General features: G+C 70.4%; 57 protein-coding genes and 1 pseudogene (1 of these 58 running past the window's edge). 19 read left to right on the top strand and 39 right to left on the bottom strand.

Annotated features, from left to right (window positions below):
- Positions 1–371, bottom strand: the 5' portion of a protein-coding gene (locus HLK59_RS51920) for an NACHT domain-containing protein (RefSeq protein ID WP_171141183.1). The gene continues 3,151 nt to the left of window position 1, outside the view; 371 of the gene's 3,522 nt are visible here — the first part of the coding sequence; it begins with the start codon at positions 369–371; its stop codon lies off the left edge, out of view.
- 96 nt (positions 372–467) lie between these two features.
- On the opposite strand from HLK59_RS51920, the gene HLK59_RS11115 reads away from it, so the two are divergent.
- Together HLK59_RS11115 and HLK59_RS11110 are read left to right on the top strand one after the other, a co-directional pair.
- Complete coding sequence (locus HLK59_RS11115) at positions 468–731, top strand: hypothetical protein (protein WP_171141182.1); 264 nt, start codon at positions 468–470, stop codon at positions 729–731.
- Positions 728–1,114 (top strand): hypothetical protein, encoded by a 387-nt coding sequence (locus tag HLK59_RS11110; RefSeq protein ID WP_171141181.1) that lies wholly within the window; start codon positions 728–730, stop codon positions 1,112–1,114. Before HLK59_RS11115 ends, HLK59_RS11110 begins: the two co-directional genes overlap by 4 nt.
- A 339-nt stretch (positions 1,115–1,453) precedes the next feature.
- On the opposite strand, the gene HLK59_RS11105 is transcribed toward HLK59_RS11110, so the two are convergent.
- Together HLK59_RS11105 and HLK59_RS11100 are read right to left on the bottom strand one after the other, a co-directional pair.
- The gene (locus tag HLK59_RS11105) at positions 1,454–3,373 is read right to left on the bottom strand and encodes an AMP-dependent synthetase/ligase (RefSeq protein WP_171141180.1); all 1,920 of its coding nucleotides are present in this window, start codon (positions 3,371–3,373) and stop codon (positions 1,454–1,456) included.
- 245 nt (positions 3,374–3,618) lie between these two features.
- A complete protein-coding gene (locus HLK59_RS11100) occupies positions 3,619–4,890 on the bottom strand; it encodes an acetyl-CoA C-acetyltransferase (protein WP_171141179.1) in 1,272 nt (423 codons plus the stop codon).
- 98 nt (positions 4,891–4,988) lie between these two features.
- Here HLK59_RS11100 and HLK59_RS11095 point away from each other — a divergent pair, with 98 nt between their 5' ends.
- Together HLK59_RS11095 and HLK59_RS11090 are read left to right on the top strand one after the other, a co-directional pair.
- Positions 4,989–6,260, top strand: coding sequence for a 3-oxoacyl-ACP reductase (locus HLK59_RS11095; protein ID WP_171141178.1), 1,272 nt, complete (start codon positions 4,989–4,991; stop codon positions 6,258–6,260).
- Positions 6,260–7,099 (top strand): MaoC/PaaZ C-terminal domain-containing protein, encoded by an 840-nt coding sequence (locus tag HLK59_RS11090; protein ID WP_171141177.1) that lies wholly within the window; start codon positions 6,260–6,262, stop codon positions 7,097–7,099. Before HLK59_RS11095 ends, HLK59_RS11090 begins: the two co-directional genes overlap by 1 nt.
- Here the strand turns inward: HLK59_RS11090 and HLK59_RS11085 are convergent.
- The 6 genes from HLK59_RS11085 to HLK59_RS11060 form a co-directional block, all read right to left on the bottom strand.
- Complete coding sequence (locus HLK59_RS11085; protein WP_171141176.1) at positions 7,081–7,731, bottom strand: TetR/AcrR family transcriptional regulator; 651 nt, start codon at positions 7,729–7,731, stop codon at positions 7,081–7,083. The two genes, HLK59_RS11090 and HLK59_RS11085, sit on opposite strands and share 19 nt — an antisense overlap.
- 9 nt (positions 7,732–7,740) lie before the next feature.
- On the bottom strand, positions 7,741–8,040 hold the full coding sequence (locus HLK59_RS11080; protein ID WP_171141175.1) for a DUF4229 domain-containing protein: 300 nt from the start codon (positions 8,038–8,040) through the stop codon (positions 7,741–7,743).
- 121 nt (positions 8,041–8,161) lie between these two features.
- Positions 8,162–8,683, bottom strand: a complete 522-nt coding sequence (locus HLK59_RS11075) for a GNAT family N-acetyltransferase (protein ID WP_171141174.1) — start codon at positions 8,681–8,683, stop codon at positions 8,162–8,164.
- 28 nt (positions 8,684–8,711) lie between these two features.
- The gene (gene mqnE, locus HLK59_RS11070) at positions 8,712–9,875 is read right to left on the bottom strand and encodes an aminofutalosine synthase MqnE (RefSeq protein WP_171141173.1); all 1,164 of its coding nucleotides are present in this window, start codon (positions 9,873–9,875) and stop codon (positions 8,712–8,714) included.
- Positions 9,876–9,913: 38 nt separating this feature from the next.
- Complete coding sequence (locus HLK59_RS11065; RefSeq protein WP_046261374.1) at positions 9,914–10,369, bottom strand: Lrp/AsnC family transcriptional regulator; 456 nt, start codon at positions 10,367–10,369, stop codon at positions 9,914–9,916.
- Positions 10,370–10,448: 79 nt separating this feature from the next.
- Positions 10,449–11,138: a UbiX family flavin prenyltransferase gene (locus HLK59_RS11060; protein WP_171141172.1), complete on the bottom strand. Its 690-nt coding sequence runs from the start codon at positions 11,136–11,138 to the stop codon at positions 10,449–10,451.
- Between the two features lie 81 nt (positions 11,139–11,219).
- Between HLK59_RS11060 and HLK59_RS11055 the strand changes: the two genes are divergently transcribed.
- Positions 11,220–11,822: a rhomboid family intramembrane serine protease gene (locus HLK59_RS11055; RefSeq protein ID WP_171141171.1), complete on the top strand. Its 603-nt coding sequence runs from the start codon at positions 11,220–11,222 to the stop codon at positions 11,820–11,822.
- Here the strand turns inward: HLK59_RS11055 and HLK59_RS11050 are convergent.
- The 3 genes from HLK59_RS11050 to HLK59_RS11040 are packed head-to-tail and all read right to left on the bottom strand — an operon-like array spanning position 11,813 to position 14,786.
- Complete coding sequence (locus HLK59_RS11050) at positions 11,813–12,385, bottom strand: Uma2 family endonuclease (RefSeq protein WP_171141170.1); 573 nt, start codon at positions 12,383–12,385, stop codon at positions 11,813–11,815. The two genes, HLK59_RS11055 and HLK59_RS11050, sit on opposite strands and share 10 nt — an antisense overlap.
- Positions 12,386–12,429: 44 nt before the next feature.
- Complete coding sequence (gene mqnP / locus HLK59_RS11045; RefSeq protein ID WP_171141169.1) at positions 12,430–13,332, bottom strand: menaquinone biosynthesis prenyltransferase MqnP; 903 nt, start codon at positions 13,330–13,332, stop codon at positions 12,430–12,432.
- Positions 13,329–14,786, bottom strand: a complete 1,458-nt coding sequence (locus HLK59_RS11040) for a menaquinone biosynthesis decarboxylase (protein WP_171141168.1) — start codon at positions 14,784–14,786, stop codon at positions 13,329–13,331. The genes mqnP and HLK59_RS11040 overlap by 4 nt, the downstream gene beginning before the upstream one ends.
- Positions 14,787–14,873: 87 nt before the next feature.
- Here HLK59_RS11040 and HLK59_RS11035 point away from each other — a divergent pair, with 87 nt between their 5' ends.
- On the top strand, positions 14,874–15,212 hold the full coding sequence (locus HLK59_RS11035) for a PLD nuclease N-terminal domain-containing protein (RefSeq protein WP_171141167.1): 339 nt from the start codon (positions 14,874–14,876) through the stop codon (positions 15,210–15,212).
- Positions 15,212–16,114 (top strand): LysR family transcriptional regulator, encoded by a 903-nt coding sequence (locus HLK59_RS11030; RefSeq protein WP_171141166.1) that lies wholly within the window; start codon positions 15,212–15,214, stop codon positions 16,112–16,114. Before HLK59_RS11035 ends, HLK59_RS11030 begins: the two co-directional genes overlap by 1 nt.
- Here HLK59_RS11030 and HLK59_RS11025 read toward each other — a convergent pair.
- Positions 16,059–17,021 carry a DMT family transporter gene (locus tag HLK59_RS11025; protein WP_171141165.1) on the bottom strand — a complete coding sequence of 321 codons (963 nt, stop codon included), beginning with the start codon at positions 17,019–17,021 and terminating at the stop codon, positions 16,059–16,061. The genes HLK59_RS11030 and HLK59_RS11025 overlap by 56 nt on opposite strands.
- Positions 17,022–17,189: 168 nt before the next feature.
- Between HLK59_RS11025 and HLK59_RS11020 the strand changes: the two genes are divergently transcribed.
- Positions 17,190–18,590 (top strand): cytosine permease, encoded by a 1,401-nt coding sequence (locus HLK59_RS11020; protein WP_171141164.1) that lies wholly within the window; start codon positions 17,190–17,192, stop codon positions 18,588–18,590.
- Here HLK59_RS11020 and HLK59_RS11015 read toward each other — a convergent pair.
- Together HLK59_RS11015 and HLK59_RS11010 are read right to left on the bottom strand one after the other, a co-directional pair.
- Positions 18,572–19,207 (bottom strand): hypothetical protein, encoded by a 636-nt coding sequence (locus tag HLK59_RS11015; protein ID WP_171141163.1) that lies wholly within the window; start codon positions 19,205–19,207, stop codon positions 18,572–18,574. The two genes, HLK59_RS11020 and HLK59_RS11015, sit on opposite strands and share 19 nt — an antisense overlap.
- Before the next feature lie 41 nt (positions 19,208–19,248).
- Positions 19,249–19,575, bottom strand: a complete 327-nt coding sequence (locus HLK59_RS11010; RefSeq protein ID WP_171141162.1) for a helix-turn-helix transcriptional regulator — start codon at positions 19,573–19,575, stop codon at positions 19,249–19,251.
- 95 nt (positions 19,576–19,670) lie between these two features.
- Here HLK59_RS11010 and HLK59_RS11005 point away from each other — a divergent pair, with 95 nt between their 5' ends.
- Complete coding sequence (locus HLK59_RS11005) at positions 19,671–20,645, top strand: zinc-binding dehydrogenase (RefSeq protein WP_171141161.1); 975 nt, start codon at positions 19,671–19,673, stop codon at positions 20,643–20,645.
- Here HLK59_RS11005 and HLK59_RS11000 read toward each other — a convergent pair.
- Entirely contained in the window at positions 20,642–22,384 is a 1,743-nt protein-coding gene (locus HLK59_RS11000; protein WP_171141160.1) for a protein kinase, read from the bottom strand. The genes HLK59_RS11005 and HLK59_RS11000 overlap by 4 nt on opposite strands.
- 176 nt (positions 22,385–22,560) lie before the next feature.
- Between HLK59_RS11000 and HLK59_RS10995 the strand changes: the two genes are divergently transcribed.
- From HLK59_RS10995 to HLK59_RS10985, 3 genes are all read left to right on the top strand, one after another.
- The gene (locus HLK59_RS10995; protein ID WP_171141159.1) at positions 22,561–23,157 is read left to right on the top strand and encodes a TetR/AcrR family transcriptional regulator; all 597 of its coding nucleotides are present in this window, start codon (positions 22,561–22,563) and stop codon (positions 23,155–23,157) included.
- A 58-nt stretch (positions 23,158–23,215) separates the two neighbouring features.
- Complete coding sequence (gene argG, locus HLK59_RS10990) at positions 23,216–24,670, top strand: argininosuccinate synthase (RefSeq protein WP_171141158.1); 1,455 nt, start codon at positions 23,216–23,218, stop codon at positions 24,668–24,670.
- Between the two features lie 111 nt (positions 24,671–24,781).
- The gene (locus HLK59_RS10985; protein WP_171141157.1) at positions 24,782–25,696 is read left to right on the top strand and encodes a transglutaminase-like domain-containing protein; all 915 of its coding nucleotides are present in this window, start codon (positions 24,782–24,784) and stop codon (positions 25,694–25,696) included.
- On the opposite strand, the gene HLK59_RS10980 is transcribed toward HLK59_RS10985, so the two are convergent.
- The gene (locus tag HLK59_RS10980) at positions 25,693–27,006 is read right to left on the bottom strand and encodes a PucR family transcriptional regulator (protein ID WP_171141156.1); all 1,314 of its coding nucleotides are present in this window, start codon (positions 27,004–27,006) and stop codon (positions 25,693–25,695) included. The genes HLK59_RS10985 and HLK59_RS10980 overlap by 4 nt on opposite strands.
- 100 nt (positions 27,007–27,106) lie before the next feature.
- On the opposite strand from HLK59_RS10980, the gene HLK59_RS10975 reads away from it, so the two are divergent.
- Complete coding sequence (locus HLK59_RS10975) at positions 27,107–27,574, top strand: nucleoside deaminase (protein WP_171141155.1); 468 nt, start codon at positions 27,107–27,109, stop codon at positions 27,572–27,574.
- A 34-nt stretch (positions 27,575–27,608) separates the two neighbouring features.
- Here the strand turns inward: HLK59_RS10975 and HLK59_RS10970 are convergent, their stop codons facing one another.
- Positions 27,609–28,811: an RNA-guided endonuclease TnpB family protein gene (locus HLK59_RS10970; protein ID WP_171141154.1), complete on the bottom strand. Its 1,203-nt coding sequence runs from the start codon at positions 28,809–28,811 to the stop codon at positions 27,609–27,611.
- Positions 28,812–28,840: 29 nt separating this feature from the next.
- On the opposite strand from HLK59_RS10970, the gene HLK59_RS10965 reads away from it, so the two are divergent.
- The 3 genes from HLK59_RS10965 to HLK59_RS10950 all read left to right on the top strand — a co-directional run bounded on the left by HLK59_RS10965 (position 28,841) and on the right by HLK59_RS10950 (position 33,063).
- Entirely contained in the window at positions 28,841–28,999 is a 159-nt protein-coding gene (locus HLK59_RS10965) for an Arc family DNA-binding protein (protein ID WP_171141153.1), read from the top strand.
- Between the two features lie 79 nt (positions 29,000–29,078).
- Entirely contained in the window at positions 29,079–30,050 is a 972-nt protein-coding gene (locus HLK59_RS10960) for an isopenicillin N synthase family oxygenase (RefSeq protein ID WP_171141152.1), read from the top strand.
- 1,282 nt (positions 30,051–31,332) lie between these two features.
- On the top strand, positions 31,333–33,063 hold the full coding sequence (locus HLK59_RS10950) for a phosphotransferase (RefSeq protein ID WP_346779699.1): 1,731 nt from the start codon (positions 31,333–31,335) through the stop codon (positions 33,061–33,063).
- Here the strand turns inward: HLK59_RS10950 and HLK59_RS10945 are convergent.
- The 10 genes from HLK59_RS10945 to hemL form a co-directional block, all read right to left on the bottom strand.
- Positions 33,060–33,464 (bottom strand): hypothetical protein, encoded by a 405-nt coding sequence (locus HLK59_RS10945; RefSeq protein WP_171141149.1) that lies wholly within the window; start codon positions 33,462–33,464, stop codon positions 33,060–33,062. The genes HLK59_RS10950 and HLK59_RS10945 overlap by 4 nt on opposite strands.
- Positions 33,465–33,503: 39 nt before the next feature.
- Entirely contained in the window at positions 33,504–34,445 is a 942-nt protein-coding gene (locus HLK59_RS10940; RefSeq protein ID WP_171141148.1) for a CU044_5270 family protein, read from the bottom strand.
- Positions 34,442–35,047 (bottom strand): RNA polymerase sigma factor, encoded by a 606-nt coding sequence (locus tag HLK59_RS10935; RefSeq protein WP_171141147.1) that lies wholly within the window; start codon positions 35,045–35,047, stop codon positions 34,442–34,444. Before HLK59_RS10935 ends, HLK59_RS10940 begins: the two co-directional genes overlap by 4 nt.
- A 91-nt stretch (positions 35,048–35,138) precedes the next feature.
- Positions 35,139–36,239: a c-type cytochrome biogenesis protein CcsB gene (ccsB, locus tag HLK59_RS10930; protein WP_171141146.1), complete on the bottom strand. Its 1,101-nt coding sequence runs from the start codon at positions 36,237–36,239 to the stop codon at positions 35,139–35,141.
- Entirely contained in the window at positions 36,236–37,954 is a 1,719-nt protein-coding gene (locus HLK59_RS10925; RefSeq protein ID WP_171141145.1) for a cytochrome c biogenesis protein ResB, read from the bottom strand. The genes ccsB and HLK59_RS10925 overlap by 4 nt, the downstream gene beginning before the upstream one ends.
- 4 nt (positions 37,955–37,958) lie before the next feature.
- Complete coding sequence (locus HLK59_RS10920; protein WP_171141144.1) at positions 37,959–38,729, bottom strand: cytochrome c biogenesis protein CcdA; 771 nt, start codon at positions 38,727–38,729, stop codon at positions 37,959–37,961.
- A 1-nt stretch (position 38,730) separates the two neighbouring features.
- Positions 38,731–39,324: a TlpA disulfide reductase family protein gene (locus tag HLK59_RS10915; RefSeq protein WP_171141143.1), complete on the bottom strand. Its 594-nt coding sequence runs from the start codon at positions 39,322–39,324 to the stop codon at positions 38,731–38,733.
- A 66-nt stretch (positions 39,325–39,390) separates the two neighbouring features.
- Positions 39,391–40,695 (bottom strand): hypothetical protein, encoded by a 1,305-nt coding sequence (locus HLK59_RS10910; RefSeq protein WP_171141142.1) that lies wholly within the window; start codon positions 40,693–40,695, stop codon positions 39,391–39,393.
- A 151-nt stretch (positions 40,696–40,846) separates the two neighbouring features.
- A complete protein-coding gene (locus tag HLK59_RS10905; RefSeq protein ID WP_171141199.1) occupies positions 40,847–41,494 on the bottom strand; it encodes a histidine phosphatase family protein in 648 nt (215 codons plus the stop codon).
- A 41-nt stretch (positions 41,495–41,535) separates the two neighbouring features.
- Entirely contained in the window at positions 41,536–42,852 is a 1,317-nt protein-coding gene (gene hemL / locus HLK59_RS10900; protein WP_171141141.1) for a glutamate-1-semialdehyde 2,1-aminomutase, read from the bottom strand.
- A 480-nt stretch (positions 42,853–43,332) separates the two neighbouring features.
- Here hemL and HLK59_RS10895 point away from each other — a divergent pair, with 480 nt between their 5' ends.
- Positions 43,333–43,770, top strand: coding sequence for a hypothetical protein (locus tag HLK59_RS10895; protein WP_003974483.1), 438 nt, complete (start codon positions 43,333–43,335; stop codon positions 43,768–43,770).
- A gap of 108 nt (positions 43,771–43,878) precedes the next feature.
- Here the strand turns inward: HLK59_RS10895 and HLK59_RS10890 are convergent, their stop codons facing one another.
- A complete protein-coding gene (locus tag HLK59_RS10890; RefSeq protein WP_240982336.1) occupies positions 43,879–45,066 on the bottom strand; it encodes a beta-lactamase family protein in 1,188 nt (395 codons plus the stop codon).
- Positions 45,067–45,383: 317 nt separating this feature from the next.
- Between HLK59_RS10890 and HLK59_RS10885 the strand changes: the two genes are divergently transcribed.
- On the top strand, positions 45,384–46,658 hold the full coding sequence (locus tag HLK59_RS10885) for a M23 family metallopeptidase (protein ID WP_171141140.1): 1,275 nt from the start codon (positions 45,384–45,386) through the stop codon (positions 46,656–46,658).
- 126 nt (positions 46,659–46,784) lie between these two features.
- On the opposite strand, the gene HLK59_RS10880 is transcribed toward HLK59_RS10885, so the two are convergent.
- Positions 46,785–47,579 (bottom strand): STAS domain-containing protein, encoded by a 795-nt coding sequence (locus tag HLK59_RS10880; protein WP_171141139.1) that lies wholly within the window; start codon positions 47,577–47,579, stop codon positions 46,785–46,787.
- Positions 47,580–47,841: 262 nt separating this feature from the next.
- Between HLK59_RS10880 and HLK59_RS10875 the strand changes: the two genes are divergently transcribed.
- Positions 47,842–48,777 carry a DMT family transporter gene (locus tag HLK59_RS10875; protein ID WP_171141138.1) on the top strand — a complete coding sequence of 312 codons (936 nt, stop codon included), beginning with the start codon at positions 47,842–47,844 and terminating at the stop codon, positions 48,775–48,777.
- Positions 48,778–48,804: 27 nt separating this feature from the next.
- Here the strand turns inward: HLK59_RS10875 and HLK59_RS10870 are convergent, their stop codons facing one another.
- The 9 genes and pseudogenes from HLK59_RS10870 to HLK59_RS10830 all read right to left on the bottom strand — a co-directional run.
- Positions 48,805–49,170, bottom strand: a complete 366-nt coding sequence (locus HLK59_RS10870) for a hypothetical protein (protein ID WP_171141137.1) — start codon at positions 49,168–49,170, stop codon at positions 48,805–48,807.
- Positions 49,171–49,234: 64 nt separating this feature from the next.
- On the bottom strand, positions 49,235–49,597 hold the full coding sequence (locus HLK59_RS10865; RefSeq protein ID WP_171141136.1) for a hypothetical protein: 363 nt from the start codon (positions 49,595–49,597) through the stop codon (positions 49,235–49,237).
- Positions 49,598–49,711: 114 nt separating this feature from the next.
- Positions 49,712–51,088, bottom strand: a complete 1,377-nt coding sequence (locus HLK59_RS10860; protein ID WP_171141135.1) for an aldehyde dehydrogenase family protein — start codon at positions 51,086–51,088, stop codon at positions 49,712–49,714.
- Entirely contained in the window at positions 51,085–51,501 is a 417-nt protein-coding gene (locus HLK59_RS10855; protein WP_171141134.1) for a cupin domain-containing protein, read from the bottom strand. The genes HLK59_RS10860 and HLK59_RS10855 overlap by 4 nt, the downstream gene beginning before the upstream one ends.
- Positions 51,502–51,514: 13 nt before the next feature.
- Complete coding sequence (locus tag HLK59_RS10850) at positions 51,515–51,817, bottom strand: putative quinol monooxygenase (RefSeq protein ID WP_171141133.1); 303 nt, start codon at positions 51,815–51,817, stop codon at positions 51,515–51,517.
- Entirely contained in the window at positions 51,814–52,875 is a 1,062-nt protein-coding gene (locus HLK59_RS10845; RefSeq protein ID WP_171141132.1) for an Ldh family oxidoreductase, read from the bottom strand. Before HLK59_RS10845 ends, HLK59_RS10850 begins: the two co-directional genes overlap by 4 nt.
- Before the next feature lie 137 nt (positions 52,876–53,012).
- Positions 53,013–53,726: a GntR family transcriptional regulator gene (locus HLK59_RS10840; RefSeq protein WP_171141131.1), complete on the bottom strand. Its 714-nt coding sequence runs from the start codon at positions 53,724–53,726 to the stop codon at positions 53,013–53,015.
- Positions 53,727–53,848: 122 nt separating this feature from the next.
- Positions 53,849–54,280 (bottom strand): hypothetical protein, encoded by a 432-nt coding sequence (locus HLK59_RS10835; RefSeq protein WP_171141130.1) that lies wholly within the window; start codon positions 54,278–54,280, stop codon positions 53,849–53,851.
- 80 nt (positions 54,281–54,360) lie between these two features.
- A pseudogene (locus HLK59_RS10830) lies at positions 54,361–54,930 on the bottom strand (peptidase M20); the annotation flags it as partial.
- Positions 54,931–54,947 lie beyond the last annotated feature (17 nt).

The following is a 54,947-nucleotide window of genomic DNA, read 5'->3' as shown; positions in this document are numbered from 1 at the left end:
TCCCCCGCCTCGACGAGCCGCTGGCGGATGTCCCTCGGAAGCTCCACCGGCGGCGGGTTCGCCCGGACCACCGGCGGGACGAACACCTCCTCCAGCACGACCGGCGGGTGCTCGCCCTCCTCGGTGGGGATGAGAACCTCAAGGTCCAGTCGGCCGTAACACTCGCGGACCCGGGTCTCGTACCGCCGTAACGCGTCGGCGGTCTCCTCCGACGACAACACGGCAGCTCTCGACGCCTGCTGTACGTACTGGTTCTCGATGTGTGTGTAGGACGCGTTGCTGTGATCCCCGGTAGCCGCGGCCATCACATCACCCGCCGCCCCGACCGCCCGCTCCCCTGTCGCCTTGACCCGCTCCGACTCCCACCCCATGGCAGGACCGTAGCGGCGCCACTCGATGCGGGGTGCCCACTTGAGAATTCCGCGCCGCGGACCCAGAGTGCGTATACGCCGCCGTATACTCCTCCTATGTCCGACGCCATGATCCGAGTACCCACAGAGGTCCGCGACCGCCTCGCGGTCATCGCCGAGTCGCGCGGCACATCGATCCGCTCTCTCGTCCAGGAACTCGCAGAGACGACACTCACCTCGGAGGAGCGGCACGAGCGTGCCGAGCGAACCCGGGCCTACCTCTCCGAGCACTTCGGAGTCGACGTGACGGACGAGGAGAGTGCCGCCATGAGGCGCAAGCTGCGTAGCGCCTTCGCGGATCGGCCGGGTTCCGCCGCATGATCCAGCAGCATCTCGTGTTGGACACTCCCACGCTTCTCGCTCTCTCGGGCAACCGGCAAGTGTCCGCGCTCGTCCACGCGGCGCACTACGAACCCGAGGTCCGGCTGTGGGCGCCCGTGCTGTCCGTCCTGGAAGCGGACGCCGAGTACCTGGGCCTCGCCGAGCACATCGGCCAACTCGAAGTGATCCACACACTCGACCTGGACTATCCCGCCGCCCTCGCCATCGCCCAGCTGCGCCGGGACGGCGTGCCTCCCGGCGTCGGGGCCGCCATCCATGCCGTACGGCATCTGCCCGACTGGGGCGCGGGCGCGCTGGTCGCCACCGTGGCCTCCAAGGCGTACGACGGCAGAGGCGTGCCGGTCCTCGACCTCACTCGCTGAGAGGACCGACACGGTAGGAAAACCGGATCCCCCTCCTGGTGACTCAGCCGGATTTCGTGCGCTGTCCGGACCGGACGCGGTGGAGGCCACCGGGGCTGAGCAGGAACACCGGGTCGCGGGAGACCGGCGCACCGTTCACGGACAGAGAACCGAACCGTCCCCGCACGGCACGCGCGACGACCAGCACGATGGAGCCGTCTTGCGGCCGATGAAGTGGGCAAGCCGTCCGCCGAAACGCAGCAGGCCTGCGCGTAGGCGGTGCAGCGGCCGGACCGGGTCCACGATGGCGCTCTTGCCATGAGGCCCGGGTAGCTCGGACCCAGGCTGGCCACAAAGTGCTCAGCGGACGTACAAGCCCTCGATCTCCTCCGCGAAGTCCCCCATCACCGTCTCCCGCCTCAGCTTCATCGAAGGAGTCAGGTGGCCGTCCCTCTCCGTGAAGTCCCTCGGCAGGACCACGAAACGGCGGATCGACTCCGGCCGGGACACCAGTTTGTTCGCCTCGTCGACCGCGCGTTGGAGGATGGCGCGCAACTCGGCGTCTTCGGTGAGGAGTTCGGCCGGGACGGGGTGTTTGCCGTTCATCTGGCGCCAGTGGGTGATGCCCTCCATGTCGAGGGTGATGAGGGCGGCGACGTAGGGGCGGCGGTCGCCCACGACCATGCACTGGGAGACCAGGGGGTGTTGGCGGAGCCAGTTCTCCAGGGGGGCAGGGGCCACCGTCTTGCCGCCCGCGGTGATGAGGAGTTCCTTCTTGCGGCCGGTGATGGTGAGGTAGCCCTCGTCGTCCAGGCTGCCGATGTCGCCGGTCGGGAACCAGCCGTCGGTGGAGGCCGGGATGACTCCGCCCGCGTTCGGGTCCCAGTAGCCCCGGAAGATCTGGCCGCCGGCCAGCAGGATCTCGCCGTCGGCCGCGATCCGGACCCGGGTGCCCGGCAGGGGCCAACCCACGGTTCCCAGACGGGACTTGAGGGGCGGGGTGACCGTGGCCGCGCCGGTGGACTCCGTGAGGCCGTAGCCCTCGTAGATCTCCATGCCCGCGCCCGCGAAGAACGCGTGGAGGCTGCGGCCCAGCGGTGAGCCGCCGCTGATGATGTGGCGGACCCGGCCGCCCATGGCGTTGCGGATGCGGCGGTAGACGAGGGGGTCGTAGAAGGTGCGGGCCGTCTTGAGCGCGGCGCCCGGGCCGCTGCCGGTGCCCGCCTGGCGGGCCTCCGTCGCCTCGCCGTAGCGGACGGCGACGCTCACCGCGCGGTCGAACGCGGCGACCCGGCCACCGGTCTCCGCCTTGGCCCGGGCGCTGTTGAAGACCTTCTCCAGCATGTACGGGATGACCAGGAGGAAGGTGGGCTTGAAGCCGGCCAGGTCGCCGAGCAGGTCCTCGGACTTGAGGCTGGGGGCGTGGCCGAGGCGGACCCGGGCCCTGACGCACGCGATCGCCACCATGCGGCCGAAGACGTGGGACATGGGGAGGAACAGCAGCGTCGCCAGTTCCTCGTCCGAGCGGGACCGGAAGACCGGGTGGAGGATCTCGATCGCGTTGTCGACCTCCGCCAGGAAGTTGCCGTGCGAGATCGCGCAGCCCTTGGGGCGGCCGGTCGTGCCCGAGGTGTAGATGACCGTGGCGAGGGTGTCCGGGCCCAGCATGCCCCGGCGTACGTCGATCTCCGCGTCGGGGACGGCCTGCCCGAGCTCGGCCAGGCGCTCCACATGCCCCTTCTCGATGACCCACAGGTGTTGCAGGTCGGGCAGGCGGTTGAGTTCGGGGCCGAGGGAGGAGGCCTGGGCGACGGTCTCCGTCACCAGGGCCACCGCGCCCGAGTCGTGCAGGATCCAGCGGGTCTGGAAGACCGAGGAGGTGGGGTAGATCGGGACCGTCACCAGTCCCGCCGCCCACGCGGCGAAGTCCAGCAGCGTCCACTCGTAGTTCGTGCGGGACATGACGGCGATCCGGTCGCCCGGCTGAAGGCCCTCCGAGATGAGGCCCTTGGCCAGCGCCAGCACCTGCGCCGCGAACTCGGCCGTGGTGACATCGGCCCAGCCGCCGTCCTCCGCCCGGCGGCTGAGCACCCTGTCCTGCGGGGCCGCCGCCGCGTTGTCGAAGGGCAGGTCGGCCAGCGAGCCGTGGGTCACGGGCGGCACGACCGGCGGGACGGACACCTCCCGGACCTCGCCGTCCAGTCGCTTGATCTCCGGCTCCACGAGCACGGGCGCGCCGTCGTAGTCGGTCGCGGAGACATAGGGGAGGGACGACGACATGGGCAGCTCCTGAGGCGCGCAGCTGGATACCGCTCTGCTGCATAGGTACGCGCCGTGCGTACCCGGGCGTTCACCGGTAGTGGCGGGTATGGGGGGTTACCGGCGGTTAGATCGGAGATCCTAGGAGGTGCGGGTGGCGAGTTTGTGTGATTTCGGGGAGGTTCCGGGGCTGGCTCTGTGCAACCTCTCCCGCAATATGAACCTTTGTCAGCTGTGCGTGGCGGGGGAATCGGCCCGCCCGCCGCTCATGGTCGTTCCAACACCGCCGTCACCCCCTGCCCGCCCGCCGCGCACACCGAGATCAGCCCGCGCCCCGAACCGCCTTGCTCCGCAAGGAGTTTCGCCAGCGTCGCCACGATCCGCGCACCGGTCGCCGCGAACGGATGGCCGGTCGCCAGCGACGATCCCGCCACGTTCAGCCGCGTCCGGTCCACCGGTTCGAGACCCGCCTTCTCCCATGCCTCCAGCGTGGCCAGCACCTGTGACGCGAACGCCTCGTGCACCTCCACGAGATCGAAGTCGCCCATCCCCAGCCCGGCCCGTTCCAGCATGCGCGGCACCGCGTGGGCCGGTGCCATCAGCAGGCCGTCCTCGCCCTTCACGAAGTCCACGGCGGCCGTCTCGTACGTCGACAGGTACGCCAGCGGCTCCAGCCCCCGCGCCGCCGCCCACTCCTGCGACGCCAGCAGCACGACCGCCGCCCCGTCGGTGAGCGGGGTCGAATTCCCGGCGGTCATCGTCGGGTTGGGGGCGTCGAGGCCGAACACCGGCTTCAGGGCGGCCAGTTTCTCCGCCGTCGAGTCCGGGCGCAGGTTCTGGTCGCGGTCCAGGCCCCGGAACGGCACCACCAGGTCCTGGAAGAAGCCGCGTTCGTACGCCGCCGCCAGCCGCTGGTGACTCGTCGCCGCCAGGTCGTCCTGGGCCTCGCGCGGGACACCCCAGGCGCGGGCGGTCACCGCCGCGTGCTCGCCCATCGACAGACCGGTGCGGGGCTCGGCGTTGCGCGGGATGTCGGGGATCAGATGGCCCGGCCGGATGCGGGCCAGCGCCTTGAGCCGGCCGCCCGCCGACTTCGCCCTGCGCGCCTCCAGGAGGATCCGCCGCAGGCCGTCGTTCACGCCCAGCGGTGCGTCGCTCGCGGTGTCCGCGCCGCCCGCGATCGCCGACTCGGTCTGGCCGAGCGCGATCTTGTTGGCGGCGGCGATGACGGCCTGGAGGCCGGTGCCGCAGGCCTGCTGGATGTCGTACGCCGGGGTCGTCGGGGCCAGCTTCGAGCCGAGGACCGTCTCGCGGGCCAGGTTGAAGTCGCGGCTGTGCTTGAGGACCGCGCCGGCGACGAACTCGCCCACGGCGCCGGGCTCCTGGAGTCCGTAGCGCTCCACCAGGCCGTCGACGACCGCCGTCAGCATCTCCTGGTTCGAGGCGGTGGCGTAGGGGCCGTCCGAGCGGGCGAAGGGCACGCGGGTGCCGCCGATGATCGCGACCCGCCGGGCCGCGGGCACCTGAAGGGGGCTCATCTCGACCTGCTCCTCATGCGTGACGTAGGCTTACCTGCGGTAACCTTACTCCAGAGTAAGAAGAGTGATAAGTGGTGGGACCGAGTGGGGAGACGGCAATGTCCGACCGTTATCTGAGCTTCAGCGGCACCGCGCCCGGCCGCTTCCTGACCCGCCGGCTGGGGCTGCCGCAGCCCGCGCCGCTGCGCCGCTGGTCGCCGGAGCACCCCGCGCTCGCGGGGGGCGAGGTCCTCCACCTCACCGCGGGCAAGCCCGCCCCCTCTCCCGCGGACAGCCCCAGCGCCGTCGTCCTCGACGCCACCGGAGTACGGGACGTCGACGGTCTCGCCGACGTCCACGCGGCCCTCCACCCCGTGGTGCGGTCGGTCGCCGCGAGCGGCCGGATCGTCGTGCTCGGCGCGCCCCTCGACCCCGCCGACCATCACCAGGCCGCCGTCCAGCAGGCCCTGGAGGGCTTCGCTCGCTCGCTGGGCAAGGAGATCGGGCGGGGCAGGACCGTGAACCTCGTACGGCTCACCGACCGGGCCGCCGCCGAGTCCACCCTCCGCTTCCTGCTCTCCCCCAAGTCCGCCTATGTCAGCGGTCAGGTCATCGAGGCGACGGGCGCGCCTGAGCAGGCGGTGGCCTTCGACCCGGACCGGCCCCTCGCCGGCCGCACCGCCCTCGTCACCGGCGCCGCCCGCGGCATCGGCGCGGCCGTCGCCGAGACCCTGGCCAGGGACGGGGCACGGGTCGTCGTACTCGACGTGCCGCAGGCCGAGGAGGACGCGCGAAAGCTCGCGGAGCGGCTCGGCGGCAGCGCCCTCGCGCTCGACATCACCGCCGCCGACGCGGGCGGGCGGATCGCCGCCGAACTGGCCGACGGAATCGACGTGTTGGTCCACAACGCCGGGATCACCCGGGACCGGCGGCTGGCCAACATGCCCGCGGACCGCTGGAGTTCCGTTCTCGACGTGAACCTCGCCGGTGTGCTGCGCACGACGGACGCGCTGCTGGCCGCGGGAGCCCTGAGGCCGGGCGGCCGGATCGTCGCCACCGCCTCCATCGCCGGGCTCGCCGGGAACGCGGGGCAGACCAACTACGGTGCGAGCAAGGCGGGCGTCGCCGGTCTGGTGCGGTCGCTCGCGCCCCGCGCCCTCGCCGGGCACGGGGTGACCGTGAACGCCGTCGCGCCCGGGTTCATCGAGACGAGGATGACCGCCGCCGTACCGCTCCTCATCCGTGAGGCGGGGCGCCGGATGAACTCCCTCGCCCAGGGCGGGCTGCCCGTCGACGTCGCCGAGACGACCGCGTGGCTCGCGCATCCGGCGTCGGGTGCGGTGAACGGGCAGGTCGTACGGGTCTGCGGCCAGAGCCTGTTGGGGGCGTAGTGACCGTCGTCCTCTCCCGGTCCCCCTCGCTCGGGCCCCTGTTCGCCCGCGGCGCCCTGCTCTCCGTCGTCAAACGGCCCCGCCCGGACGCCGAGTTCCCGCGCACCCGGCTGGTCCTGCCCGGGCTGCGGGTGGACCTGGCACGGCTGGCGGCCTACGAGCGGGTGTGCGGGTTCGCCACCGGCGACGACGCGCTGCCGGTGACGTATCCGCATGTGCTCGGCTTTCCGCTGGCCATGCGACTGATGAGCGCGCGGGACTTCCCGCTGCCGCTGCTCGGGCTCGTCCACACGTCGATCGCGATCACCCGGCACCGGGCGCCCGCCGCCACCGGGGAGCACGAACTCACCGTGTACGTCGACGGATTGGCGCCGCATCGGCGCGGCACCGAGGCGGGGGTCGTCACCGAGATGCGCGTCGACGACGAACTCGTATGGGAGTCACGCAGCACGTATCTGGCACGGCACGGCTCCACGTCCACCGGCACCGCCCCGGCCGAGAAGGGCACGTCGCTCCCCCCGGTCGCCGAGTGGCGCCTCGCCGGGGACATCGGCCGCCGGTACGCCTCCGCGTCCGGTGACCGCAACCCCATCCACCTCCACCCGCTCACCGCCCGCCTCTTCGGCTTCCCCCGGGCCATCGCCCACGGCATGTGGACGGTGGCCCGGTGCCTCGCCGCCCACGGCGTACCCCAAGCGGCCCTGGTACGAGCGGAGTTCAGGGCACCGGTGCTGCTGCCGGGGACGGTGACGTACGCGGCGCAGGACGAGCGGTTCGAGCTGCGGGGCGGTCAGGGGCGGCTCCACGTCAGCGGAAGCGTCTATCCGCTGGCGCCCTGAAGGACCCAGGGCCGGCCCTCCATCAGGTTCCCAAGACCGGCCCACGCGAAGTTCATCAGTGTCGCCGCCGCCTGCTTGGCGGTGACGCCCGGGGTGGCGTTGGCCCAGGCGGCGAGGGACTCGGCGGCGCCGACGAGGGCCTCGGCGAGACCGGCGACCTCGCGTTCGGGCAGGTCGGGATCGCGGTGGGCCTCGCGCGCGGCGACGACGATCAGCTGCGTCACGAACGCGACGATCTCCTCGCGCATCGCGGCGACCTCGGCGGCGAAGGGTTCACCGTGCGTACGGGCCTGGAGGTGCAGCACGGACCAGGCGTCCGGGTTCTGCGCGGTGTGCGTGAAGAACGCCAGCAGCCCGTCCCAGAGTTGGCGGTCCGCGGGCTGCTCGGTACGGACCCCGGACCGCACCGCCTCGGTGAGCGCGAGCGCCTCCCGGCGGATGCAGGCGGTGAAGAGGTCTTCCTTGGAGTTCAGGTACAGATAGACCAACGGCTTGGAGACACCCGCGAGTTCGGCGATCTCGTCCATCGACGCGGCCATGTACCCGCGCCGCCCGAAGGTCTCCACAGCGGCGTCCAGCATCTGCTGCTCACGGACCGCACGCGGCATCCGCTTGGTCTTCACTGCGCCCATGGGCCAAGACTAGGGCGTCTTCTCCTGTGCCCGCTCCGCGTCGTCGGCGGCGTCCTCCTGGTTGCGGTTGGCTTCCAGGTTCGCCTTGGCGCGGTCGACCTTCTCGACGATCTGCACGGAGGCCCGGTCGCGCTCCTTGCGCAGGGCCACGAAGCTGATGGGCGCGGAGATCACCAGGGAGAGCAGGACGATCCACATGCCGTTGGAGTCGCCGAGGCCGCGCGGGGCGACACCGGCGTAGACGAGGCCCCAGACGACCACGAGGCAGCCCACGAAGATCCCGAGGCGCATCAGTGTGTAGCGGAGCATCTCAATCCACTCTTCCGTTCCGGCTGAAAGTTCCCCTGAAGGTCCCAAAGGGCCAAAGGGCACCTTCCAGTGAAGCACGCCCGGTACCCGATCTTGCAGGGGGTCCACAGCGTCCACAGCATCAGGTCAGCGGGAGCCACATCATGATGTCGTCCCGGTAGTCGTCCGCGGACACCCGCAGCCCGCCCGGCACCCGGCCGACCTCCTTGTACCCGGCGGACGCGTAGAACCGCTCCAGGCCCAGGCCGCCCCGGCAGGTCAGCTTCAGCGCCTCCAGGCCGAAGCCGCGGGCCCGCGTCTCGACCTCCGCCAGCAGGGTCCGGCCGTGGCCGCCGCCCTGGACGGCCGGGTCGACCATGACGGTGTAGAGCCAGGCGTAGTGGCTCTGGAGGCGGTGCGCGTTGAAGCCGAAGAAGGCGGTCGCCCGCAGCCGGCCCTCCGCGTCGGACCCGGCGAGCAGACGGTGGCGCCCGGCCGCGGTCGACTCCGCGTAACGCTCCACGTCCGGACGTACGTCGTCATACGTCGTCGTACCGGTGAATCCGACCGCCCCGCCGGCGTTGTTCACGTCCACCCACAGGTGGGTCAGCTCGTCGAGCAGGGCGGGGGTGAGGTCGGGGTCCAGGCGGTACGTGAGCTCCATGGGCCCCGAGTCTAGATTCCGCGGATCATCACACCCGCATCGGCTGCGGGGACTCGCGACGGGCCGGGTCGGGACCGTCGTACTCCCGGATGATCTCGTACCGCGTGTTCCGCTCCACCGGCCGGAACCCGGCGTCCCTGATCAGGTCCAGGAGGTCCTCGCGGGTCAGCTTGTTCGGCGTGCCGTAGTTGTCCGCGTCATGGGTGATCTTGTACTCGACGACCGAACCGTCCATGTCGTCGGCGCCGTGCTGGAGGGCCAGCTGGGCGGTCTGGACGCCGTGCATGACCCAGAAGACCTTGACGTGCGGGACGTTGTCGAACAGGAGCCTCGACACCGCGAAGGTCTTCAGGGCCTCCGCGCCCGTCGCCATCTGCGTGCGCGCCTGGAGGCGGTTGCGGACCTTGCCGTCCTTCAGGTCGACGAAGTCGTGCTGGTAGCGCAGCGGGATGAAGACCTGGAAGCCGCCGGTCTCGTCCTGGAGCTCACGCAGCCGCAGCACGTGGTCCACCCGGTGCTTCGGCTCCTCGATGTGGCCGTAGAGCATGGTGGAGGGGGTCTTCAGACCCTTCTCGTGCGCCAGCCGGTGGATGCGCGACCAGTCCTCCCAGTGCGTCCGGTGGTCCACGATGTGCTGGCGGACCTCCCAGTCGAAGATCTCGGCGCCACCGCCGGTGAGGGACTCCAGACCGGCGTCGATCAGCTCGTCGAGGATCTCGGACGCCGACAGACCACTGATCGTCTCGAAGTGGTGGATCTCCGTCGCCGTGAAGGCCTTGAGGGAGACGTTCGGCAGCGCGGCCTTCAGCTCCCGCAGGGACCGCGGGTAGTACCGCCACGGCAGGTTCGGGTGCAGCCCGTTCACGATGTGCAGTTCGGTGAGGTTCTCGCTCTCCATCTCCGTCGCGAGCTTCACCGCCTCCTCGATCCGCATCGTGTACGCGTCCTTCTCGCCCGGCTTGCGCTGGAAGGAGCAGTAGGCGCAGGACGCCGTGCACACGTTGGTCATGTTGAGGTGGCGGTTGACGTTGAAGTGGACGACGTCACCGTTCTTCCGCGTCCGCACCTCGTGCGCGAGGCCGCCGAGCCAGGCCAGGTCGTCCGACTCGTAGAGCGCGATGCCGTCCTCCCGGGTCAGGCGAACGCCCTCCCGTACCTTGTCCTCCAGCTCGCGCCTGAGCCCGACGTCCATGCCACAACCTTTCTACGACGACCTGCCCCACCGTACGTCTACGCCTCTTCGGGAAGCTCTCCGACCCGGTTCTCCCACTTCGTGGAGAGCACGATCGTGGTACGGGTCCGGGACACGCCCTTGGTCCCGCTGAGCCGCCGGATGGTCTTCTCCAGGCCGTCGACGTCCGCGGCCCGCACCTTGAGCATGTACGAGTCGTCCCCGGCGATGAACCAGCAGTCCTCGATCTCGCCGAGGTCCTTCAGCCTGCGGGCCACGTCCTCGTGGTCGGTGGCGTCGGAGAGGGAGATGCCGATCAGCGCGGTGACGCCGAGGCCGAGCGAGGCGGAGTCGACGGTGGCGCGGTAGCCGGTGATGACACCGGCCGCCTCCAGCCGGTTGATGCGGTCGGTGACGCTGGGTCCCGACAGACCGACGAGGCGTCCCAGCTCCGCGTAGGAGGCCCGGCCGTTCTCCCTCAGGGCCTGGATGAGCTGCCTGTCCACCGCGTCCATGCGATCGAAGCCTTCCGCTGAGAAGTTCCCGAAGTGATGAGAGGTACTGCTGACGTACTGCGACTTGCTCAGATGGCGTTCACGTCGTGTGGGTTCCGCCGCCGAGTTCGCCCTTCCAGCGGCGGTAGAGCCGGTGCTCGACGCCCGCCGCGTCGAGGACCCGTCCGGCGACGAAGTCCACGAGGTCCTGGATGTGCGTCGCCCCCGCGTAGAAGGCCGGCGAGGCGGGCACCACGGTGGCGCCCGCGTCGTCCAGTGTCACCAGGTGCCGCAGGGTCTGCCCGTTCAAGGGGGTCTCCCGAACGGCTACCACCAGCTTGCGCCCCTCCTTGAGGGTCACGCTCGCCGCACGCTGCAACAGGTCCTTGGAGAGCCCGAGGGCGACACCGGCGACACAGGCGGTCGAGGCGGGCACGATCAGCATCCCCTTGACGGGGTACGACCCCGAGGACGGCCCCGCGGCCAGGTCCCCGGCGGCCCAGTACCGCACCCGCTCGATGCCGGCGCCGATGTCGAAGCCGCCCGGCTTGCCGTCTGCCCCCCTGGCCAGCCATTCCCGCAGGTCGTCCTGCCAGTGCGCGTCCCTGAAGGAGATCCCCGTCTCGTCCAGGAGCGTGAGCCGCGAGGCCCGGCTGACGACCAGGTCGACGCTCTCGCCGGTGTCGAGGAGCGCGCGCAGCACGGACGCGGCATACGGGGTGCCGGAAGCGCCGGACACCCCTACGATCCAAGGCGTACGCCGTGTCTCTCCTGGCTTGACTGGGTTCACACCCCCGAGCCTATCCGGCGTCGCAGGGTGGGAACCGGTCAAGGGGGTCTGGCCGTTCTCCTGAGGGGAATGGGGGTTGCCATGTCCGGTGCCGGGGTGGAGTGGTCGCGGGGCGACCGTGTGCGGGCGGCGGCCAAGCTGATGGTGGGCTGGGTGGCGCTGCTGTGGCTGCTGGAAGCGGTGGACGTGGCGAGCGGCCACGCGCTGGACGGCCTCGGTATCGTCCCGCGCACCGCCTCCGAGCTGATCGACGTGGTCCCGGCGTCGTTCATCCACTTCGGCTGGGCCCATGTGGCCGCGAACACCGTTCCGCTGCTGGTCATGGGCTTCCTGGCGGCCCTCGGCGGGATACGCCGCTTCCTCGCGGTCTGCGCGCTGGTCATCGTGGCCGACGGGCTGGGCGTGTGGCTCATAGCCCCGGCCCACACCAACACCGCGGGCGCCTCGGGCCTCATCTTCGGCCTCTTCGGCTTCCTACTGGTCAGCGGTTTCGTGGAGCGTCGGCTGCTCGGCGTCCTGGCCGGTCTGCTGGTCGGTGCCGTGTGGGGCAGCTCGATCCTGATGGGCCTCGCGCCCACCCAGACGGGCGTCAGCTGGCAGGGACACCTGCTGGGTCTGGTCGCGGGGGTGGCGGCGGCGTTCGTGTTCCGCCGCCGGACGCAAAGCGACGTCCTTCAGGCCTGAGCGGACGACTCCGGGTCCACGGGAAGGCGGCGGGTGTCGATGGTGAGCCGCCCGAGCTTGGTGTCCACTGTGGCCTTACCGCCGTACGCGAGTGTGTCCCGCCCGAGATAGCCGTCGGGGCCGGGATTCCAGAGCGTGACGAGGCTGCCCTGCCGCGGGTCGAAGATCAGATAGTTCGGGATGCCCCGGGAGGCGTACTGCTTGTTCTTGACCTCGTAGTCGTTGCGGACGCTGCTCGGAGAGACGACCTCGATGGCGAGCTCGATCAGGTCGGGCGAGTACGCCGTCAGGTTCCGCTGCTGCTCGGCCGCCGGGATGACCGCGAGATCGGGGCAGAATTCGAACTCGTCGCTGAACGGCACCGCCACATCGCTGATGAAGCCCCACTCCGGACCCAGTTGATCTTCGAGTTGGGTCCACAGCCTGACGATGGTCCGGTTGTGGAACGGCCTCAGGGGACCCAACACGATATTGCCCTCGACGATCTCCGTCCGGTATCCGCGGAACATGTCCTCGTACCGGGCGAGCCGCGAGTGCGGACGGTCGCTGTCCGAGACAGTCACATCGGCCTCCGTCGCTCCGCACTCGATGGTAGGCCGCACCGTACCTACACGGTCAGACCTCGAACCAAGAGATCCAGCAGCGCACACACGAACAGGGCGATCCCGATGAAGCCGTTGACGCTGAAGAACGCCCTGTTCAGGCGGGACAGGTCATGCGGGCGGACGATGTTGTGCTCGTACACGAACGCGCCCGCGACGATCATCAGGCCCACCCAGAAGAACCCGCCCGCGTCGGTCGCGACCGCGTACCAGACCAGCAGGCCCATGGTCAGGGCGTGGCAGACCCGCGCGCCCCAGATCGCCGCCGGGATGCCGAAGCGCGCCGGGACCGACATGACGCCGACCTCGCGGTCCGTCTCGACGTCCTGGCAGGCGTAGATGAGGTCGAAGCCGCCGATCCAGATGCCGACCGCGAGGCCGAGGATGACCGCGTCCCAGGACCAGGAACCGGTGATCGCCAGCCAGCCGCCGACCGGGCCCATCGCCTGGGCGAGACCGAGGATGGCCTGCGGGAAGTTCGTGAACCGTTTGCCGTAGGGGTAGACCACCATCGGAATGACGGCGACCGGCGCCAGCGCCAGGCACAGCGGGTTCAGCAGGGCCGCCGAGCCCAGGAAGACCACGACCGCGACCAGCGCGCCCGTCCAGGCGTGGCGCACCGACATCGCGCCGGTCACCAGCTCACGATGCGCCGTCCGGGGGTTCCGCGCGTCGATCTCGCGGTCGATGATCCGGTTCACGGCCATCGCGAAGGTGCGCAGACCGACCATGCAGACCGTCACGAGCAGCAGCCGGCCCCAGTGGATGTTCCTGTCCATCTGGAACATCGCGGTGAGCGCGGCGATGTACGCGAAAGGGAGCGCGAAGACCGAGTGCTCGATCATCACCAGACGCAGGAACGCCTTGGTGCGTCCCGGTTGCGGGATCGCGGCTGAAGCTGAACTCACAGTCCGTATTCCTTCCAGCGTCGGTCGACCTTCGCCGCCGTCTCCGGGTCGGACACCACCATGTCGGGCCAGCCTCCGTCACGGGTGTAGCCCTCCTCGGGCCACTTCTTCGTCGCGTCGATCCCCGCCTTGCCACCCCAGAACTGCTGGTAGGAGGCGTGGTCGAGATGGTCGACGGGTCCTTCCACGACGCTCAGGTCACGGGCGTAGTCCGTGTTCCCCAGCGCCCGCCACGCGACCTCGTGGAGGTCGTGGACGTCGCAGTCGGAGTCGACCACCACGATCAGCTTCGTCAGGGACATCATGTGGGCGCCCCAGATCGCGTGCATCACCTTCTGGGCGTGCTTGGGGTACTTCTTGTCGATCGAGACGATCGCGCAGTTGTGGAAGCCGCCCGCCTCGGGCAGGTGGTAGTCCACGATGTCGGGGACGATGATCTTCAGCAGCGGGAGGAAGAAGCGCTCCGTCGCCTTGCCCAGCGGGCCGTCCTCCGTCGGGGGCCTGCCCACCACGATCGACTGGAGCAGCGGCCGCTTCCGCATCGTCACACAGTCGATCTTCAGCGCGGGGAAGGGTTCCTGCGGGGTGTAGAAGCCCGTGTGGTCGCCGAAGGGGCCCTCGGGGAGCATCTCGCCCGGCTCCAGCCAGCCCTCGATCACGACCTCCGCCTGCGCCGGCACCTGGAGCGGCACCGTCTTGCAGTCGACCATCTCGATGCGCTTGCCCGCGAGGAAGCCGGCGAAGAGGTACTCGTCGATGTCGCCGGGGAGCGGCGCGGTGGAGGCGTAGGACACGGCCGGCGGGCAGCCGAAGGCGATCGCGACCGGAAGGCGCTCACCGCGCCGCGCGGCGACCTGGTAGTGGTTGCGGCTGTCCTTGTGGATCTGCCAGTGCATGCCGATCGTGCGCTTGTCGTGGCGCTGGAGCCGGTACAGACCGAGGTTGCGGATCCCGGACTCCGGGTCCTTGGTGTGGGTCAGGCCCAGGTTGAAGAAGGAGCCGCCGTCCTGCGGCCAGGTGAAGAGGGCGGGGAGCTGGTCCAGGTCGACGTCGTCACCGGTGAGGACGACCTCCTGCACGGGCGCGTCGCCGGACTTCACCTTCTTCGGCGGCACGTGCGTCATCGCGCCGAGCTTCCCGAAGGCCTCCCGCACGCCCACGAAGCCGTGCGGCAGCTCGGGCCGCAGCAGGCCGCCGATCTTCTCCGAGATCTCGGAGTACGACTTCAGGCCCAGCGCCTTCAGCAGCCGGCGGTCGGTCCCGAAGACGTTCATCGCGAGGGGCATCGAGGAGCCCTTCACGTTCTCGAAGAGCAGCGCCGGGCCCCCTGACTTCTGTACCCGGTCGACGATCTCCCCGACCTCCAAGTACGGATCCACCTCGGCCTTGATGCGCTTGAGGTCGCCCTCGCGCTCCAGGGCCCTGAGCAGGGAGCGAAGATCGTCGTAAGCCATGGGGTCAAGTATCCCCGAGCGGCTACCCTGGGCCTGAACCCGGGGGCCGTGCCCCCGGCCCGTCGACCGTTTCGCTGGAGAGGACCCATGCTCCGGGTGCTGATGTTCCTGATCCCCCTGGCGTTGAGCGTGTACACGTTCATCGACTGCATCAGCACGAAGGAGGAGGACGTCCGCCACATGCCCAAGCCGCTGTGGGCCATCCTCGTGCTGCTGTTCCCGCTCGTCGGCTCGATCTCGTGGCTGATCGCGGGCAAGAAGCGCAGCCCCGCGGCCGAGGGCTGGTCCGGGGTGCGCGAGCGCGGTGGGCGCGGCCAGTGGGTCGCCCCGGACGACAACCCGGAGTTCCTGAAGTCCCTCAATGAGGAGAAGTCCCTCAATGAGGACAAGAAGGAGCGCGACGAGGACGGCTCCAAGGACAGCTGATGGAGCTGCGGCTGCTCGTCACCTTCGAGAAGGTCGCGACCGTCCTGAGCTTCACCCGGGCCGCGGCCGAGCTGAACTACGCGCAGTCCAGCGTGACCAGCCAGATCCGCGCCCTGGAGGACTCCCTCGGCACCCCGCTCTTCGACCGCCTCGGCAGCCGCATCCGGCTGACGGAGGCCGGTGAGCGGCTCCTGCCGTACGCCCGGCAGATCATCGAGCTGGGCGAGGAGGCCCGCGCGGCGGTCGTCGACGCGGAGGAACCCTCGGGCGCGCTCGCCGTCGGCACGATGGAGTCGCTGACCTCCTACCGGCTGCCGCCGCTCCTGGAGCTCTTCCACCACCGCTATCCGGGGGTCCGGCTCTCCCTGCGCACGACGCTGGGCGACGAGACCCGCAAGGCGCTGCGGCAGGGCACCTACGACGTGGGGTTCCTGATGGAGCCGGAGACCGAGCACGCGGGCCTGGAGAGCAGGGTGCTCGCGCCGGAGCCGCTGGTCCTGGTCGCCGCGCCCGGCCATCCGCTCCCGCACCGGCCGTTGAAGACGGAGGACCTCGCCGAGGTCCAGCTCGTCGGCACCGAACCCGGCTGTCCCTACCGCGACCTCTTCGAGTCCGAGCTGGTCCACCGCACCGGATCCCCGCCGCCGTTCATGGAGTTCGGCACGATCGAGGCGACCAAGCGGGGGGTGGCGGGCGGTCTCGGTATCGCGCTGCTGCCGCGGGTGACGGTGGGCGCGGAGCTGGCGTCCGGGGTGCTGGCCGAGCTGCCGTGGGAGCCGCCGTTCCAGCTGTACACGCAGGTGGCGTGGCGGGCGGGGAAGCGCCGGCCACGCCATCTGACACTGTTCATCGAGACCGCGGTGCGGCTGGTGCGGGAGCAGACGTCGTACGACGGGACGTGACGACCCGGGGATCGCGGGCCAGCGTCACCTTCAGGCTCGCCAGCACGATCAGCGGGACGCCCAGCGCCTGCACGAGGCCGATGTGGTGGCCGTACACCGCCCAGTCCATGACCATCGCGACGGCCGGGTAGAGGAAGGCGAGCACGGCGATCTTCGAGAGCGGCAGCTGGGCGTAGGCGGCGTACATCAGGACGTACATGACACCCGTGTGGATGAACCCGAGCCCGACCAGCCAGCCCCAGTCCGCGCCCGTGCCGGCCATCGCGCCGAAGTCGGCGAAGGGGAGCAGCAGCGGGATGCCGACGACGACCTGGACCAGGGCGATGAGGTGGGGTCGTACGCCGGTGATCCGCTTGGTGACGACGGTGGACAGGCCGTAGAGGAGGGCGGCGAGCAACGCCTGTCCGACACCGAGGAGATAGGTCCCACCGCTGGTGAAGTCCCCCGGCGTCACGCCCGATACGAGGATCAGTCCCGCGAAGGCGAGCGCGATCCAGCCGGCCTTGGCGGCCGACAGCCGCTCGCGGAAGAACAGGGCGCCCAGCAGCACGACGTAGAACGGCTGGGTGTGGTAGACCACCGTCGCCACGGAGATCGACGTGTTCTCGTACGACTCGAAGAGCAGGACCCAGTTGAAGACGATGAACACCCCTCCCAGGACGGCGAGTCCGAGGGTGCGGGGGGTGAAGCCGAGGCCGCGTTCGCGGAACCAGCCGCGGGCGAGGATGTAGCCGCCGAGGGCGAGGGCGCCGAACAGGACGCGGAAGAAGACGACGTTGAAGGGCGAGGCGCCCGACTCGACGACGAAGACGCCGAGGGTGCCGGAGAGCACCATCGCGGTCGTCAGCTGGGCGATGCCCTTGGCCTCGGTGCCCTTGGCCCCTGTGCCCTTGCTCTGCGGTGTCATGTCCCGAAGCTACGAGCGGACGTCGTCCCTGGTCCACGGGCCAGTGGGGCGTCCTGCCGATGCCCCCATCGGCGGCGCCGATGCGTGCAGGTTGTACGCCGGTGCGGCTCCCGAAGCGGACAATGCGCCCCTGGGCCGGGGCCGGTCGGGGCCGGACACTTACGACGCATGACGACAGCTCCGGCCGGTTCCTCCACCACGGCCATCGCCCCCGCATACGGTGACAAGGTCATCGCCGTCGAGACGGCCGGCTCGGAACCGATCCCGGACTCCGAGCGCCACGGCAGCCCGCTCCAGTTGCTGTGGACCTGGGCCTCCCCGAACATCGAGTTCGCGACCGTCTACATCGGCGTGATCTCGGTCCTCTTCTTCGGCCTGAGTTTCTGGCAGGCGACCGCGGCCCTGCTCCTCGGCACGGCGCTGGGCGCGCTCACCCAGGGCATCCTGTCGCTGGACGGTCCGCGGTTCGGTGTCCCGCAGATGGCGATCGGCCGCTTCTCCTTCGGCTACCGGGGGAATCTGCTGCCGTCGGGTGTGAACGCCCTTGTCGCGGGCGTCGGTTGGTTCGCCGTGAACAGCGTGAGCGCGGCCTTCGCCCTCAACACCCTGACGGACCTGCGGCCGCTTCCCTCCCTGTTGATCGTGGTCGCCGCCGAGGTCGTGATCGGCTTCATCGGCCACAACTTCGTCCACGCCTTCGAGAAGTACGCCTTCCCGGCCCTCGCGGTGATCTTCCTGCTGGCCGGTGTCCGGACCTTCCAGGAGGCCGACCTGGGCGGCTCCGGCGCGGGCGGCGGCATCGGCGGATTCCTGCTGGCGTTCAGCACGGCCTGGGGGTACGCGGCGGGCTGGAACCCGGGCGCCTCGGACTACTCCCGCTACCTCCCCCGTACGGCGAACCGCTTCCGGACGGTCCTGTACCCGGCGGTCGGCCTGTTCGTGTCGATCGCGATCGTGTCGGTGATCGGCGCGGCCTCGGCGACGATCGTCGCCCCCGAGGGCGCCACCCCCACGGCCGCCTTCACCGGCCATCTCCCTGGCTGGCTCAGCCACTTGGTGCTGCTGGCGATCATCCTGGGCGCGGTCTCCGCGAACGCCCTGAACGTGTACTCCTCGGCCATGTCGATCACTTCGCTGGGTCTGAAGCTCCCGCCGTGGCTCGGCCGCAGCGCCATCGTCGTGCTGTGCGGTCTCGCCGGTACGGCGGCGGCGTGGGCGTCGCTGGCGGACGCGGGCCACGCCTACGAGGCGTTCCTGCTGGTGATCGCGTACTGGGTGGGGCCGTGGCTCGGGGTGGTGCTGGTCGAGCGGTGGCGGCGGGCGCGGACGCCCGACGAGGTGCTGTCGCTCAGGATCAGCGACCGCTCCTTCACCAACTGGCCTGGTATCGCGGCCCTGTTGACGGGCATCGTGGTGTCGGTGCCGCTCTTCTCCAACCAGGAGAAATACGTCGGGTGGGTGCCGGAGAGGTGGCCGTCGTTCGGTGACATCACGTGCCTGGTCGGGTTCGTGGTGAGCGCGGGCCTGTACGCGGTGCTGCGGAGGGCGGATCAGCCGGCGTCGGCGTAGGCGTGAGCCTGCGGAACGTGCTCCACCTTGATGTACCGGGGGCCGAACTCCTTCTTCACGAGGGGTTCGGCCTTCTTCGGGTCGTCGACGCCCACCCGTACGAACCCCCGCTCGTCGACGCCGACTTCACGCAGCTGGAAGGTGCCGTCCCAGCGGTACATGTCCGCACTGATCCGGTCGGCGAGGGCGTCGACGGTCTTCCGGTTGACCTCGGCGGCGTGGAGACGCAGCTTCACCCCCTTCTCGGCGGCGTCGCAGGCGGCCGTGTCGAAGCCCTCGGAGGGGATGCGCCAGACGTCGGCGGCGTTCTTGTCCTGGTCGACGCCCAGGCCGGTGAAGACGGCTGAGTGCTCGCCCGCGGCCAGCTTGTCGATGCGGATCACGGTCCGGTCCAGCGGGGTCTCGTCGGGGTCGGCGTCCGGGGGCGCCGGGCGGGTGCCGACGCACCGGTCCTCGGCCGGAGCGCTCGGCTGCCCGGCGGAGGCGCTTTCCCGCGGGGCGGCCGGCAGACCGCCGTCCGTGTGCCCGGTCTCCAGCTCGTCGATGTACAGGGCAGCCCCCACCACCACACCTGCGGTGGCGACAGCCGCAGCGATCCACCTGCGGTTCGTCGTCATGCCACTGTGACGCCGGAACGGGCCGAAGGGTTCACAACGGGTCAGGAGACGACATCCTCGCGCAGAACCAGCGCCAGCAGCCCCGGGAAACGGGCGTCGAACTCCTCCCGCCGCAGCCGGTTGACGCGCCTGGGCCCCTCGTCGCGCTGCTCCACGAGCCCGGCCGCGCGCAGGACCGCGAAGTGATGGCTCTTGGCCGCCTTCCCGACGGGCACGTCGAAGGTGCCGCAGCTGCGCGACCAGTCGGCGGAGGCGGCCAACTCCCTTACCAGCTGCACACGTACGGGGTCCGCGAGGGCGGCGAGCGCGGTCAGGACGGGGACGTCGTCGGGGTGGGTGTGCTCGGGGGCGGCACGGTGACTCGTCATGGCATCCTCTCGTGCCGCTTGCCGAGTGTTCGATGAAAACCATACACTCGCGAGTGTTCGCTTTTCGTTGAACACTCTCCAGGGCGAGGTGTGCCATGCGCGCGGTCGAGATCCAGGAACACGGGGGCCCCGAGGTCCTCAGGGCCGTCGAGGTGGACGTCCCCGAGCCCGGTCCGGGTCAGGTGAGCGTCGACGTGGCGTACGCCGGGATCAACTTCGCCGACCTCAAGGCGCGGGAGACCGGGTACCGGGTGGCGTCGCTGCCGTTCCGGCCGGGTCTCGAAGTGTCCGGGCGCGTGCGGGCCCTCGGCGCGGGCGTCACCGGGCTCGCCGTCGGGCAGGAGGTCGCCGCACTGACCGCCGGCGGCGGCTACGCCGAGGTCGCCGTCGCGGACGCGGCCACCGTCTTCCCGCTCCCCTCCGGCGTCGGCCCGCGCACCGCCGCGACCCTGCCGACCGTGCTGCCGACGTCGTACGCGCTCATTCACTCCGTGGGCCGCCTCCAGCCCGGCGAGACCGTCCTCGTACAGGGTGCCGCCGGCGGCATCGGGACGGTCGCGGGCCGACTGGCGAAGGCGGCCGGGGCCACCGTCCTCGGGGTCGTGTCGAGCGCGGGGAAGGCCGCGTTCGCGAAGGAGCACGGCACGTACGACGAGGTCTTCGTCGGCGACTTCGAGAAGGCCGTACGGGACACCACCGGCGGCCGCGGCGTCGACCTAGCCCTCGACCCGGTCGGCGGCGACACCTTCCGCGCCTCGCTGGCCTCGCTGGCGGCTTTCGGGCGCCTGGTCTCCTTCGGCAACGCGAGCGGCGCGGAGCCGTGGAGCGTCGGGCAGCCCGAGCTGTTCCCCTACGGCGTGACCGTCGGCGGCTTCTCCATCCTCACCCTCGCCCGGACCGCGCCGGACGAGCTGCGGGTGCTCACCGGGCGGGCCTTCGCGAAGGTCGCCGACGGGACGGTGACCCTGCCGGTGACCGCCGAGTTCGGCCTGGCGCAGGCGGCGGAGGCGCACCGGCTGATGGGGACGCGGACGAGCACGGGGAAGCTGCTGCTCAAGGTCGGCGGCTAGTAGGCCACTTCGTCGCACCAGGTCTCCGCCCAGGCGGACGCGCCGTACTTGTTGGCCGCGCGCACGGTGATGCAGACCTGGTCGCCGGAGAACGGGCCGTTGATCGTGTAGCTGGTGCCGCCGGTGGAGTAGACGGTGTCGACGTCCTTCGCGGTGAAGTTGCTGCCCTTGTTGGTGTAGTGGATGTCGTAGCGGGTCGCGCGGGAGACCGCCGTCCAGCTCACCTTGATCGGCATGTCGCATGCTCCGACGCAGGAGTTCACGTAGTCGAGCCGGTAGCTCGTCAGGTCGGGCGGCGGGGAGCCGGTGGACGTGCCGGAGGAGGACGACGACGAGGATGAGGACGAGGACGACGGGTCATCGGATCCGGACGACCCCGACTCCGATCCCGATCCCGAATCGCTCGAACCACCCGCTGTGCTGGAACTGCCTGAGCCGCCGCTCCCGCCCGCCGCGTCCTTACCCTTCTCCGGCTTCTTCGACTTACCGGGCGACGGCGACGGCTTCCCCGTAGGGCTCGCCTCGGAGACGGACGGAGCGGGGGACGCCGAGACCGAGACCGTGACCGAGGGTGTGGCCCGTGCCTCGTCGCGCGGGTCGGTGCCGTAGGGCACGTGCTGGATGGCGAGGGTCGTGCCGGTCACCACGACGACGACCGGGACGACGGCGAGGGCGACACGGGTACGACGGCGGCGTTCACCGCGCTCCGCGACAGCCGGTGTGGGGGCGGGCGCCGGCGGGACATCGGGCAGGGTCGGGGTCCGCACCGGCGGGGGCAGTTCGTCGGCACCCGGCACCCGCTCCGCGAACGCCGCCCGCTCCGCAAGCCGCCCGGCGACGGACGCAGGCCACCGCGCCGCCCCGTCCACCGACCCCTTCGCCGACCCGTCCGCCGCCCCGTCCGCCGCCTCGAACTGCCGCATCAGCTCGGCCGCCGTAGGCCGCCCCTCGGGGTCCTTGTCGAGGCAGAGGGCCACGACCTCGGCGAGTTCGGCGTCCAGTGCGCGCAGCGGCCCGAGGTCCGGCTCCTCGTGCACGATCCGGTAGAGCACCCCGTGCCCGGACTCCTCGCCGAAGGGCGGCCGGCCGCATGCCGCGTACGCGACGACCGAGCCGAGCGCGAAGATGTCGACGGCGCCGGTCAACCGCCGTGTGCCCGAGGCCTGTTCGGGTGACATGTAGGCGGGGGTGCCGACGACGAGGCCGGTGCTGGTGAGCTGGCTCTGCTCGGCCGCGCGGGCCACGCCGAAGTCGATGAGGGTGAGACCGTCGAGGGTCAGCATGACGTTGGACGGCTTGAGGTCCCGGTGCACCATGTCCAGCGCGTGCACGGCCGCCAGGCCCTTCGCCGCCTCCCGCAGCAGCAGCCACAGGGCGTCGGCGGGCAGCGGACCGCCGTGCGCGTCGAGGGCGTCGCCCAGGGTGAGGCCGGGGACGTAGGCGGTGGCGAACCACGGGGGCCGGGCGGCGGGGTCGCTGGCGAGCAGGGGTGTGGTGGCACCGGCGGGCAGTGCCGCGAGGTTGTCCAGCTCCTGTCCGAAGCGGCGCAGGAACTTCTGGTCCTCGCCGACGATGGACGGCAGGACCTGCTTGACCGCCGCGAAGCGCCCCTCGTGGACCCCGAGATAGACCCGTCCCATGCCGCCGGATCCGAGCCGCCCGATGAGCGGTATGGGTCCGACGTACCGCGGATCGTCCTCGCCCAGCGGCTCGGCACCGCTCCCGGCCAGCTCTGACACGCCTGCCCCGTTTCCCCGTTCGCGTCCCCGTGAGACCGGCGGCGGCCCGCCCGTTCCCCCCGGATACGGGCGGACGCGCACGTCCGGCAGCGATCAGTCTGGACCAGTCGGGCGAAAAATTGGAGGAGTTTTCTAGAAATTCACTCTAGAATGACAGCTGCTCTACGCTGGCGCCGATGAGCCCCAAGCAACAACGCGGCGAGGCCACGGTCGAGCTGCTTCTCGACGCCGCGCTGCGCGTGTACACGGAGACGGGCGAGCAGGGCCTGACCGTCAACGCGATCACCAAGGCCAGCGGTGTGAGCCTCGGCAGCCTCTACCACCACTTCGGCAGCCTGAGCGGGCTGACCGACGCGCTGATGAACCGGTGGCTGGGCCGCATGCTGGGCGAGCTGGTGACGGCGGTGCAGGCGACCCGTACCGCCCGCACGGGCATCCGCGCGATCGTGGAGACGTACCTCGGATTCGTCCAGGAACACCGCGACGCGGCCCTCCTGCTGCACTCCCCCATGGCCGACCGCCGGGGCATGGCGGGCGGCCAGGCGGTCCGCGACGCGCAGGAGGCGCGACTGTCGCCGATGGCCGCGTGGATCCAGGCGCACATCGGGTCGGGTGAGCTGGCACCGCTCCCTGCGGGGCTGATCGAGTCGCTGGTGATGGGGCCGGTGATCGGCGTGGCCCGGCGCTGGCTGTCCGGCATCGACGACGTGGACCTCGACGAGGCCACCCGGATCCTGCCCGAGCGGATCTGGAGATCCGTGGCAGGAGAGTGACGGGCGCCACTCACCATCGGGGTTTGCATGACCATGCGTCGCGATGCATAATCTTCCTATGTCCAAGGTCCTCACCTCCCTGCCCGCCGGCGAGCGCGTCGGCATCGCCTTCTCGGGCGGCCTCGACACCTCTGTCGCGGTCGCGTGGATGCGTGACAAGGGCGCCGTCCCGTGCACGTACACGGCCGACATCGGCCAGTACGACGAACCCGACATCGCCTCGGTGCCCGGCCGCGCCAAGGCCTACGGCGCCGAGCTCGCGCGCCTGGTCGACTGCCGCGCCGCGCTGGTCGAGGAGGGCCTGGCCGCGCTCACCTGCGGCGCGTTCCACATCCGCTCCGGCGGCCGGGCGTACTTCAACACCACCCCGCTGGGCCGTGCCGTCACCGGCACGCTCCTGGTCCGGGCGATGCTGGAGGACGACGTCCAGATCTGGGGCGACGGCTCGACGTACAAGGGCAACGACATCGAGCGGTTCTACCGCTACGGCCTCCTCGCCAACCCGCACCTGCGGATCTACAAGCCCTGGCTGGACGCGGCGTTCGTGACCGAGCTCGGCGGCCGCAAGGAGATGTCGGAGTGGCTGGTCGCCCACCAGCTGCCCTACCGGGACTCCACGGAGAAGGCGTACTCCACCGACGCCAACATCTGGGGCGCCACGCACGAGGCGAAGACCCTGGAGCACCTGGACACCGGTCTGGAGACCGTCGAGCCGATCATGGGCGTCAAGTTCTGGGACCCGTCGGTCGAGATCGCCACCGAGGACGTGACGATCGGCTTCGAGCAGGGCCGTCCGGTCACGATCAACGGCAAGGAGTTCGCCTCCCCCGTGGACCTGGTCCTGGAGGCCAACGCCATCGGCGGCCGCCACGGCCTGGGCATGTCCGACCAGATCGAGAACCGGATCATCGAGGCCAAGAGCCGCGGCATCTACGAGGCGCCGGGCATGGCCCTCCTGCACGCCGCGTACGAGCGTCTCGTCAACGCCATCCACAACGAGGACACCCTCGCCCAGTACCACAACGAGGGCCGGCGCCTGGGCCGTCTCATGTACGAGGGCCGCTGGCTGGACCCGCAGGCGCTGATGATCCGCGAGTCGCTCCAGCGCTGGGTCGGCGCGGCGGTGACGGGTGAGGTCACCCTGCGCCTCCGGCGGGGCGAGGACTACTCGATCCTCGACACGACCGGCCCCGCGTTCTCGTACCACCCGGACAAGCTCTCCATGGAGCGCACCGAGGACTCGGCCTTCGGTCCCGTCGACCGCATCGGCCAGCTGACCATGCGCAACCTCGACATCGCCGACTCCCGCGCCAAGCTGGAGCAGTACGCCGGCCTCGGCCTCATCGGCACCGGCAGCCCCACCATCGGCGCCTCCCAGGCGGCGGCGACCGGCCTGATCGGCACGATGCCGGAGCTCCCGGAGGGCGGCGCGGAGGTCATCGCTTCGCGCGGCGAGGTCTCCGAGGAGGACGCCCTGCTGGACCGGGCGGCGATGGAGCTGGGCACGGACTAGGAACACGGGCACAAGGGAGAGGCCGGTCGGGACGCCCGACCGGCCTCTCCCTGCATCTTTTCCTGTCGGGACGTCTGGACATTTTGTGCCGAATTTTGACACCGTCGGGCTATGCCCGAGACCAAGGAAGCCCTAGCCTTCTACGCCGCCCAGAGCACGTTCTCCGACCCCGGTGAACTCGCCGACGCCTACGCCGACCTGCCGCACGACCCGACCGAACTCGCGCGCATCTCAAGGGACTTGCTCATCCACCGGGTCGAGGGCGACCTCTTCGGCCACACCCACCCGACGGACCGCCTCCACAACGACGCCGAGTCCCGCTACGTCGACGACATCCTGCGCATAGTCGTCGACCGCAGCCCCGCCCCTCTCACCGAACGACGCGAGCCCGCCGACCGATTCGTCGGCGTCTGCCGGGACTTCACCCTGCTGCACTGCTCGTTCCTGCGCCACGTGGGCATCCCGGCCCGTCTGCGGTCCGGCTTCACCGACTACTTCGGCACCACCGGCTTCCACGGTGACCACGTGGTCACCGAGTACTGGGACGAGAAGCGGGGCTGGCTGCTCGCGGACGCCCAGCTGACCGACCCCGCCCTGCACCCCGCGTGGGACGTGGACTTCGACCCCATGGACGTCCCGCGCGACCGCTTCCTCGTCGCGGGCGCGGCATGGCGGGCGATCCGCGAGGACGGCGCCGACGAGCGGACCTTCGGCCTCCACCGCCCGGAGGAGGGACCGTTCTGGGGCGAACGCTTCGTCGCCGGCAACATCCGCCTCGACCTGGCCGCCCTCAACAAGGTGGAGACGCTGCTGTGGGACGTATGGGGAGAGGACGAGGGCGAACCGGGTACGCCGCTGCCGGAGCGGTCGCGTGAGTTCTACGACGAGGTAGCCCTGGTCGTCGCGGACGAGATCTCCTTCGAGACGGCACGGCAGCTGTTCGCCGACAACAACGTCCTGCGCACCCCGCAGACGGTGACCTGCTACGCCCCCTACAACGGCCCGAGCGTGACAACCCTGCGCTAGGCCAACCAACCCAGGGGCGCGGGGAACTGCGCGACCGGCCACGACGGCGCAGCAGCCGGCCGACTGCCTACGCCACCCGCCCCAGTAGCCCGCCCCCTCACAACCCGATGCGCACAGGCCGCCGCCAGCAACTCCCCCAACAAATCCGGATCCCCGATCTCCAGCCCCAACAGAGACTCGATCCGCTCCAACCGCTGATAAAGCGACTGACGCCCGATATGCAGAAGAGCGGCCGTCCGAGTGGGCGAGCACCCGTTCCGCAAATGAACCTCCAACGTCCGCACAAGATCACTCGCGTGGGCGGCCTCCCACTCCAACAGTGGCCCCAACGCATGCTGCACCAACCGCACCAGCCGGTCACGGTTCGCGTCGATGCCGCCCCGGGTCAGCTCCCGCTCCAGCGCGAGGGCCCGGGACGACGTCACCAACGACCCCTCGGGCGCCCCGGGTTCGGCGGCCGGGACGGTCAGCGCCAGCTCCAGGCTCGTACGGGCCGCCCGCAACGTATCGCTCCACCGAAGCCAGCCGCTCCCGACGGCCACGGCATGCCCGACGGCCACGGTCAGACCGGGTCGCGCGGCGGAGCGGAAGGCGTCCTGGACCCCACGTATGGGGTCACCGGAGCGGGTTCCGGGCAACGCCAGCAGCGCCAGCACGTCCCCCGGAAACGCCGCCCGCAGGACACTCGCCCCGCCCAGCACCCGTACCGCCCGGTCCACCACCCCCGTCTCCCGCGTCCCGTGCACCGACACCCCGATCAGCCGCGCCCCCGGCCCCGGATGGAACCCCGCGAGCGCCGCCCGCGCCTCCACCTCGGGCTGGTTCAGTGCCGCCCGGTCGGCGAGGTCGGCCAGCAGGGCCGCCGTGTGGTCGTCGCCCCAGGGCCGTACGACCGACCGCCCGGACAGCCCCCGTGCCACGATCGCCCGATTGGCGGCCTCCGTGATCCGTACGAAGGGCACGACCCGGTGCATGGCCAGCAGCGGCAGCTCCAGGCGGCGGGCCTCGTCGACGACCTCGGCGGGCATGGCGGGCAACGACCTCCCCACCTCCACCGCGAGCCCGGCCGCACCCCGCGCCGCCAGCTCCCGGACGTACCGGCGGCGGACCTCCTCATCGGGGTCGGTGAGGCCGAAACCGTTGGTGAGGAGCAGTTCGCCGCCGTCGAGGAAGTTGGCGCCCTCGTAGACCTCACTGGAGTGCACCCAGCGGACAGGGCGGTCCAGGGCGCCCTCCCCGGCCAGCAGCTCGGGCTCGGTGGCGCGGACGGGGTCGAGGGTGAGGACTTCACGGAGGGTGAGGGCGGGCACGGGGAACCTCCAGGGCGCTGACAGTTCGTCCGGCTGCGGGCTGCGGGGAGAGTACTTTCCGCACGTTGCCCTCGTGTTTCGGCCACAGGAGAGTGGACCCATGGACCTTTTCCGTACGTGGCTCGCCACCGCCGTCGCGGAGGCCCGCGCCGGTCTCGCCGAGGGCGGCATCCCGATCGGCGCCGCGCTCTACGCGGCCGACGGCACCACCCTGCTGGGCCGCGGCCACAACCGGCGCGTCCAGGACGACGACCCCTCCATGCACGCGGAGACGGCGGCGTTCCGGGCGGCGGGGCGGCAGCGGTCGTATCGCGGTACGACGATGGTGACGACCCTCTCGCCCTGCTGGTACTGCTCCGGCCTGGTCCGGCAGTTCGGCATCTCCCGGGTGGTGATCGGCGAGGCGACCACCTTCCACGGCGGCCACGACTGGCTCGCCGAACACGACGTGGAGATCGTCCTCCTGGACGACCCCGAGTGCGTCGACCTGATGCGCGACTTCATCAAGCACAACCCGGCACTGTGGAATGAGGACATCGGCAGTGGTGTGGAACGAGGACATCGTTGACTGCTCGCCTCCCCGTAGGGAGGTGATTCCTGGCTCAGGCAGCCTCGTGGAGCGGCGCTCCACGAGGTCTTACGCCCTCGACACCAGCCGGGGCCAGACCAGCCCGGACAAGCATCACGCGCGCGGAGTTCTTGTCCCGGGGGGACACGAGCCCGCATGCGGTGCAGGTGTAGGTGCGTTCCGACAGCGGCAGGGCGTGCTTGGCTCTCGCTCCGCACCTGCCGCAGTCCATCGTGGTATATGCGGGTTGCACCAGGCGTACGTCCCGCCCGTGTTTGCGGCCCATCTCCAACAGGGCTTTCTTCGTGGCGCCGATCGCCGCGTCCGCCGCCTTGCGCGCCATCGAACTCTTGGCGAGGAACTTCGGCTTGAAGTCCTCCACCGCGATCGCGTCATGATCGCGGACCACTTTCTTGGCCCACTTACGGCCGGTGTCCTGCCGCTGACGACCGATCTTCTGATGCGCCTTCGCGCACTGCTTCTTGGCCTCGCGGTAACCCTTCGAAGCTGCTTGCCCCTTGGGGGGCTTGCGGCGGGCCATCATCCGGTCGTACTTGGTGATCCTCGCGCTGGCCTTCCGACCGTATTCGGCGTGCGGAAGGTCGTGCGCATCGCTGGTGGTGGTCGCGGTGTCCTTGACCCCCCAGTCGACACCGATCGCGGCACCGGTGCCGGAGAGCGGCCGGACCTCAGCGGGGACGACGAACGATGCATACCAGTGGCCGATGCTGTCGCGGTACACACGCACACTGGACGGTTTGGCGGAGAGGGCCCGCGACCACACCACCGTCAGCACGATCCCGCCTGCGAGATGCAGTCGGCCGTCTTTCAGCCGAAAGCCACGCTGTGTGTAGTTCAGCGTCGGCAGTGCCTCGCGCTTCCTCTTGTGCTTCGGCATTCCGGCCCGCTGCCCGATGGGCAGCCGGTCTTTGATGTCCTTGAGGGCCTTCGCACGGGATCTACCGAAGTCTCGGATGATCTGCTGCTGCGGAACGGAGGAGCCCTCGGCCAGCCACCGCGTCGAGGTTCGCGCCTCCGTCAGCATTTTGTCCAGACGCGCCGGCCCGCACGCTTCTCTCCCGGCATAAGCCCTCTTCGACCGGGCCACACACTCGTTCCAAATCCATCGGCACCGGTCCCACTCCGCCAGTAACGCAGTCTGGGCGATGGACGACACGCGCAGGCGGTAGGTGTACCGGGCGTGCCCGGCTGCCACTCCTCCGCATGGTGTCTTCATGACACCACTTTACCACTACGATGCGTGACATGGATCAAGAAGTACGCATCACCCTCAGACTCCCCGCCGGCCTCCACGCGTGGCTGGTCCGCGAGGCAAAGTCCGCCCGCAGGTCCCTCAACTCCGAAGTCGTGTACCGCCTGGAGAACGGCCGCCCCGCTGCTGAGGCAAACGGCGAACCCACCTGACGGCGAATTCCTTTCCCTGCCCTGCTCCGCAGGCACTCCCCCTCCCCGGCCCAGCGCCGGGACACCCTGGAGGTTCTCTGTGACCACCCCAGCCCCCCGCATTCCCACGATCGACCTGAGGCCCTGGGTGGACGGTGACACGGACACCCGGGCCGCCATCGCCCGTACCGTCGACGAGGCCCTCCAGACCGCCGGGTTCCTGCTGGTCACCGGGCACGGTGTGGACCCGGGGCTGCGTGCCGCCATCCGGGAGGCCGCGCGGACCTTCTTCCGGATGCCCGTCGACGTCAAGGAGCCCTACACCGCGAAGGTCGGCGGGCGGGGGTGGCTCGGTCCGGGGGCGGAGGCCAACGGCTACTCGGAGGGCACGGAGACCCCGCCGGACCTGAAGGAGTCACTGACCTTCGCGACGCACGAGCCCTTCGAGGACCCGGCGACCAACGCGGAGTGGTACGCGCCCAACGTGTGGCCGGCGGAGGTGCCGGAACTCCGGACCCTGTGCGCGGAGTACCTGGCACGGATGGGTGAGCTGGAGAACCAGCTCCTGGACCTGCTCGGGGTGGCCCTCGGGCTCGAACACGACTTCTTCTCCCGGCACATGGACCACCCCACGTACGGCTTCAACATCAACTGGTACCCCGGCACCGAGGTCATCGGCGAACCCCAGCCCGGCCAGTTCCGCATCGGCCCGCACACCGACTTCGGCACGGTGACGATCCTCGACCGGCAGGCCGGCAAGGGCGGGCTCCAGGTCTGGACGGACGAGGGCGGCTGGGAGGACGCGCCCTTCGACCCGGCCGCCTTCACCATCAACATCGGCGACCTGATGGCCCGTTGGACCGGCGACCGCTGGCGCTCGGGACGCCACCGGGTGCTCCCGCCCCCGGCCGACGCCCCCGCCGAGGAGCTGATGTCCCTCGTCTACTTCGGCGAGTGCACGCCCGGGACGCTGGTGGAGTCGGTGCCCGAGCCGGTGGGGCGGGTGGCGTACGAGCCGGTCGACTCGCATGTGTATCTGAGGGAGAAGCTGGACTCGATCACGGTCGACTGACCTCCCTGACAGCCGCCGGGCTGTACGTAAGTCGCCGTTCCGGTGGACACACCCGAGCGGCGGCCCGGACACTTGCCTGGTGAACGGAGGAGATGTCCTTGGCTCCTGAGGAACCATCAGGAGCGGTCCTCGTCGATCAGACCATGATCGCCGACGCCGCCCGTCTGCTGCAGAACGTTCCCCGAGGCGGCGGCTTCGTGGCCTACCTGGCCGACAACGGGCTCGACCCGCTGCTGACCTCGCAGTTCGTGATACGGCAGCGCCGGGCGCCGGTGACGAACGCCGAACGCCTCGCCGATCTCTCTGCCCTCTGCGACGCGTTGCTGCTCTACGACAAGCTGTACGTCCTGCGGAGCGAGACCCCGCCGGACGCCGCGGGGCTGGAACTGCGCACCGCCCTCATCGACCTCGGTGTCGTCGAGGAGATCGACGTCTCCGCGCACGGCCCGGCCATCGCCGGCGAACTCGTGGCCTACCTGGGCGCGACGGGCGGCGCGGCCGCCTCGCCACTGCTGGAGGACATCGCGGCGGCCGTGCGGGGCAGCCTCGCCGACGAGGAGCAGCCCGGGGCGTACAGCAGAACGACGAGCATCGTCGACGCGTTCCGCGACGGTCTGGAGGGCCACCCCCTCTCCGGCGACCGCCACGCGGAGGACTCGCTGGCGGCCATCGTCCGCCCGATCGTCCGCGATGTCGGCTACTACGGCAGCGGTGCCGTGTTGGGCGCGGTGTCGAACATCCGCACCTTCGTCTACTGGCGGCTGGCCGCGCGTCTCGGTCTGCCGATGTACCCGTCGACCCGCAGACTCCCGTCGTACCGGGCACTCACCGACCACGTCGACCGGTCCCTGCGCGAGCGGGCCTACGGCGCGGTCGCGGAGGCGTTCCACACCACCGTGTCCGAGGTGTACGAGACTGAAGCGACCGTGCCGGTCTATCTGCCGCCCGGCGCCGCGATCTTCCTGGACACCCTGCGCGAACTCCGCTCGGTGCCGGACACCCTGGTCTCCGTACGCAAGCGCCACGAGGGCCTGCGCACCGCGTTCCGCAAGCTCCAGGTGAACTCCGCGGCCTCACGGACCCTCGGTGAACTGCACCGCAACCGGCAGCGGTTCACTGCGGTCCTGGCGGAACTCCGCCTCCCGGAAAGTGCCACACCCGGCACCCTGGAGACCTCGATCGATCTGCTCCCGGACGTCGTCAAGGCGGCGGCGAACCCGCTCGACGTGGCGGGCTACGGCGAGAACCTGATCCGCAGGCCCGCGACCTGGATCCAGGACTGGTGGCGCAAGCGGCCCTACCGGCTGGCGTTCCAACTCCGGGACCAGCTGCTGGAGATCGCGAACTACCAGGATCTGCTGCAGAGCGCGACCGGGGTACACATCTCGGAGACCGAGCTCCGGGCGTACGCGCAGCTCCTGGAAGAGGACGGCCACAACCCGCCGGGACGCCGACCGGGCCCCATCTCGCAGGTAGAGACCGTGACATGACGGACTACGCCCGGCGGCCGCGCCGGAAGCGGACTCTCTTCCCGCCCGGTGAGGCCGTCCGACTGAGCGAGTCGAGCCTGGCGCAACGCGACATTCCCGCGTTCAGCGCGGGGTACCGGCTGGCTGTCTACCACAGCGCCGGTGTGGTCCACGGCGACCTGCACGCACAGCACATGCTCTTCGAAGCCTTCACCGGCGGGACGGCGATCATCGACTTCGCCGACTCGAGCATCGGCGCCGTGGACCCGGACCGCATGTTCCCGGACATCGTCATGGCCCACATGACCAAGGGAGCGTCCTGGACCCGGGGCCTCCTGGCGGGGTACGCGAAGACGAGCTACCTGACAATCGAGCGGCGGCAGCCTGGATACACCGACACCGTGCTGGCCCGGGCCGCCGACGAGATCGCCTCGGTGGCCCGGCCGGCCGAGCCCGTGTTCACGGAAGCCGAGTGCGACGCGCTGCTCGCCCCCGTCCTCGACCTGAGCGACGGCACTCCCCGGCTCACCGCCGACCTGCCCACCGGGGTGCTGTCCCCCGAGGACCGTGCCCTCGTCGCGTTCGCGCTGCTCGCGGCCGGTGTCACGGGCACCTGGCGACTGCGCGCCCCCGATCCGCCCCGCGGCCCCGCCGAACGGCTGCTGTCCGCCGCGCTCACGCAGTCACCGGGCCAGCAGGACCCGAACGGCCTGCTGGCCCCCGCGGTCGCCGTCATCAAGCTGCTCTCCCGGCTGTCGGGTGATCCGGTGGTCCCGCGATATCTGGCGGGGATGACCGACGTACACGACTGGCTGGCCCTGTGCCTCGACCGTCCGGACGGGTCGGATGGGTCGAACGGGTCGGCCTTCATCAACTGCGTACGCGCCGCCCAGCTCTCCCTGATCCTCCTCCAGCTCCCGTACTGGTCGCTCGCCCAGCTGGAGACCCAGGAGCTGAAGATCACCGCACGGCACCGGCGGCTCGGCTGGTACAAGGCCATGCTGGCGGCGAAGCCGTACGACGAGCGCTACATGCAACTGCTGACCTACCTGGGCTCCCGGATCACCCTCTACGAGAGGATGTTCGCCGAGCCCGCACCGACCGAACCTGACGTGAGCAACCTCCTCTGGTCGGCCAACTGGCGGGCACTGCTCCTGTCGAGGACGACGCTGCGGACCCTGCTCGCCGCCCTGCGCGCCGGCACCGTCGTCGAGATGTCGGAGGAGCTGACGGTCCGCATGGTGGAGTTCATGACGACCAAGTGCATGCGAGCCGCACGGGACAACTCAGCCGCGATGCTGACCTCGCGCGGCTCCGCTCGGCCGTTGGATCTGGGAGCCGTCTTCGCCGAGGACCGGTTCCCCCAGGAGCTTGAGGAGACGAACGGGCTCATCGAACTGGTCAGGACCGAGCGTCCCGGCCTCGCCCGGCTGTCGGCGAGCGAGCAGGTCTCCGCCCTGCTCGCCCGGCAAGCACCGCTGACCAGCCACGATTTCGACTGGCTGGTGGCGTACGCCCAGGGTCCCGACGAGCGGCATCTCTAACCGCCGCCCTCCACCACCTCGACCAGCCTCTCGCACCGCGTCCGCCGGCGCGGCTCGGACTCCACCTCACCCTGGAACTCGTGGGTGAGGCGGAGGACCGAGCCGTCGTCACCGTCGCGTTCCAGATGGAACCTGATCCGGCCACCACCCTCCACCGTGTACTCGGCGACCCGCACCACGTCCCAGGCGGTGACATGCCCCGCGCCCAGCCCGCGCAGGGTAACGGCCCCACCGAGCCGGGGCTCCAGCATCTCGGCCTCCGTGAACCAGCCCGCGAGCCCGTCCGCCGTGGCCAGCGCGGGCCAGACCGCCTCCATGGGCCTCGGCAGCCGCACCAGGAAGTGCAGGATGTGCGTGTTCCCATGGGTCTGGCTGGTGCCCTGCTCGATGGATCCGGTCATGACACCAGCCTGACCCGTGGGGCGAGGTTCTGCACATGGTCAGGGGCGCTGGTCCTTCTTGTCGACGATGGCGCGCTCCAGGACCGCGGTGACGGCCGCGACCGATCCGGCCTTGATCACGCCGTCGCAGCCCACGTCGAGCTTGCTCTTGACGTCCTTGAGTTGCACCGACCGGGTCCCCAGGGGAAGCCATGTCTTGCTGTTGAAGATCAGCTCCTGTCGGTAGGCCCCCTTCCCGTGGACGAACCCGACGGCGGTGCCGTGCCGCCCGGCGGCGTCCACGGAGTCCTTCACCAGGACAACCCCGGGGATCTTGGCGACCGCCCGGTAGAGCGCGGCGCCGACCTCAGGGGGCAGGATGCTCTCCAGGGCCAGCCCGGTCGCTGTTTTGAAGGCGTAGTACGCGTCGCTGTACCCCTCCTTGCCGGTGTTCTGCTCGTAGAGCCAGGCGAGCATCTTGTCGGGGTCGGTGGGGAGCTTCTCCCAACTGCGGTAGAAGTTCCCGGAGTCCGGGTCGGGGTGGACCGGCAGGGCGCCGACCCCGGTGCTCCGCAGCAGCCCCTCGCGCCGGCCGTCGACGGACGTCCAGATCTCCCTGTTCTGCAGCGGCCCGGCCGTCGCAACCTTGCAGGTGCGCTCCGAGACGCCCCACGCTTCTTTGGACTTGATGTAGGTGAACTGGTCGTCGCGCACCTTGGGCACGTCCTGGTGCTCGGCGACGAGGGCCGCGTCCTCCAGGAGTTGGGTGACCGCCGTGGAAGGATGCGCGGCGGGCGGGACGAAGGAGTCGCCGTCGGACGACAGCACGGCGAACGTGAGGGTCACGGCGGTGACCGCCGCGACGGCTCCCGCGACGAGGGCGGGGCGCAGCCAGGGGCGGCGTACGGGCTTCTTCTCTTCCTGCCGGATCTCGGTCATCAGATGCTCCCTGAGCAGTCGGTGACGGCCCGGCGGAAGGTCCTTCTCGGGTAGCTGGTTCATCGGTTTCCCTCCCTCAGGGGCCTGACCGCGGTGGTGCGGTCATCTCTCATCTGTCCGACCGTTTGGGAGAGTTCCATATGTTTCGCGAGTGTCGTTCTCGCGCGAGAGAGTCGCGACCGCACGGTCCCCACCGGCACCCCGAGCGCCTCCGCGGCAGCCGCGTAGTCGAGCCCCGCCCACACGCACAGCGCCAGCACCTCCCGCTCGGCCCGCCGCAGCCGCGCCAACGCGGTTCGTACGACGGCCAGTTGCGCCGCATCGTCGAGCCGCCCTGCGATCTCGTCGGCGAAGTCCCGCACCGCCTCCGCACGCGGTAGCCGGGCGACGGCGGCGGCATGACGACGGGCCGCGCGGCGGGTGTTGCGCGCGACGTTGGTGGCGATGCCCAGCAGCCAGGGCCGTAGCGAGCCGCCCTCCTCGTCGACCTTCGCCCGCAGCCGCCACGCGTCGAGAAAGGTCAGCGAGACGACGTCCTCGGCGGTCGTCCACTCCCCGGTGAGCCGGTAGGCATGGTTGTAGACGGAGCGTGCGTACGCGTCGAAGAGGTCACCGAAGGCATCGTGGTCCCCCGCGCGAATCCGTTTCCGCAGATTCGTATCCACGCCCCTCTATCTGTCCGTACGACGAAGGCCGGTTCCCATGACTGAGGTCACAGGGAACCGGCCTTCACCGTAAGGGGGTCACGCCCGCGTGCTACACCCCCGCGTAGGAGTGCTTGCCGGAGACGAAGATGTTCACGCCGTAGTAGTTGAACAGCCAGCAGCCGAAGGCGAGCAGGGCCAGGTAGGCGGCCTTGCGGCCCTTCCAGCCGGCCGTGGCGCGGGCGTGGAGGTAGCAGGCGTAGGCGACCCAGGTGATGAACGCCCAGGTCTCCTTGGGGTCCCAGCCCCAGTAGCGGCCCCACGCGTCGCCCGCCCAGATCGCGCCCGCGATGATCGTGAACGTCCACAGCGGGAAGACGGCGGCGTTGACGCGGTAGGAGAACTTGTCCAACGAGGCCGATGCGGGCAGGCGCTCCAGGAAGGACGTGGCGAAGCTGCCGGGCCGGCCGCCGTTCGCGAGCTTGTTCTCGTAGGAGTCCTTGAAGAGGTACAGGATCGTGCTGACCGCGCCCACGTAGAAGACCGCGCCGCACAGGATCGCCGTGGAGACGTGGATGTACAGCCAGTACGAGTGAAGGGCGGGAACCAACTGGTCGCTGGCGGTGTACAAGACAGTGACGGCGATGCCGAGATCGAGGAGGACCGACGTGATCAGGAACAGCCCGAGCCAGCGCACGTTCTTCCTCAGCGCGAGCAGCGTGAGGTACACCCCGACGGCCACCGTGGAGAAGGTGATGTTGAACTCGTACATGTTGCCCCACGGCGCCCGCTCCACCGAGGCCGCGCGGGCGATGACCCCGGCGAGCTCGATGAGAAAGGCGAGCACCGTGAGGGACACGGCGATACGCCCGTAGAGGTCCCCCTGCTCGTCCCCACCGTGCGCTCCGGGCCCGTCCGGCACATCCCGCTGACCGGCCGCGGCCCGCACGACGACCTTCGGCCGTTCCAGTACGGCGGTGGAGCCGCCCTTCTTCACCGTGACGGCCGGCCCCTTCGCCTTGCCGTCCGCCCCTTCGGTCAGCGCGGCGGCGGTACGGCCGATCTTGCTGCGGCTACCGAAGATCCATTCGGTGATGTAGGCGAAGAAGGCCAGGGTGTAGACGGCCATCGCGGAGTAGATCAGCGTGTTGCTGAGGTTCGCGAGATGTTCGTTGGTGGCGGCGGCCAGATCCGTCGCGGCGGCGAGAGTCACTTCTCATGCCCTTCGGCAGGTACGACGTGGGGTTCGGGGGTATCGGTGGGGTCTTCGTCTGCTTCGGGCGCCCCTGGCGCCTGGTCGTACAGGATCCCGGCGAGGTCGCCGAGTTCCTCCGGCACCTTCGCGGACTCGCTGCGGCCGAGGCCGGCCATCTCGACGACCGTCACACCGTCGGCGCCCTTGACCGCGCGCACCCACACCCGGCGGCGCTGGATGAACAGGGAGCCGGCGAGGCCGAAGATCGCGACGATCGAGCCGGTCAGTGCCCAGTCGCTGGCGGGCTGGCGGGTGACCTGGAAGTTGGCCCACTCCGCGGTGGACTCGTAGGTGATCGAACCGGCGCCGCCCGGGAGCTTCATGGTCTCGCCCGGCTTGAGGTTCTCCCGCTGCTGCTCGCCCTTGGAGTCCTTGAACTCCTTCAGATGGGACTTGTCGAGCTGGTAGACGCTCTGCGGGATGCCCGCGTCGACCCCGAGGTCGCCGTAGTAGCCCGCGAGGTTCAGCACCGGGTTGTTCAGTGCCGGGAAGGTGGAGGCCGTCTCGCTGCCGGTCGTGTACGTCGGCAGGAAGAAGGCCTCGAAGCCGAGCTGCTCGCGCACACCCTTGGTGTTGCGGTAGCCGTCCATGACCTTGATGACACCGGAGGAGGTGATGTTGTTGTCCAGCGGAAGGAGCGGGACCGCGTCGCGGTAGACGACCTTGCCCTTGCCGTCGCGGACCGTGATGACGGGCGCGTAGCCGTGGGCGGTGAGGTAGACCTTGGAGTCGCCGATCGCCATCGGCTTGTTGACCTTGATGATCGTCCGCTTGTCCTTGCCGTAGGCGCCCACGCTGTAGCTGACGTCGGCCTGGAAGGTGCGCGCGGTGCCGCGGTTGGGGCCGCTGGTCTCGTAGGTGCCCTGGAACTTGTTGAGGGTGAAGCTGAACGGGTCCAGCTCGTCCTGGGTGAAGAGGGTGCCGGACTTGAAGTCGTCGTACTGCGTGAGGGTGTTGGAGAACCCGTCGCCCTCGACGACCAGCTTGTTGCCCTCCATCTTGAACAGCTGGCCCCAGGCGAAGGCGATCAGCATCACGATGAGCGCGATGTGGAAGGCGAGGTTGCCGACCTCCCGCAGATAGCCCTTCTCGGCGGCGACGTTGTCTCCGGCGAGGTGGGCGCGGAAGCGGCGCTTCTTCAGCAGGGTGAGCGCGGCCTCGCGGACCTGCTCGGGCTCGGCCTCGGTGCGCCAGGTGGTGTAGGCGGGCAGCCGGGTCAGCCGTTTCGGGGCGCCCGGCGGGCGGCCGCGCAGCTGGCCGACGAACTGCCAGGTGCGGGGCACGATGCAGCCGATGAGGGAGACGAACAGCAGGATGTAGATCGCGGAGAACCACACCGAGCTGTAGACGTGGAAGAGGCCGAGCTTGTCGTAGACGTCCCCGAGGGTGGGGTTGGCGTTACGGAAGTCGGCGACCTTCGTCTCGTCGGTGCCGGACTGCGGGATCAGCGAGCCGGGGATCGCGCCCAGCGACAGCAGCAGGAGGAGGAGCAGTGCGACCCGCATGGAGGTGAGCTGCCGCCAGAACCAGCGGACCCAGCCGATGACGCCCAGCGAGGGCAGGTTGGGGGCGTCCTCCACGGGGGCGGTGGAGAGCTGGGAGCTCGCCGCGCCCAGGTCCTCGTCACCGGTGGCCGGGGCCGGGTCGGACCCGGTCTTCGAAGTCGTGCTCATCGATTCAGATCCCCACAGTGAAGCCGTTGGACCAGACTTGCATCTCCTGCACGAGGCGGTCCCACGCGCCCGTCAGCAGCAGCACACCGGTCAGGATCATCATCGTGCCGCCGATGCGCATCACCCAGACATAGTGGCGCTTGACCCAGGCGAAGGCACCGAGAGCCTTGCGGAAGGCTACTGCGGCGAGCACGAAGGGGACGCCGAGGCCGATGCAGTAGGCGACCGTCAGTATGGCGCCGCGGCCCGCGCTGCCCTCGTTGGCCGCGAGGATCGTCACGGAGGAGAGGGTGGGGCCGAGACAGGGCGTCCAGCCGATACCGAAGAGCGCGCCCAGCAGAGGTGCACCGGCGAGCCCGGTGGCGGGCTTGGTGTGGAAGCGGAACTCCCGCTGGGTGAGCCAGGGCATCAGGCCCATGTAGAAGACGCCCATGAGGACCATCAGGACGCCGAGGATCTTCGTCAGGACGTCCTTGTTGTCCTGGAGGTTCGAGCCCCAGTAGCCGAACAGCGCCCCGCCGGAGACGAACACGACCGTGAAGCCGAGTACGAACAGGGAGGCGCCGGCGACCATCCGCCCGCGCCGGGCGTCGGCCAGATCGGTACCGCTGACCCCGGTGACGTACGACAGATAGCCGGGTACGAGCGGCAGCACGCACGGGGAGAAGAAGGAGACGAGGCCGCCGAGCACGGCGATGGGCAGTGCCAGCAGCAGGGCGCCGTGCAGCACCGTGCCGTTGGTCGTGGCCTCGGCGAGCGTGGCCGTCGCGCTCACGTCACTTCTCCGCGAGGACGGGCTTGATCATCCCGGTCAGCGTCTCCTCGCTGAGCGCCATGAGTGCCCGCGCGGCGATCTTGCCGCTGCGGTCGATGACGAGCGTGGAGGGGATCAGCTGCGGGTTGAGCGTGCCCTTCTCGAAGCGGAGCATCTGCTTGCCCGTCGGGTCGTACAGGCTCGGGAAGGTGACCCCGAACTCCTTCTCGAAGTTGATCGCCGAGGTGGTGTTGGTGTCCCGGGTGTTGATGCCGACGAACTGGACGCCCTGGTCCTTGAGCTTCTCGGAGACGGCCTGGAGGTTCTTCGCCTCGGCCCGGCAGGGGGTGCACCAGGAGCCCCACACATTGACGACGAGGATCTTGCCCTTGTAGTCGGCGGTGGAGAGCTGCTCGCCGTCGATGGTCTTGCCGGAGAGCACCGGGGCGGCGTCCCGCTTGCCCTGGGCGACCGTGTCGACGCCGTCGTTGCCGGTGATGAAGTTGGTGTCACCGCTGCCGCCGACCTTGCCGCCGGAACTGCACGCGCTGAGGGTCAGCGCGGCTGCGGCGGTGAGCAGTAGGGCACGACGGTTGGTGCGGGTCAGGGCACTCATGTGAAAAGTTTCGCATGCCCGTTCTGGGGATCTTGCGCACCCCCCTTGCGGGCGGAAATCCGCATATCAGGCGGCGTTCGCGGAGCTCCCCGAGGTGCTGCCCGCGCTGCTTCCCGCCGTGCTCTTCGAGCCGTCCTTCAGGAAGGAGTTCCAGCCACCGACCGGCGCCTGCCCGACATCGAGCGTCCGCAGCTTGGCCAGCACCTCCGGCTTCTGTACGTCCATCCAGTCGACGAACTGCCGGAAGGAGACCATGCGTACGTCCTCGCCCTTCTCCTTCTCCGCCGCGATGTGCTTCAGCGCCTCCTCGACGGAGTCCATGTAGATGCCGCCGTTCCACTGCTCGAAGTGGTTGCCGACGAAGAAGGGGGCGCGGTTGCTCTCGTAGGCCCGCTGGAAGCCGGCTATATAGGCCCCGGCGGACTGCTCACGCCAGGCCGGGTAGTTGTGGGCGGGCGCGTTGGTGGAGTTGATCGACTGGTTGGCGAGCATGTTGTAGTCCATGGAGAGGACCTCGAAGCTGCGCCCGGGGAAGGGGATCGCCTGGAGCGGCAGGTCCCACAGCCCGTCCTTCTTCTCCGGCCAGACCTGGCGGCCGCCGGGCGAGGAGGCGTCGTAGCGCCAGCCGAGCTCGCGCGCGGTCGGCAGCAGGTTGTCCTGGCCGAGGAGGCAGGGCGTACGACCGCCGACGAGTTCCTTGTCGTAGTCGAACGGCAGGGCGGGCAGCTCGGTCCATCCCGTGTTGGTCCGCCACTCCTTCACGAAGGCCTTGGCCTGGTCGATCTCGCTGCGCCACTGCTGGGGCGTCCAGTTGCCGACGGTGCCGGAGCCGGCGCAGAAGTGGCCGTTGAAGTGGGTGCCTATCTCGTGCCCGTCGAGCCAGGCGCGGCGGACGTTGGTCAGGGTCGCCTTGACGTGTTCGTCGGTGAGGTAGCCGATGTCGGAGGCGCCGACCGGGTTGTTGGGCGGGTCGTAGAGGCGCTTCTTCGACTCGGGCAGGAGATAGAGCCCGGACAGGAAGAAGGTCATGTGGACGCCGTGTTCCTTGGCGAGGTCCAGGAAGCGCGGGAAGAGTCCGTTGCCGACCTCGCCGGCGCCGTCCCAGGAGAAGACGACGAACTGCGGCGGCTTCTGGCCCGGCTCCAGCGGTTCGGGCCTGGCCGGCTGGTGGGGCTGCTTGCCGGTGTAGGACGTGGAGCCGTCGCCGAGGGGGCGGGCGCGGTGCGCCTGGGCAGTCGGCTTGCTGCCGGTGGAACCTCCGGCATGGCTCGGCCCCTCTGAGGGGGTGAGGGTGCCGCAGCCCGCGAGCCCGAGGGCGGCCGCACCACCCACACCGAGTCCGAGTGCTCCCCTGCGGGTGAGAGTGCGCATGACATCCCCGTTCGTCACGTCCTGTGAAGTGGTCACCCATTCAGAGGACGCGACGAACGGGAAGGTTCCTCCCGATCACAGCGGATTCAGCAACAAATGTAACGAGCGTGCGTTAAGCGCCCCTTCGGGGGCACGGGGAGCTGTGCGACGACTACGCCCCGAACGCCTTGTCCTTGCCCTTGACCGGCTTGGCCCCGGCCCGGAGATGCGCGGGCACCAGGTCGATCGCGGGCTCGCTGTACCCCACCGACACGATCCGGTCGCCCTGGTACGTGAACGTGGTCAGCGAGGCGAGCGTGCACTGGCGTCGGCGCGGGTCGTGCCACAACCGCCGCTTCTCGACGTAAGAGCGCACGATCCAGATCGGCAGCTGATGACTGACCAGCACCGCCTCATGCCCGCGCGCGGCGTCCTTCGCGGCGTCCAGCGCACCCATCATGCGGACGACCTGGTCGACGTAGGGCTCACCCCACGACGGCTTGAAGGGGTTGACGAGGTGCTTCCAGTTCTCGGGCCGCTTCAGGGCCCCGTCGCCGACGCCGAAGGTCTTGCCCTGGAAGACGTTGTCCGCCTCGATGAGCCGGCCGTCGGTCGCGAGGTCGAGGCCGTGCGCCTTGGCGATCGGCGTGGCCGTCTCCTGCGCGCGCTCCAGAGGGGAGGAGCAGACGTGGGTGACGTCCCGGGGGGCCAGGTGCTCGGCGACCCGGTCGGCCATCTGCCGGCCCAGTTCGGACAGGTGGTAGCCGGCGAGACGGCCGTAGAGGACCCCGTCGGGGTTGGCGACCTCGCCGTGCCGCATGAGGTGGACGACGGTGATGTCGCCGTTGGTCTCGGAGATGCTCACGCCTGGGCCTCCGCCGCGGCTCGGGCCGCCGCCGGGAGGGCGTCGGCGATCTTCTGTACCGCCCGCTCGTCGTGGGCCGTGGACACGAACCAGGACTCGAAGGACGAGGGCGGCAGATAGACGCCGTCGGCGAGCAGCGAGTGGAAGAAGGCGGTGAAGCGGAAGGACTCCTGCTTCTTGGCGTCCTCGTAGTCCCGCACCTCACGGTCGGTGAAGAAGACGGAGAACATGTTGGAGGCGTTCTGCACCCGGTGCGCGACGCCTTCCTTGGTGAGCGCCTCGGTGACGAGCGACTGGATCCGCGCGGACACGGCGTCGACCTTCGCGTAGGCGGCGTCGTCGAGCAGCCGCAGCTGGGCGAGGCCCGCGGCGGTGGCGATCGGGTTCCCGGAGAGGGTGCCGGCCTGGTAGACGGGTCCGGCGGGCGCGAGGTGCGCCATGACGTCCTGCCTGCCACCGAACGCGGCGGCGGGGAAGCCACCGCCCATGACCTTGCCGAAGGTCATGAGGTCCGGCTCGACGCCGTCGATCCCGAACCAGCCGGCGCGGCTCGTCCGGAAGCCGGTCATGACCTCGTCGGAGATGTAGAGGGCGCCGTTCTTCGAGCACGCGTCCTTGAGGCCCTGGTTGAACCCGGGCCGCGGCGGTACGACGCCCATGTTGCCGGGCGAGGCCTCGGTGATCACACAGGCGATCTCGCCGGGGTGCCGGTGGAAGGCCTCGTGCACGGCTTCGAGGTCGTTGTACGGCAGGACGATGGTGTCGCCGGCCTGGGCGCCGGTGACGCCGGGCGTGTCGGGAAGGGCGAAGGTGGCCACACCGGACCCCGCCGCGGCGAGGAGCGAGTCGACGTGACCGTGGTAACACCCGGCGAACTTGATGACCTTGGTGCGCTGGGTGAATCCGCGGGCGAGCCGGATGGCCGACATGGTGGCCTCGGTGCCGCTGGACACCAGCCGCACCTGCTCCAGCGGCCCGATCCGCGCGACCATCTCCTCGGCGAGCGCGACCTCACCTTCACCGGGCGTACCGAACGACGTACCGCGCGAGACGGCGTCCTGGACGGCGGCGATGACCTCGGGGTGCGCGTGCCCGAGGATCATGGGCCCCCAGGAGCAGACGAGGTCGACGTACTCACGCCCGTCGGCGTCGGTCAGGTACGGGCCGGTGCCGGACACCATGAACCGGGGCGTACCGCCCACGGCGCGGAAGGCGCGCACCGGGGAGTTCACGCCGCCCGGTGTGACGGTGGCCGCACGGTCGAACAGTGCCTGTGAGGCAGGCGCATCGTATGAATAGGGCGTTTCGCTCATGACCTGCGACTTCTCCGACTTCTCGGACTCCGGTTGCCGACTTTCCTCCTCAGGGTAGGCCAGCGGTCCCGGCCGACAGCGGCCTGTGGTCCGACGGCATCTGCGAAACTGGGAGCTGTGGGAGCTGATAGACACAGCTCGTGCGGCCCCTGGTGTTCGGGTGCTGCGAAGATCCTGCGGACAGGTGTTTCAACGCACGTTTCGGCGGGCGGCCGTGGGGGAGGTCACTGACACGATGATCGGGTTGCGCGGCGGGGACCACGCGTCCTAGAAAAGCAGTCGGGTGGAGATATGCATCGCGGTGGCGGACTGGGCGAGGGGACTGATGACCTCGGTCCTCGACGTGCCCGGCGGGGAAGGCACCGGCGCGACGCGGAGGAAGCCGCAGAATCACGGGTACCGAGTGAGACGGAGCAGGACGAGCGACGTATCGAACGTCGGATCGACCGGCTGAGGGCGGGGAGCAGGAATGGTGGTCGGGTGGGGGTGACGTACAAGTACTTCGGCGCGCCCGACGGCGCGACCGCGGCCCGTGTCCCGATCTCGATGCGCCCCGAGGAACTCGGCGGCGACGAGCTCGGCATGAACGGCATGTTCACCAAGATCAAGCCGGAGACGATGGCGGCGATGGTCCTCACCGGCATAGAGGGCGTCCCGCTGCACAAGGTCCCGCCGCTGGAACTGGTCGTCCTGCACCCCGACTACGCGGTCGTGAAGCTCCCCATGACGGTCGTCGACCCGCTGCGCGGCATAGGCGAGGAAGCGGTGGGCGCGGCGGCGTTCATCTGGTCGACGGTCCCGGACCGCGGCGGTCCGCGGGACGCCTTCAACGTGTACCAACTGCTGCACGAGTGGCAGGACTTCAGCCACCGGCTGCATGAGGCGGGGCATCAGCCGTACTGCCTTGTGTGGCCCTGACCTGGGGTTTCAGTGGTTGTCGGGCGGGGTTCCGGACCCCGCCCTCGTCATGTGCGGGGAGCGCCGGAACCTCCAGCGCGTCCTCGCCCGCGTCACCTTGGGCGTGGGTCAGTCCTGGTCGGACGCGTCGCCGTAGACGTTGCCGGGGCTGACCACCTGGGTGATGGCCCGGCCGAGCAGGGTGCTGGGATTCTCGCCGTTCGAGGCGATGTCGGTGTTGAGCAGGATCACCATCGTCGCCTTCTGGGCGGGCAGGTAGACCGTCAGGCTCTGGTAACCGGGCAGGGAGCCCGCGTGGCCGATCCACCCGTGGTTGATGTCGATGCCCAGCCCGTAGGCGTCACCCGGCGCGCCGGTGGGCAGCGCGTCGAGGCGCTTCGCCTGGGTCTGCGGGGTCAGCAGTCCGCCTGTCGCGACGTTCTTCGCCCAGGAGCGCATGTCGTCGAGGTTCGAGATCATCGCGCCGGCCGCCCAGCCCCAGCTGGGGTTGAAGTCCGTGGCGTCCGCCACCGTGCCGTCCGGCGTCTGATCGGTGTAGCCGTGGGCGCGCGGCCGCGGGAACTCCGCCGCCTTGGGCAGGAAGGTGTGGTCCAGGCCGCTCGGCTGCGTGATCAGATCCCGGATCGCCTTGCTCAAGGGACGGTGAGTGACCTTCTCGACGACCAGGCCGAGCAGCACGGTGTTGGTGTTGGAGTAGTCGAACTGCGTGCCCGGGGGGAACTGGTTGGGGTGCTCGAAGGCGATGCGGAGCAGTTCCTTCGGCGACCACTGGCGATGCGGCTCGGTCGCCAGCAGGTGCTGGAAGTCCTCGTCCTTGGTGTAGGCGAACAGGCCGCTGCGCATGTTCGCGAGCTGACGCAGCGTGATGTGCTCTCCGTCGGGCACTCCGTCGACGTACGCGGAGATCGGGTCGTCCAGGCCGACCTTGCCTCGGTCGACGAGCTGGAGCAGCGCGGTGACGGTGAAGGTCTTGGTCTCGCTGCCGATCCGCATGTTCAGGTCGGTGCGCATCGGGGTGCAGTCTTTCGTGTCCGCGACGCCGAAAGCCCGCACATAGCGCGGCTGTCCGGGCTTCCAGACGCCCACGATCACTCCAGGGACACCGGCGTCCGCGGCCGTCTTCTGGATCACCCGGTCCAGTTCCGCCGCGGTCGTGTCCCAGGGCTGTGACGCGGCGGCCGACTCGCTGGGAACCGGTACGGCCGCTGCGGCAACCGGGGGCAGGGAGGCCGCCGCGCAGGCGGAGATGACCATCGCGATGCTGAGCAGGGCAGTTCGGCCCGTCCGGATGCACATGCGTTCTAGGTAAGTTCCTCCAGATCTTTGCCCGCAGCGCCACGCCGCCCCCCGGCGCGCATTCATCCGAACGCCTCGGGACGAAGCGGTCGCACATCCAAAGGCCAAGTCCGACACGGAAATGCACGAGGCGTCCTGCCGCGGGACACACCGAGCGAGGACTCGTTGGTCGATGCGGCTGGACGGGTGCAGTTCGGCACCTGAGTCCGGCGACCTCCAACCGGAGCGGCACACCGCCGGATTACATGGGCCTGCGTCTCGGCGCGGGGCGTGCCGGTGTCCTTCACGGCCCCGGATCCGACGAATGAAAGAGCGCAATGGCAGAGCGCGACCCTCGCAACCGCACTGGCCGCAGCCCGCTACTTCGCGGGCTCGCCGCTGCCGTGCTCGCGGCCGGCATGCTGGCGGCCTCGACAGGAGCCGGACACGGAGCCGGCATGGCCACCGCGGCGCCCGGCGCACAGTTCACGCCGTTGACGGCGGCAGTGCTGACCAAGCCGACGCCGTTCGTCGCCACGGACGGCAAGACGCACATCTCGTACGAACTGCTCACCACGAGTGCCCTGCCCACCAGCACGTCGCTGCGGCTCGACCGTGTCGACGTCCGAGACGCCCGCACGCATCGGGTCGTCGGCTCGCTGAGCGGGCAGGCGCTGGCCGATGCCGCCAATCCGGTCGGCGACCCCCTGCCGGGTGCGGACGGGTACACCCCCGCACCGCCGGGGCCGACGCCGACCGTCATCCCGGGCTCCCAGAAGTGGATCATCTGGCTCGACCTGGTCCTCGACCGGGGCCGGCCGGTGCCCAAGGTCCTCGAACACCATCTCACCGGTGCCGTCCTGACCCCCTCCGGCCCCTCCGCCTTCGAGGAGACGGTGCAGGCCACCCGGACCGGCCGTACCCCGCCGTTGAACCTGGACCCGCCGGTCCGCCCCGGCACCTGGTACTCCAGCGAGTCGTGCTGCGGCAACACCCACCACCGGCGCGGCCTCGCCCCGATCAACGGTCGCTTCGATGTGCCGCAGCGCTTCGCGATCGACTGGTACCGGGTCGGCAGGCAAGAGCAGACCTGGGAAGGCGACCCCACCCGGCTCTCCAGCTATCTGAGCTACCGGCAGCCGGTCGTGGCCTCGGCCGGCGGCAGAGTGGTGGAGGTCCAGGACGGGATCCCGGACAACACGCCGCCCCTCACGCCGCCCATCCCGCCGATCGAGAACACGGTCGGCAACCACGTCACCGTGCAAGTCGCGCCGGGCCGCTATCTGCTCTACGCGCACCTGAAGCCCGGCTCGCTCAAGGTCCGGGAGGGCGATCGCGTCGAAAGCGGCCAGGTCCTCGGGCTGATCGGCAACAGCGGCAACTCGACCACGCCGCACCTGCACTTCCAGGTGATGACCACGGCCGAGTTCTTCCCGACCGACAGCCCGCCGTTCACCTTCCGGCAGTTCCGCGTCCTCGGCCAGGTCGAACCCCGGCTCTGGGACGACAACCTGGGTGTGCAGCCGACCGGCGTCCTGCCGATCACGCCCTCGCCCTACGACGGCCGTCACCATGCGCGGTATCCGCTCGACCGCGAGGTGCTGAAGTTCTGACCGGGTTCCGCCGGGCCCACGGCCGGGCGCCGGCCACCGCGGCGTAGGGCTCTGCAAGAGCCCGGGCAGGGAGAAACCCCAGGTCATTGACCTGGGGTTTCTCCCTGCCCGGACCCGGTCGCGCCTTCAGTAGGCCCGTTGTGCGGCGGCGGCCAGGCGGGTCAGGGTCGCGCGCTGGTCGGGGGTCCACAGGCGGGGTGCGGTGTGGTGGACCGACACCACACCGATGAGCCCGCCGTCGCCGGAAGCCAGCGGCATGGACATCACCGACCGCACGTCCGCGCCGAGCACGACGTCCAGGGCCGGTGTGCCCAGGAAGATCTCCGAGGCGGCCACCTCTTCCACGAAGACCGGTGCCCGGTCCTCGGCGGCGGCGCCGCAGGCAGACTCCCGGTCGCCGACCGTCTCGAAGAAGGTCAGGAACGGCTCGCGGAAACCGCGCTGGGTCACGATCCGCAGGGCCCCGGTGTCGGGGTCGTACAGCTGGGCGTTGCCCATCGGCGCCCCGGTCAGCCGCAGCGCCTCGATCAGGAAGCCGCGCAGCAACTCACCGTGCAGCCGCATCGCCAGGCCGTTGACGACGGGCGCCGAGCCGCGCTCCAGGTCCAGTTGGTCGATGTGGCCGGTCATGCGGAGGACGCGCAGTACCGAGCTGTGCGCCCGCTCCACGCTCACCGCGCGTCCCTCGGCGGACAGATGCCGGGAGAAGGCGAGCAGCGCGTCGGCGCCGGCCGAGTCGCAGAAGGTGACCCGGCCGAGGTCGAGGGCCACCCGCCCGGCGTAGGTCTTCACCTGGGGCAGCGTGTGCACCAGCACGGGCAGGGCGTGCATGTCGAGCTCGCCGGCCAGCCGGACGGCGACGTGCTCATTGACTCCGACGACGGCCGCGCGCACCGGGCCACGCAACTCCGACCAGGTCATAGCTCCTCGCCACATCCGGTACGTACAGGACCAAGGTATCCGCGCAGCGTCGTCCTGACAGCCCATCGAGGAGGTCGGCTACGATCGCCGGGTGAACTCGTACTGGCACGTCGTTCTGCCGCCGCTCTGCGCCTGACCGGGCGCGGACACTGAGAACGGTTTGATTCCGGCCCCGACCGGCTCGTAGCAGCCGTCAGGGGTTTTGTCGTGCGCCCGTTTCGGATCCAGTCCCAGACGCATTCGACGACGGAAGACCACGACTGTGCCGAACCGCACGATCTCCCTGCCTCTCGCACGCCCTTCTCGCGCCGGTCGCCTCGGCGGCCCCGCGCCCATCCTCGTCTCGGCCGTCCTGTGGGGTACGACCGGGACCGCCGCCTCGCTGGCGCCGGCCGGCGCACCCGCCGCGGCCATCGGCTGCGCCGGGCTCACCCTCGGCGGGCTCCTGCTGTTCCTGATCTCGCCGGGCGCCCGCTCACTGCCGGCCGCGTGCACGCGCGGCGAGCGGTGGCTGCTCGTCCTCGGGGCACTGGCGGTGGCCGGGTACCCGGTCACCTTCTACCCGGCGGTCGCCCGGACCGGGGTGGCGGTGGCCACCGTGATCGCGCTGGGCAGCGCACCGGTCTTCGCAGGCCTGCTGTCCTGGCTCACCGGAGGGGCCCGGCCGACCGCACGCCGGGCCGCCGCCACCGGGGCCGCCGTGCTGGGCTGCGCCCTGCTCGTACTGGGCCCCGAACTCACCGGAACGGCCACACCGATGGACCTGACGGGCGTCGCCCTCGCGACGGGCGGGGGACTGTCGTACGCCGTCTACTCGCTGATCGGTGGCCGGCTCATCACGCACGGGCACCCGTCCGACGCGGTGATGGGCGTGCTGTTCGGCACGGCCGGGCTGCTGGTGCTGCCGCTCCTCGGGTACGTCGACACGCACTGGCTCACGACCTCCCGCGGCGCGGCAGTCACGGCGTACCTCGCCCTCTTCACCGTCTGCCTGGCCTACCGCCTCTTCGGCCACGGCCTGCGCCACACCTCGGCGTCCATGGCCACCACCCTGACCCTCGCGGAACCCGCCGTCGCGGCGGTCCTCGGCGTCACCCTCCTCGGCGAGCACCTGACGACCGCGTCCTGGTGCGGACTGGCCGTCCTGGGGACGGGGCTGGTGCTCCTGACCGTGCGGCCGGCCGACGCCGAAGGCTGAGGCCGCGCCGGCCCGCGCCCCGCCGGTTCAGGCGGCGGGGTGCGGGTCCCGTGAGGTCAGCCTGCGGGCGAGAAGGCCCAGCAGCGCTGCGTTGACGAGCCCGCACAGGACCGTGCCGGCGGTGAAGAACAGCGGGGTCAGCCAGCTGAGCGAGGAGTCCACGTCGGGTGCCAGCCCCATCAGCGGCAGGTTGACGAGCATGCTGAGCGGGGCGGTGGCCATGATCGCCCAGATCCCGGCGAACCCGGGGTCGGGCGACAGGTACACGGCCCACAGGAAGACCCCCAGCGACGCGGCGACCACCGCGAGATAGCCCCGCGCGAGCCAGTTGTCGACGGCGGGCGCCAGCAGGGCTCGGATCCTCGGGAATCGGGGGCGTGCGGTACGGGCCATGTCGGTGCCTTTCTCTGCGAGTCTCTGCGAATCTCTACGAATCTCTGCGAAGGGTGGAAGAGGTTCAGGCGTGCCGGGCATCGGCACGGACGTCCCGGACGTGATGGGCGAGCGCGCCCACCACGGCGGCGTTCACCAGAGCGCACGCGAGCAGCCAGGCGCCCATGCCGACGGAGGCGGCCACGACGGCCGGCCCCCCGCTGCCCTCGGTGACACCGGCCCCGAAGGGCACGACCGCGCTCAGCATGGACAGCGGCTCAGTGAGCAGCACGGGAGCCATCGCGTACACACTGTCCGGGAACAGGAACGCCACCGGCACGGAGGCGGCGAAGACCGCCAGGTACCCCCGGCCGGCCCAGTTGTCCGTGGCGAGCGCGAGCAGCCTCCGCGGCCACGCGGCACGGCCCGGACGCGAGACGTTCGCCATCGCGGATCCCTTCGGTTCGGTCGTTGTCACTGTGTGTCCCACAGTGGCCCGGCGACCGGCGGCGGGGCATGAGTACGGGTGCTCATCTCCGCCTGGGTGTCCGCCCCCGGTCGGTCAGGGCGCGACCCAGTAGGTGCGCGTGTTGGTGAACTCCCGGATGCCGGCGGCCGCCAGCTCCCGCCCGTAGCCGCTGCGCTTGGTGCCGCCGAAGGGCAGCCGCGGGTCGGAGGCCACGACCGCGTTGACGAAGGCGGCCCCGCTGGTGACGCGGCGGGCCAGCGCGAGACCGCGGGCGGGGTCGGCCGTCCATACGCTCATCCCGAGCCCGTACACGCTCGCGTTCGCCAGCCGTACGGCATCCTCGTCGTCGCGTGCGACAGCGATCGCGGCCAGCGGTCCGAACGTCTCCTCGTCGAAGGCGGGCATACCCGGGCCGGTGTCCGCGAGGACGGTGGGCTGGAACCAACAGCCCGCGCCGGGAAGTGACTTGCCCCCGGTCAGCAGCCGTGCGCCCGCCGCCACGGACTCCTCCACCTGCCGCTGGACCGCCGCCCGCAGATCGTCGCGGGCGAGCGGTCCGACCTGGGTGGCCCGCTCCCGCGGGTCCCCGATCCGCAGCCCCCGCACCCCTCGCACGAAGGCCTCCGTGAAGGCGTCGGCGACCGCTTCGGCGACGACGAACCGCTTGGCGCACACGCAGCTCTGCCCGGAGTTGGTGAACCGCGCCCGCACCGCGGCCGCCGCGGCCAGGTCTGCATCGGCGTCGTCGAGGACCACGAACGCGTCCGAACCCCCCAGCTCCAGAACGGACTTCTTCGCCGCCCGCCCGGCCGCCGAACCCACCGCCGCGCCCGCCCGGTTGCTCCCGGTGAGGGTGACGGCGGCGACCCGGTCGTCCTCGACGAGCCGCGCGGTGACCTCGGGGACGTCCGCGTCCGCGACGACCAGCGCGGTCACCAGGTGCTCGGGAAAACCGGCGGCCACGAACAGGTCCTGGAGGGCGAGCGCGCTGCCGGTCACGTTGGAGGCGTGCTTCAGCAGTACGCCGTTGCCCGCCACCAGCGAGGGTATGGCGAAGCGCATGACCTGCCAGACGGGGAAGTTCCACGGCATCACGGCCAGCACGAGCCCGAGCGGTTCGTACGCCGCCCAGGCCCGCGCCCCCTCGACCGCGACCGGCTCGTCGGCGAGGATGCCGGGCCCCTGGCGGGCGTAGTACTCGGCCGTCACCGCCGACTTCTCGATCTCGCCCTCGGCCTCGACGACCGGCTTGCCCATCTCGGCGACGACCAACTGGGCCATGGAGTCCCTGTGTTCACGCAGCAGCCGGGCCAGGCCCCTTGCCCGCGCGGCCCGTTCGGCGACCGGCACGAGCGCCCAGTGCCGGGCGGCGGTGTGCGCGCGTTCCACGGCGGTCTCGACGCGTACGGCGTCCCAGGGCCGGTATCGCGAAATCTCCTCGCCCGTGGCCGGGTTGACGGTTCTGATCATGAGGTGGCCGCCCCGCCCTTGTCGTGCTCGGAGAGGTGCGCGAACGTCTCGCCGGTGGCGGTGATGGTGCGGGTGACGTCCCGGCCGCCGTAGACCCAGTAGATCCGCATGACGCCCTCGCCGCGGTTGAGGAACCGGTGCGGGACGCCGGCCGGCACCCAGGTGGCCTGGCCGGCGGTCAGGTCGAAGAACTCCCCGTCGATCTCCGCGGTCGCCTCGCCTTCGAGGATCAGCACGGACTCCTCGACGTTGTGGCTGTGCAGGGGCAGTCCGGTGCCGGGCTGGAAGACGGTCTGGCCGGTGGTGATGACGGCCGACCCCGAGTTCCACTTGCCGACGTAGGGGATGGTGGCGACACCGCCACCGCGGTCGAAGCGTTCGACGTCCTGCGGGTCGATGACCAACGTGCACATGGCGGAGCTCCGTTCAGGAGTGGTGGAACAGACGGCGGGAGAGGGTGTTGACCTGGCTGCCGGGCACGACGTACCGGCCGACCGCCTCGCGCCAGACCTTGAAGTGGGGTGCGGCGCGGTGGGCGTCGACGGCGGCCTCGTCGTCGTAGATCTCGTGGAAGACGAAGTGGTGGTCGTCGGCGAGGTCGCAGACGACGTCGAAGTAGTGGCAGCCGGGCTCGTCGGTGAAGGTCCGCTCGGCGTTCTCCTCGATGGCGGCGAGGAAGCCGGCGCGGTGGCCGGGGACGACCTGGAGGGATACGGTCAGCGCGATCATGCGGGGAACTCCTCGCCTGCGGGAAGGGGTACGGCGGTCGTGGCGGCGATCGCCGCGAGCGAGGCCCAGGTGTCGTCGACGACCGTGATGCCCTCGCGGCGCAGCCGCTCGGCGGTGCGGGTCTCGGGTTCGCCGGGGACGAGGACCTCGGTGGCGCCCGGGGCCAGGGGCGTGGACCTGGTCTCCTCGACGAGGGCCTCCATCCGCGCCCCGAACTCGTCCGGGTCGGCCATGGACGCGATGTCGACGCAGATCAGCAGATGGCCGACGCCGCTGCGGCCGGTGCGGTGGTAGGGGCCGACGACCGCCGAGCCGAAGGCGCTGCCCGTCAGGACCCCCGCGAGGACGTCGAACATGAAGGAGATGGCGTAGCCCTTGTGGCCGGCCATGGGCAGGATCAGCCCCTCGACGGCCCGCCGCGGATCGGTCGTGGGCGTCCCGTCGGCGTCGGCCGCCCAGCCCTCGGGGATCGGCTCGCCGCGCTCCTTGGCGTGGTAGATCTTGCCGCGCGCGACGGCGGTGTTGGCGATGTCCATCACGACGGTGCCCTGCCGGCCGCCGGGCGCGGCGATGGACCACGGGTTGGTGCCGAGCCGCTTCTCCCGGCCGCCCCAAGGGGCCATCGCCGGGCTGGAGTTGGTGGCCAGCAGCGCCACACAGCCCTGGGCGGCGGCCTTGCGGGTGAAGTAGGCGGCGGTGCCGAAGTGCCCGGAGTTGCGGACGGCGACCGCGCTGATCCCGTGCCGGCGGGCGCGCCGCACGCCCTGGGTGACGGCGTGGTCGGTGAGCACCTGGCCGAGTCCGTCGTGGCCGTCGACGACGAGGACGGCGCCGTTGTCGCTGACGGTCTCCGGGGCGGCGACGGGGGTGGTCGCGCCGCTCGCGAGACGGTCGAGGTACCAGGGCAGGCGCAGCATCCCGTGGGAGGGGTGGCCCCACAGCTCCGCGGTGACGAGGGTGTCCGCGAGGAGGTGGGCGTCGGAGGGCGGGACGCCGTGGGCCTCGGTGGTGGCGGCGGCGAACCTCAGGAGGTCGGCGGCGCCGACGGTGTGGGGCATGGGAGGGCCTCCGCGTCGAACGACATGATCGAATCCATTACTGCATCCATTGCTGTATCCGCTCCTGTATACAGCAATGTATCCAGAGAGGCCACACCCTGTCGTACGACGGGTTTCAGCCGGTTTCTACGACGGTTTCAGCCGGTGACGTCGACCCGGACGTCCAGATCCTGGCTGGTCAGACTGTCGATCAGCGCCTGAAGGGTCTGCGCGAGATGGTGCCGGCAGCCCGCCTCCGCCGCCTGCGCGTCCCCCTGCGTGATCGCCTTGAGCATCGCGCGATGCTCCTCCAGCGAGGTCAGCATGCGGCGCGGCCCGCTGTGCGAGAGGTGCCGCAGCCGCACGGTCTGGCTGCGCAGATCACGGATGGTCCGGGCGAGATACGGATTGCGGCAGGCGGCGATGACGGCCTGGTCGAAGCCCTCGGACAGGTCGTAGAACTCCTGGTACGACCGCGCCTGCGCGCCGGCGTCCAGCGCCCGGAACGCCTCGTCGAAGGCATCGAGGCGCTCCAGCAGCCCCCGGAACGGCACCAGCACCCGCTCGTCCGCCGCCCCCGCCGTCGCGACCGACGCTGCCGCCCGGGGCTCCAGAAGCATCCGGAACTCGAAGAGCGCCCGCACCCCGCCCAGCGAGATCGCCGCCACCCGGGCCACCTCACCGGGCGCGAAGTCGACCAGCCCCTCCCCCGCGAGCCGCCGGATGGCCTCCCGCACGGGTGTCCGCGAGGCCCCGAGCTCCTCGCCCAGCTGCACCTCGCTCAGCTTGGCCCCCGGCCGCAGCCGCAGTGACTCGATGTCACCCTTCAGCCGCTCGTAGACGGCCTCGCTCTTACCAGTCGCCCGGGCCATGAGGCTCCTTGTCCGTCCTGCCGCGTACTTGTCTGTATACAGGCTACGGCCACCCGGTGACCTACGGTTTCGATGCCGCGCGGTGGGGCCTCACGATGAGGTCTCGCGGTCAGGCTTCGCGGTCAGGAGGTGAGCGCCGCCCGGCCGGTCGGGGTCAGATGCCCGTGGCGCCAGGCCGACAGCGCGAAGACGGCCGGGAGCTGAAGGGTGAGCAGCGCGAAGATCAGCATGAGGAAGGCGGAGTCGGCGGGCGAACCGTCGTAGGTCACGGCCTCGGCGGCGGTGACCAGCAGCAGGACGAGGGCGTACAGACCGGTGTCGATGCCGGCCGTGCTCCAGCGCGACAGCGGCGGCAGCAGCAGCCGCGCCTCGACCAGTACGACGATCGCGACCAGCGGGAAGGCGAGCCGGTCCGGGGTGAGGAGCACGTTCATCACCCAGTCCCTCGAAGGGAGTTCGGGACTCCACAGGAAGTTCCCGACCTCCCCCACGGCCAACGAGACGAGCGTGACGATCGCCGCGTACGACACCGCACTGCGCCAGGATGTGAACATGGACGGCTCCTTACCCCGTGGGCCGAGACGACCCACTCGACCCACTCAAGAAGATCGCCGAACGGGCCCGCCGGTTCCCGTCACTTCGTCTCCACCGTCCGCAGCACCGTCAGCGCCAGCGTCCGCGCGACCGCCACCACGTCCCGCACCGACACCCGCTCCCGCGCACTGTGGGCGACCTGGATGTCCCCCGGCCCGAACTGCAACGTCGGAATCCCGGCTCCGGCGTACAGACGCAGATCACTCCCGTACGACGCCCCGCGCTCCCTGAGCGGCCCGCCCCCGGCGTCCGCGTGCGCGCCGCGGATCACGCCGGGCAGCGGATGCCCCTGCGGCAGCCGGCCGCTCGCGAACTGCCCACCGGGCCAGGTCACGTTGACCGGATGGCCGGCCAACCAGGCGTCCTGGGCGCACACTTCGGCCACGCACCGCTCGAACGCGGCCCGCGCCGCCGCCGGGTCCTCCCCCAGCCGCACCCCCAACCGCCCCTCCGCGACCAGCAGATCGGGCACGCTGCTCGCCCAGTCCCCCGAGCGCAGGGTCCCCACGGACAGGGCGTACGGGATCGGGTACTCCGTCATCAGCGGATGCGGCTCCCGGTTCCGCTCGGCCTCCAGCCGCCCCAGCGCCCGGTGCAGCGGCAGATAGGCTGTCTCTTATACACATT

This window comes from Streptomyces sp. S3(2020) (genome assembly GCF_013044505.1).
Lineage (GTDB): Bacteria > Actinomycetota > Actinomycetes > Streptomycetales > Streptomycetaceae > Streptomyces.
This window is presented reverse-complemented; position numbering and strand designations above follow the sequence as displayed.

Excerpts from the sequence above, each read along its gene's own strand:
- HLK59_RS11115 (WP_171141182.1), top strand. The coding sequence starts at position 468 with ATGTCCGACGCCATGATCCGAGTACCCACAGAGGTCCGCGACCGCCTC.
- HLK59_RS11110 (WP_171141181.1), top strand. The coding sequence starts at position 728 with ATGATCCAGCAGCATCTCGTGTTGGACACTCCCACGCTTCTCGCTCTC.
- HLK59_RS11105 (WP_171141180.1), bottom strand. The coding sequence starts at position 3,373 with ATGTCGTCGTCCCTCCCCTATGTCTCCGCGACCGACTACGACGGCGCG.
- HLK59_RS11100 (WP_171141179.1), bottom strand. The coding sequence starts at position 4,890 with ATGAGCCCCCTTCAGGTGCCCGCGGCCCGGCGGGTCGCGATCATCGGC.
- HLK59_RS11095 (WP_171141178.1), top strand. The coding sequence starts at position 4,989 with ATGTCCGACCGTTATCTGAGCTTCAGCGGCACCGCGCCCGGCCGCTTC.
- HLK59_RS11085 (WP_171141176.1), bottom strand. The coding sequence starts at position 7,731 with ATGGGCGCAGTGAAGACCAAGCGGATGCCGCGTGCGGTCCGTGAGCAG.
- HLK59_RS11080 (WP_171141175.1), bottom strand. The coding sequence starts at position 8,040 with ATGCTCCGCTACACACTGATGCGCCTCGGGATCTTCGTGGGCTGCCTC.
- HLK59_RS11075 (WP_171141174.1), bottom strand. The coding sequence starts at position 8,683 with ATGGAGCTCACGTACCGCCTGGACCCCGACCTCACCCCCGCCCTGCTC.
- mqnE (WP_171141173.1), bottom strand. The coding sequence starts at position 9,875 with ATGGACGTCGGGCTCAGGCGCGAGCTGGAGGACAAGGTACGGGAGGGC.
- HLK59_RS11065 (WP_046261374.1), bottom strand. The coding sequence starts at position 10,369 with ATGGACGCGGTGGACAGGCAGCTCATCCAGGCCCTGAGGGAGAACGGC.
- HLK59_RS11055 (WP_171141171.1), top strand. The coding sequence starts at position 11,220 with ATGTCCGGTGCCGGGGTGGAGTGGTCGCGGGGCGACCGTGTGCGGGCG.
- HLK59_RS11040 (WP_171141168.1), bottom strand. The coding sequence starts at position 14,786 with ATGGCTTACGACGATCTTCGCTCCCTGCTCAGGGCCCTGGAGCGCGAG.
- HLK59_RS11035 (WP_171141167.1), top strand. The coding sequence starts at position 14,874 with ATGCTCCGGGTGCTGATGTTCCTGATCCCCCTGGCGTTGAGCGTGTAC.
- HLK59_RS11030 (WP_171141166.1), top strand. The coding sequence starts at position 15,212 with ATGGAGCTGCGGCTGCTCGTCACCTTCGAGAAGGTCGCGACCGTCCTG.
- HLK59_RS11025 (WP_171141165.1), bottom strand. The coding sequence starts at position 17,021 with ATGACACCGCAGAGCAAGGGCACAGGGGCCAAGGGCACCGAGGCCAAG.
- HLK59_RS11020 (WP_171141164.1), top strand. The coding sequence starts at position 17,190 with ATGACGACAGCTCCGGCCGGTTCCTCCACCACGGCCATCGCCCCCGCA.
- HLK59_RS11015 (WP_171141163.1), bottom strand. The coding sequence starts at position 19,207 with ATGACGACGAACCGCAGGTGGATCGCTGCGGCTGTCGCCACCGCAGGT.
- HLK59_RS11010 (WP_171141162.1), bottom strand. The coding sequence starts at position 19,575 with ATGACGAGTCACCGTGCCGCCCCCGAGCACACCCACCCCGACGACGTC.
- HLK59_RS11005 (WP_171141161.1), top strand. The coding sequence starts at position 19,671 with ATGCGCGCGGTCGAGATCCAGGAACACGGGGGCCCCGAGGTCCTCAGG.
- HLK59_RS10995 (WP_171141159.1), top strand. The coding sequence starts at position 22,561 with ATGAGCCCCAAGCAACAACGCGGCGAGGCCACGGTCGAGCTGCTTCTC.
- argG (WP_171141158.1), top strand. The coding sequence starts at position 23,216 with ATGTCCAAGGTCCTCACCTCCCTGCCCGCCGGCGAGCGCGTCGGCATC.
- HLK59_RS10985 (WP_171141157.1), top strand. The coding sequence starts at position 24,782 with ATGCCCGAGACCAAGGAAGCCCTAGCCTTCTACGCCGCCCAGAGCACG.
- HLK59_RS10975 (WP_171141155.1), top strand. The coding sequence starts at position 27,107 with ATGGACCTTTTCCGTACGTGGCTCGCCACCGCCGTCGCGGAGGCCCGC.
- HLK59_RS10970 (WP_171141154.1), bottom strand. The coding sequence starts at position 28,811 with ATGAAGACACCATGCGGAGGAGTGGCAGCCGGGCACGCCCGGTACACC.
- HLK59_RS10965 (WP_171141153.1), top strand. The coding sequence starts at position 28,841 with ATGGATCAAGAAGTACGCATCACCCTCAGACTCCCCGCCGGCCTCCAC.
- HLK59_RS10945 (WP_171141149.1), bottom strand. The coding sequence starts at position 33,464 with ATGACCGGATCCATCGAGCAGGGCACCAGCCAGACCCATGGGAACACG.
- HLK59_RS10940 (WP_171141148.1), bottom strand. The coding sequence starts at position 34,445 with ATGAACCAGCTACCCGAGAAGGACCTTCCGCCGGGCCGTCACCGACTG.
- HLK59_RS10925 (WP_171141145.1), bottom strand. The coding sequence starts at position 37,954 with ATGAGCACGACTTCGAAGACCGGGTCCGACCCGGCCCCGGCCACCGGT.
- HLK59_RS10915 (WP_171141143.1), bottom strand. The coding sequence starts at position 39,324 with ATGAGTGCCCTGACCCGCACCAACCGTCGTGCCCTACTGCTCACCGCC.
- HLK59_RS10910 (WP_171141142.1), bottom strand. The coding sequence starts at position 40,695 with ATGCGCACTCTCACCCGCAGGGGAGCACTCGGACTCGGTGTGGGTGGT.
- HLK59_RS10905 (WP_171141199.1), bottom strand. The coding sequence starts at position 41,494 with ATGCGGCACGGCGAGGTCGCCAACCCCGACGGGGTCCTCTACGGCCGT.
- hemL (WP_171141141.1), bottom strand. The coding sequence starts at position 42,852 with ATGAGCGAAACGCCCTATTCATACGATGCGCCTGCCTCACAGGCACTG.
- HLK59_RS10890 (WP_240982336.1), bottom strand. The coding sequence starts at position 45,066 with ATGTGCATCCGGACGGGCCGAACTGCCCTGCTCAGCATCGCGATGGTC.
- HLK59_RS10885 (WP_171141140.1), top strand. The coding sequence starts at position 45,384 with ATGGCAGAGCGCGACCCTCGCAACCGCACTGGCCGCAGCCCGCTACTT.
- HLK59_RS10880 (WP_171141139.1), bottom strand. The coding sequence starts at position 47,579 with ATGACCTGGTCGGAGTTGCGTGGCCCGGTGCGCGCGGCCGTCGTCGGA.
- HLK59_RS10870 (WP_171141137.1), bottom strand. The coding sequence starts at position 49,170 with ATGGCCCGTACCGCACGCCCCCGATTCCCGAGGATCCGAGCCCTGCTG.
- HLK59_RS10865 (WP_171141136.1), bottom strand. The coding sequence starts at position 49,597 with ATGGCGAACGTCTCGCGTCCGGGCCGTGCCGCGTGGCCGCGGAGGCTG.
- HLK59_RS10860 (WP_171141135.1), bottom strand. The coding sequence starts at position 51,088 with ATGATCAGAACCGTCAACCCGGCCACGGGCGAGGAGATTTCGCGATAC.
- HLK59_RS10855 (WP_171141134.1), bottom strand. The coding sequence starts at position 51,501 with ATGTGCACGTTGGTCATCGACCCGCAGGACGTCGAACGCTTCGACCGC.
- HLK59_RS10850 (WP_171141133.1), bottom strand. The coding sequence starts at position 51,817 with ATGATCGCGCTGACCGTATCCCTCCAGGTCGTCCCCGGCCACCGCGCC.
- HLK59_RS10845 (WP_171141132.1), bottom strand. The coding sequence starts at position 52,875 with ATGCCCCACACCGTCGGCGCCGCCGACCTCCTGAGGTTCGCCGCCGCC.
- HLK59_RS10840 (WP_171141131.1), bottom strand. The coding sequence starts at position 53,726 with ATGGCCCGGGCGACTGGTAAGAGCGAGGCCGTCTACGAGCGGCTGAAG.
- HLK59_RS10835 (WP_171141130.1), bottom strand. The coding sequence starts at position 54,280 with ATGTTCACATCCTGGCGCAGTGCGGTGTCGTACGCGGCGATCGTCACG.